At 39.9% G+C, this 57671-nt stretch carries 54 protein-coding genes, 1 rRNA gene, 1 pseudogene, 2 CRISPR repeat arrays and 1 riboswitch (1 of these 59 running past the window's edge); of the genes and pseudogenes, 46 read left to right on the forward strand and 10 right to left on the reverse strand.

The window, feature by feature from the left end:
- The 3 genes from IC619_RS09735 to msrB form a co-directional block, all read left to right on the forward strand.
- Positions 1-110: ribosomal RNA gene (locus IC619_RS09735) — 16S ribosomal RNA — on the forward strand; the annotation flags it as partial.
- Between the two features lie 227 nt (positions 111-337).
- Positions 338-1390 carry a D-glucuronyl C5-epimerase family protein gene (locus IC619_RS09740; protein WP_191139956.1) on the forward strand — a complete coding sequence of 351 codons (1053 nt, stop codon included), beginning with the start codon at positions 338-340 and terminating at the stop codon, positions 1388-1390.
- Positions 1391-1493: 103 nt separating this feature from the next.
- Positions 1494-1940: a peptide-methionine (R)-S-oxide reductase MsrB gene (gene msrB, locus IC619_RS09745; RefSeq protein WP_347239786.1), complete on the forward strand. Its 447-nt coding sequence runs from the start codon at positions 1494-1496 to the stop codon at positions 1938-1940.
- A gap of 43 nt (positions 1941-1983) precedes the next feature.
- Here msrB and pepF read toward each other — a convergent pair whose 3' ends face one another.
- Positions 1984-3798, reverse strand: a complete 1815-nt coding sequence (gene pepF, locus IC619_RS09750) for an oligoendopeptidase F (RefSeq protein ID WP_191139955.1) — start codon at positions 3796-3798, stop codon at positions 1984-1986.
- Between the two features lie 274 nt (positions 3799-4072).
- On the opposite strand from pepF, the gene rimP reads away from it, so the two are divergent.
- The 24 genes from rimP (at position 4073) to IC619_RS09870 (ending at position 26496) form a co-directional block, all read left to right on the forward strand.
- On the forward strand, positions 4073-4549 hold the full coding sequence (gene rimP, locus IC619_RS09755; RefSeq protein ID WP_191139954.1) for a ribosome maturation factor RimP: 477 nt from the start codon (positions 4073-4075) through the stop codon (positions 4547-4549).
- Between the two features lie 21 nt (positions 4550-4570).
- A complete protein-coding gene (gene nusA, locus IC619_RS09760; RefSeq protein ID WP_191139953.1) occupies positions 4571-5653 on the forward strand; it encodes a transcription termination factor NusA in 1083 nt (360 codons plus the stop codon).
- 41 nt (positions 5654-5694) lie between these two features.
- Positions 5695-5973: an RNase P modulator RnpM gene (gene rnpM, locus IC619_RS09765; protein WP_191139952.1), complete on the forward strand. Its 279-nt coding sequence runs from the start codon at positions 5695-5697 to the stop codon at positions 5971-5973.
- Positions 5966-6262 carry a YlxQ family RNA-binding protein gene (locus tag IC619_RS09770; RefSeq protein WP_191139951.1) on the forward strand — a complete coding sequence of 99 codons (297 nt, stop codon included), beginning with the start codon at positions 5966-5968 and terminating at the stop codon, positions 6260-6262. The genes rnpM and IC619_RS09770 overlap by 8 nt, the downstream gene beginning before the upstream one ends.
- 19 nt (positions 6263-6281) lie before the next feature.
- Positions 6282-8411, forward strand: coding sequence for a translation initiation factor IF-2 (gene infB, locus IC619_RS09775; protein ID WP_191139950.1), 2130 nt, complete (start codon positions 6282-6284; stop codon positions 8409-8411).
- 18 nt (positions 8412-8429) lie between these two features.
- Positions 8430-8696, forward strand: a complete 267-nt coding sequence (locus tag IC619_RS09780; RefSeq protein WP_191139949.1) for a DUF503 domain-containing protein — start codon at positions 8430-8432, stop codon at positions 8694-8696.
- A 24-nt stretch (positions 8697-8720) separates the two neighbouring features.
- Positions 8721-9080, forward strand: coding sequence for a 30S ribosome-binding factor RbfA (rbfA, locus tag IC619_RS09785; protein ID WP_191139948.1), 360 nt, complete (start codon positions 8721-8723; stop codon positions 9078-9080).
- Positions 9080-10042, forward strand: coding sequence for a DHH family phosphoesterase (locus tag IC619_RS09790; RefSeq protein ID WP_191139947.1), 963 nt, complete (start codon positions 9080-9082; stop codon positions 10040-10042). Before rbfA ends, IC619_RS09790 begins: the two co-directional genes overlap by 1 nt.
- Before the next feature lie 5 nt (positions 10043-10047).
- Positions 10048-10968, forward strand: a complete 921-nt coding sequence (truB, locus tag IC619_RS09795; protein WP_191139946.1) for a tRNA pseudouridine(55) synthase TruB — start codon at positions 10048-10050, stop codon at positions 10966-10968.
- The gene (locus IC619_RS09800) at positions 10968-11924 is read left to right on the forward strand and encodes a bifunctional riboflavin kinase/FAD synthetase (RefSeq protein WP_191139945.1); all 957 of its coding nucleotides are present in this window, start codon (positions 10968-10970) and stop codon (positions 11922-11924) included. The genes truB and IC619_RS09800 overlap by 1 nt, the downstream gene beginning before the upstream one ends.
- A 131-nt stretch (positions 11925-12055) precedes the next feature.
- Positions 12056-12325, forward strand: coding sequence for a 30S ribosomal protein S15 (gene rpsO / locus IC619_RS09805; RefSeq protein WP_191139944.1), 270 nt, complete (start codon positions 12056-12058; stop codon positions 12323-12325).
- Between the two features lie 172 nt (positions 12326-12497).
- Positions 12498-14624 carry a polyribonucleotide nucleotidyltransferase gene (gene pnp / locus IC619_RS09810; RefSeq protein ID WP_191139943.1) on the forward strand — a complete coding sequence of 709 codons (2127 nt, stop codon included), beginning with the start codon at positions 12498-12500 and terminating at the stop codon, positions 14622-14624.
- Between the two features lie 98 nt (positions 14625-14722).
- Positions 14723-15706 (forward strand): polysaccharide deacetylase family protein, encoded by a 984-nt coding sequence (locus tag IC619_RS09815; RefSeq protein ID WP_191139942.1) that lies wholly within the window; start codon positions 14723-14725, stop codon positions 15704-15706.
- A gap of 56 nt (positions 15707-15762) precedes the next feature.
- A complete protein-coding gene (locus IC619_RS09820; RefSeq protein WP_191139941.1) occupies positions 15763-17007 on the forward strand; it encodes an insulinase family protein in 1245 nt (414 codons plus the stop codon).
- Positions 17008-17092: 85 nt separating this feature from the next.
- A complete protein-coding gene (locus IC619_RS16810; protein WP_191139940.1) occupies positions 17093-17275 on the forward strand; it encodes a Spo0E family sporulation regulatory protein-aspartic acid phosphatase in 183 nt (60 codons plus the stop codon).
- A 156-nt stretch (positions 17276-17431) separates the two neighbouring features.
- Entirely contained in the window at positions 17432-17671 is a 240-nt protein-coding gene (locus IC619_RS09830; RefSeq protein WP_191139939.1) for a YlmC/YmxH family sporulation protein, read from the forward strand.
- A gap of 161 nt (positions 17672-17832) precedes the next feature.
- Entirely contained in the window at positions 17833-18729 is an 897-nt protein-coding gene (dpsA, locus tag IC619_RS09835) for a dipicolinate synthase subunit DpsA (protein WP_191139938.1), read from the forward strand.
- Entirely contained in the window at positions 18729-19331 is a 603-nt protein-coding gene (locus IC619_RS09840) for a dipicolinate synthase subunit B (protein ID WP_191139937.1), read from the forward strand. The genes dpsA and IC619_RS09840 overlap by 1 nt, the downstream gene beginning before the upstream one ends.
- A 135-nt stretch (positions 19332-19466) precedes the next feature.
- Positions 19467-20501, forward strand: coding sequence for an aspartate-semialdehyde dehydrogenase (locus IC619_RS09845; RefSeq protein WP_191139936.1), 1035 nt, complete (start codon positions 19467-19469; stop codon positions 20499-20501).
- 14 nt (positions 20502-20515) lie between these two features.
- Positions 20516-21748 carry an aspartate kinase gene (gene dapG / locus IC619_RS09850; RefSeq protein ID WP_191139935.1) on the forward strand — a complete coding sequence of 411 codons (1233 nt, stop codon included), beginning with the start codon at positions 20516-20518 and terminating at the stop codon, positions 21746-21748.
- Positions 21749-21765: 17 nt separating this feature from the next.
- Positions 21766-22638, forward strand: coding sequence for a 4-hydroxy-tetrahydrodipicolinate synthase (gene dapA / locus IC619_RS09855; protein WP_191139934.1), 873 nt, complete (start codon positions 21766-21768; stop codon positions 22636-22638).
- Between the two features lie 177 nt (positions 22639-22815).
- Positions 22816-24501, forward strand: a complete 1686-nt coding sequence (locus IC619_RS09860; RefSeq protein ID WP_191139933.1) for a ribonuclease J — start codon at positions 22816-22818, stop codon at positions 24499-24501.
- A 152-nt stretch (positions 24502-24653) separates the two neighbouring features.
- Positions 24654-25394 (forward strand): CRISPR-associated endoribonuclease Cas6, encoded by a 741-nt coding sequence (gene cas6 / locus IC619_RS09865; protein ID WP_191139932.1) that lies wholly within the window; start codon positions 24654-24656, stop codon positions 25392-25394.
- A gap of 148 nt (positions 25395-25542) precedes the next feature.
- A CRISPR array of direct repeats spans positions 25543-25840; the repeat unit is 30 nt; unit sequence GTTTAGATCGTACCTATAAGGATTTGAAAC.
- 116 nt (positions 25841-25956) lie between these two features.
- The gene (locus IC619_RS09870) at positions 25957-26496 is read left to right on the forward strand and encodes a class IV adenylate cyclase (RefSeq protein WP_191139931.1); all 540 of its coding nucleotides are present in this window, start codon (positions 25957-25959) and stop codon (positions 26494-26496) included.
- A 135-nt stretch (positions 26497-26631) separates the two neighbouring features.
- Here the strand turns inward: IC619_RS09870 and IC619_RS09875 are convergent, their stop codons facing one another.
- Complete coding sequence (locus tag IC619_RS09875; protein ID WP_191139930.1) at positions 26632-28035, reverse strand: helix-turn-helix domain-containing protein; 1404 nt, start codon at positions 28033-28035, stop codon at positions 26632-26634.
- 427 nt (positions 28036-28462) lie between these two features.
- On the opposite strand from IC619_RS09875, the gene IC619_RS09880 reads away from it, so the two are divergent.
- The 3 genes from IC619_RS09880 to IC619_RS09890 are packed head-to-tail and all read left to right on the forward strand — an operon-like array spanning position 28463 to position 29635.
- A complete protein-coding gene (locus tag IC619_RS09880; protein WP_191139929.1) occupies positions 28463-28690 on the forward strand; it encodes a hypothetical protein in 228 nt (75 codons plus the stop codon).
- A gap of 26 nt (positions 28691-28716) precedes the next feature.
- Complete coding sequence (locus IC619_RS09885; protein WP_191139928.1) at positions 28717-28959, forward strand: hypothetical protein; 243 nt, start codon at positions 28717-28719, stop codon at positions 28957-28959.
- Between the two features lie 4 nt (positions 28960-28963).
- A complete protein-coding gene (locus IC619_RS09890) occupies positions 28964-29635 on the forward strand; it encodes a hypothetical protein (protein WP_191139927.1) in 672 nt (223 codons plus the stop codon).
- Positions 29636-29831: 196 nt separating this feature from the next.
- A CRISPR array of direct repeats spans positions 29832-30256; the repeat unit is 30 nt; unit sequence GTTTTGATCGTACCTATAAGGATTTGAAAC.
- 190 nt (positions 30257-30446) lie between these two features.
- On the opposite strand, the gene IC619_RS09895 is transcribed toward IC619_RS09890, so the two are convergent.
- From IC619_RS09895 to IC619_RS09905, 3 genes and pseudogenes are all read right to left on the reverse strand, one after another.
- A complete protein-coding gene (locus IC619_RS09895) occupies positions 30447-31367 on the reverse strand; it encodes a glycine betaine ABC transporter substrate-binding protein (RefSeq protein WP_191139926.1) in 921 nt (306 codons plus the stop codon).
- A gap of 17 nt (positions 31368-31384) precedes the next feature.
- Positions 31385-32032 (reverse strand): ABC transporter permease, encoded by a 648-nt coding sequence (locus IC619_RS09900; RefSeq protein ID WP_191139925.1) that lies wholly within the window; start codon positions 32030-32032, stop codon positions 31385-31387.
- Positions 32033-32134: 102 nt separating this feature from the next.
- Positions 32135-32854: pseudogene (locus IC619_RS09905) on the reverse strand (ABC transporter ATP-binding protein); the annotation flags it as partial.
- 458 nt (positions 32855-33312) lie between these two features.
- Between IC619_RS09905 and IC619_RS09910 the strand changes: the two are divergent.
- Together IC619_RS09910 and IC619_RS09915 are read left to right on the forward strand one after the other, a co-directional pair.
- Complete coding sequence (locus IC619_RS09910) at positions 33313-33795, forward strand: hypothetical protein (protein ID WP_191139923.1); 483 nt, start codon at positions 33313-33315, stop codon at positions 33793-33795.
- A 230-nt stretch (positions 33796-34025) separates the two neighbouring features.
- Complete coding sequence (locus IC619_RS09915) at positions 34026-35057, forward strand: SAM-dependent methyltransferase (RefSeq protein ID WP_191139922.1); 1032 nt, start codon at positions 34026-34028, stop codon at positions 35055-35057.
- Positions 35058-35097: 40 nt separating this feature from the next.
- On the opposite strand, the gene ribB is transcribed toward IC619_RS09915, so the two are convergent.
- Positions 35098-35718, reverse strand: a complete 621-nt coding sequence (gene ribB / locus IC619_RS09920; protein ID WP_191139921.1) for a 3,4-dihydroxy-2-butanone-4-phosphate synthase — start codon at positions 35716-35718, stop codon at positions 35098-35100.
- A gap of 127 nt (positions 35719-35845) precedes the next feature.
- Positions 35846-35989, reverse strand: a riboswitch (FMN riboswitch).
- A gap of 90 nt (positions 35990-36079) precedes the next feature.
- Between ribB and IC619_RS09925 the strand changes: the two genes are divergently transcribed.
- Together IC619_RS09925 and IC619_RS09930 are read left to right on the forward strand one after the other, a co-directional pair.
- Complete coding sequence (locus tag IC619_RS09925; protein WP_191139920.1) at positions 36080-36817, forward strand: ClpP family protease; 738 nt, start codon at positions 36080-36082, stop codon at positions 36815-36817.
- Positions 36814-37035 (forward strand): YlzJ-like family protein, encoded by a 222-nt coding sequence (locus IC619_RS09930; protein ID WP_191139919.1) that lies wholly within the window; start codon positions 36814-36816, stop codon positions 37033-37035. The genes IC619_RS09925 and IC619_RS09930 overlap by 4 nt, the downstream gene beginning before the upstream one ends.
- A gap of 20 nt (positions 37036-37055) precedes the next feature.
- On the opposite strand, the gene IC619_RS09935 is transcribed toward IC619_RS09930, so the two are convergent.
- Positions 37056-37916 (reverse strand): DegV family protein, encoded by an 861-nt coding sequence (locus IC619_RS09935; RefSeq protein ID WP_191139918.1) that lies wholly within the window; start codon positions 37914-37916, stop codon positions 37056-37058.
- A gap of 156 nt (positions 37917-38072) precedes the next feature.
- On the opposite strand from IC619_RS09935, the gene IC619_RS09940 reads away from it, so the two are divergent.
- The gene (locus IC619_RS09940; protein WP_191139917.1) at positions 38073-38849 is read left to right on the forward strand and encodes a DUF1295 domain-containing protein; all 777 of its coding nucleotides are present in this window, start codon (positions 38073-38075) and stop codon (positions 38847-38849) included.
- Positions 38850-38869: 20 nt separating this feature from the next.
- Here IC619_RS09940 and IC619_RS09945 read toward each other — a convergent pair whose 3' ends face one another.
- Complete coding sequence (locus tag IC619_RS09945; protein WP_191139916.1) at positions 38870-39187, reverse strand: DUF1475 family protein; 318 nt, start codon at positions 39185-39187, stop codon at positions 38870-38872.
- A gap of 125 nt (positions 39188-39312) precedes the next feature.
- On the opposite strand from IC619_RS09945, the gene IC619_RS17215 reads away from it, so the two are divergent.
- The 8 genes from IC619_RS17215 (at position 39313) to IC619_RS09985 (ending at position 47505) form a co-directional block, all read left to right on the forward strand.
- A complete protein-coding gene (locus IC619_RS17215) occupies positions 39313-40206 on the forward strand; it encodes a MerR family transcriptional regulator (protein ID WP_191139915.1) in 894 nt (297 codons plus the stop codon).
- A 28-nt stretch (positions 40207-40234) separates the two neighbouring features.
- Entirely contained in the window at positions 40235-41329 is a 1095-nt protein-coding gene (locus tag IC619_RS09955; RefSeq protein ID WP_191139914.1) for an SDR family oxidoreductase, read from the forward strand.
- Between the two features lie 837 nt (positions 41330-42166).
- Positions 42167-42580: a DUF2283 domain-containing protein gene (locus IC619_RS09960; RefSeq protein ID WP_191139913.1), complete on the forward strand. Its 414-nt coding sequence runs from the start codon at positions 42167-42169 to the stop codon at positions 42578-42580.
- A 372-nt stretch (positions 42581-42952) separates the two neighbouring features.
- Positions 42953-43114, forward strand: coding sequence for a hypothetical protein (locus IC619_RS09965; RefSeq protein WP_191139912.1), 162 nt, complete (start codon positions 42953-42955; stop codon positions 43112-43114).
- Positions 43115-43128: 14 nt separating this feature from the next.
- The gene (locus IC619_RS17335; RefSeq protein ID WP_191139911.1) at positions 43129-43263 is read left to right on the forward strand and encodes an RHS repeat-associated core domain-containing protein; all 135 of its coding nucleotides are present in this window, start codon (positions 43129-43131) and stop codon (positions 43261-43263) included.
- Positions 43264-44347: 1084 nt separating this feature from the next.
- A complete protein-coding gene (locus IC619_RS09975) occupies positions 44348-44623 on the forward strand; it encodes a hypothetical protein (RefSeq protein ID WP_191139910.1) in 276 nt (91 codons plus the stop codon).
- A gap of 1004 nt (positions 44624-45627) precedes the next feature.
- Positions 45628-45879, forward strand: coding sequence for a hypothetical protein (locus IC619_RS09980; protein ID WP_213260877.1), 252 nt, complete (start codon positions 45628-45630; stop codon positions 45877-45879).
- A gap of 96 nt (positions 45880-45975) precedes the next feature.
- A complete protein-coding gene (locus tag IC619_RS09985) occupies positions 45976-47505 on the forward strand; it encodes a catalase (protein ID WP_191139909.1) in 1530 nt (509 codons plus the stop codon).
- Between the two features lie 48 nt (positions 47506-47553).
- Here the strand turns inward: IC619_RS09985 and IC619_RS09990 are convergent, their stop codons facing one another.
- Both IC619_RS09990 and IC619_RS09995 read right to left on the reverse strand, forming a co-directional pair.
- Positions 47554-47817: a hypothetical protein gene (locus IC619_RS09990; protein WP_191139908.1), complete on the reverse strand. Its 264-nt coding sequence runs from the start codon at positions 47815-47817 to the stop codon at positions 47554-47556.
- A gap of 113 nt (positions 47818-47930) precedes the next feature.
- Positions 47931-48929, reverse strand: coding sequence for a catalase family protein (locus IC619_RS09995; RefSeq protein ID WP_191139907.1), 999 nt, complete (start codon positions 48927-48929; stop codon positions 47931-47933).
- A 337-nt stretch (positions 48930-49266) separates the two neighbouring features.
- Here IC619_RS09995 and IC619_RS10000 point away from each other — a divergent pair, with 337 nt between their 5' ends.
- The 3 genes from IC619_RS10000 to IC619_RS10005 form a co-directional block, all read left to right on the forward strand.
- The gene (locus tag IC619_RS10000; RefSeq protein ID WP_249669815.1) at positions 49267-53583 is read left to right on the forward strand and encodes a S8 family serine peptidase; all 4317 of its coding nucleotides are present in this window, start codon (positions 49267-49269) and stop codon (positions 53581-53583) included.
- Positions 53584-53716: 133 nt separating this feature from the next.
- A complete protein-coding gene (locus IC619_RS16815) occupies positions 53717-53950 on the forward strand; it encodes a hypothetical protein (RefSeq protein WP_249669817.1) in 234 nt (77 codons plus the stop codon).
- Positions 53951-54003: 53 nt separating this feature from the next.
- Positions 54004-57671, forward strand: partial view of a S8 family serine peptidase gene (locus IC619_RS10005; RefSeq protein ID WP_249669818.1) — the 5' portion only. 328 nt of this gene lie beyond the right edge of the window; the window shows 3668 of its 3996 coding nt (coding positions 1-3668); the start codon lies at positions 54004-54006; its stop codon lies off the right edge, out of view.

The raw sequence follows: 57671 nt of genomic DNA on the forward strand, positions 1-57671 counted from the left end.
GTCGGTCACGTAACCCGCAAGGGATCGAGCCGCCTAAGGTGGGGCAGATGATTGGGGTGAAGTCGTAACAAGGTATCCCTACCGGAAGGTGGGGATGGATCACCTCCTTTCTAAGGACGCTCCTTCTAGGAGCTTAAATCGAAGTAATACCTCTCAGGCATGTTACTCACTCTTTAGTTTTCAGGGAATAGACGAAAAGTCATTATGTCATAAAACATAAAGGCTTTTTATTTTTTTGAATACAAACTATTCTTCAAAGTGTGTTTAATTATATATTTTATAATATATGAATGGATTAGTTTTTTAAAATTTAAACTGAGTGAAAGCAGGGGATAGAATGGGCAATAAGCTATTAAAGGGGTTATATCTAGTATTGGGAATCGTTTTATTGGTGGTAGGGATAAGCTATGCTTATCAAATGATTTCATATGCCAACCCTGATCGCACTAGATCTGAAAAACCTAAGATGGATGAAGAAATTAAGGCTCTAACTTATAATTTTGAAATTAACCAAGTTGATCCAAAAAAAGACTTATACTATCTAGAAAAGCCAAGACCTGTGATACCAGATAATACCTATGTAGATGATCAAAATGTAGCGATGTTTAAAAGAAATGGTAAAGTGTATAATCATCCAGTACGCTTAGCGCATCACACGCTCTATTTTATAAATAGCTACCAAATGACGAAAAATGAAGAATACATTAAACAGGCGGAGCGTTATACACAAAGATTGGCTGATATAGCAGTATATGAAGATGATAGCATGTTTTTTCCATATGATTTTGATGTGAAACTTCATGGTATTGAAACAGAAAGATTTGACCCTTCTTGGTATTCCGCAATGGCTCAAGGGCAAGCATTATCAGCTTTTGCACGACTTTATGAACTTACAGAAGATGCTAAGTACTTGGAATGGGCAGATAAGACTTATAATAGTCTGATTAAGATGAAGAAGGGAACAGAAGGTGGTATCTGGGTTTCTAGGATTGATAAAAATGGGTATCTATGGCTAGAGGAGTACCCGTTAGAAGATCCAACTATGGTATTAAATGGGAAGATATTTGCTATCGCGGGTATATATGATTACTATCAAGTGAAGAAAAATCCATTGGTGAAGAAATACTTGACAGCGTCAATTACAACGACCTATGATCATGTCGAGGAATATCGTTTAAAAGATGACGTGAGTAAGTATGGTTTGAAGCATGATCACCAATCTAAGTACTATCATGGTGTTCATATAGATCAACTCAATTATTTGTATGATATGACTAAAGATGAATATTTCAAAGAGATGGCGGAGGCGTTCTTTAAAGACTACCATCCAGAAAAACCTCCTTCAATCAAAGACAGACTATCAAATTACTATCGTAAAGTGATGAACTAGGCAATGCATGTATTAAACCAACTTATCGAAGAATAAGGATAAGTTGGTTTTTTTAAGTAAAATAAATGAGGAACCTCTTCTTAGATAAGAAAGGATGGTTTAAGTGAATAAAGAAATAGATAAAGTAAAGCGCTTAAAGGCGTTAAGTGATAGTCAATACAAAGTTACCCAACAAAACGGTACAGAACCCCCTTTTCAAAATGAATTTTGGAACCATACGGACGAGGGGATATATGTAGATGTAGTATCAGGAGAACCTTTATTCTCCTCATTAGATAAATATGACGCTGGATGTGGGTGGCCCAGTTTTACGAGACCACTAAGTGAGAAGCAAATCAAGGAAAAAATGGATACAAGTCATGGTATGATCCGCACAGAAGTGAGAAGTGAAGAGGCAGACTCTCATTTAGGTCATGTTTTTGAAGATGGACCTGGTCCGAATGGTCTACGGTATTGTATTAATTCTGCGGCGTTACGGTTTGTGGCGAAAAAAGATCTTGAACGAGAAGGATATGGAAAGTATAAAGTTTTGTTTGAGGAAAGTAAATGAAGAAAAAGCTCCCGATTTTCGTGATAGGGAGCTTTTTCTTATGCTAAGCAAGTAAGGATTCTAACTGACTTAGTTTTTCTTCAAAGACGGTAAACGCTTGTTGGATAGGAGTAGCGGCGTTCATATCTACACCAGCTTTTTTTAATACCTCAATCGGATAATCAGAACTACCGGCTTTTAAGAAATCTAAGTAGCGATCAACTGCTGGCTTTCCTTCTTCTAAAATTTGTTTAGACAGTGCAGTTGCTGCGCTAAAGCCAGTTGCGTACTGATAAACATAATAATTGTAGTAGAAATGAGGAATGCGGCTCCACTCCAGTGCAATCTCTTGATCAATATGGACATTTGGACCAAAGTACTTTTGATTTAATTCATAATAAAGGGATGACAATAGGTCTGGTGTTAAAGGTTCTCCTGCTTGTGCCTTCTTATGAATCAGAAGTTCAAACTCTGCAAACATCGTTTGTCTAAAGACAGTACCACGGAATGTCTCTAAGTAATGATTGAGTAAATATTTTTTCTTGTTTACGTCATCAGTATGTTCGAGCAAGTAATCGATCAATAGATTTTCATTACAGGTTGAAGCGACTTCGGCAACAAAAATGGTATAGTTTCCATACACGTAGGGTTGATTTTTACGGGTATAATAGCTGTGAACAGAATGTCCAAACTCATGCGCTAAAGTAAATAATTCACTAATGTCATCCTGCCAGTTCATCAAAATATAGGGGTTCGTGCTATAGCTACCCGAAGAATAAGCACCACTTCGTTTTCCTTTATTTTCATAAACATCCACCCAGCGATTTTGATAAGCTTCTTTTAAGATGTCAATATATTCGTTGCCTAAAGGTTGAAGTGCTTTTAATAAAATTTGCTGGGCTTCTTCGTACGGAACTTTAAAATCGACATCTTGAATTAAAGGAGTGTACATATCGTACATATGAAGCTCATCTAATTGAAAAACGCGCTTGCGTAGTTCGATATAGCGATGCAGTAAAGGTAAATGTTCATTTACAGTCTGTACTAGCTGATCATAAACTTTTTCGGGAATGTGGTTTGAGCTCAAAGCGGCATGTCTAGCAGAATCGTATTTACGCACATGAGCAAAAAAATTATCTCTTTTTACTTGACTGCTTAATGTGCTAGCAAAAGTGTTTTTATATTTATCATAGGTCTGGTACAACGCTTTAAAAGCATCTTGACGGACGCGTCTGTCTCCGCTCTTTAAAAAATTGATGAAGCGACCGTGTGTAACGGCAACTTGATCCCCGTCTTCATCTGTAATTTCTGGAAATGTTAGATCAGCGTTATTTAATACATTAAACGTGGTGCTTCCAGCACGCGTAACTTCAGTAGCTTGTGCTAAAATATTTTCCTCAGAAGTGGATAATACATGGGGGCGCTGTTTGTTTATCGTGTCAAACTCATGTTGATAAAGTTGTAACCCCACTTCTTCTTGTAAGAGGCTATCTAGCTTATCTTCTTTTAGGGATAGGAGTTCCGGTACGATATAAGACATACGACTTGCAGCTTCAGTAAAGAGGGACTTTGCTCTCTCGTCTAGAGATTGATAGAAGGAGTTGGTGGTATCTTGATCATAACGCATATGTGCATATGTATATAACTGTTCTAATCGCAAGCCAATGGTATCTCTCAATTCTAAGGCATTAAGCAATGTTTTTGCTGAAGACCCTAGTTGACCTTCATATTGCGAAATTTGCGGGATCAGGGCTTTTAATTTGTCAAATTCTATATTCCATAGATCATCAGATGCAAAGATATCTTCCAATTTCCACGTGTCTGCCTCTTTTATCTGATCACGTGTAGGCAATACTTTTTTGTTTGGTTTTTCAGACATAGAAATCCTCCTTAAGCGTACTTAGTTTTACAAATCAATCATAAATAAATATGATGCTTTTTCTTATTATATACCTGGTCTATTGCAATTGCGAGTTGAAATCGCTGTGCAAGGCATATGTATGGATAAATATTGTAACGCATATATGATTGTGTTATAATCGTTTTGGTTATACTTGATTTTAGATACGACTTTGTGAGGAGGAGTGGGTGTGAACCCACTCTTTGTGTATTTAAAGGCGTACAAATCAGGCTCTTTAAAGGAGGGTTATCTTTTGAGCCACCAAGTAGTTCATACAATTGAAAAAGCAGTCATCCCTATCCTGCAATCTGAACAACTTCATTTAGTTGATGTGACTTATGAAAAAGAGGGACAAAATTGGTTTTTACGTGTATTTATAGAGCGAACTGAAGGATCTGTTGATTTGGATGATTGTACACGAGTGAGCGAAAAACTGAGTGCATATTTAGATGAACAGGACCCTATTCAAGGTGCATATATATTAGAAGTTTCATCTGCAGGTGCTGAGAGACCGCTGAAAAACTTAGCAGACTTTCAAAATGCAATCGGAAAAAATGTATATGTGACTACGAATGAACCCATTGATGAAGTAAAAGCATTTGAAGGGATATTGACAGCTATTTCAGGTGATATGTTGTTGATTGAAGTAACTTATAAGCCTGGGAAGAAGCGTAGTTTTGAAGTTCCGTTTTCAAAGATAGCCAAAGCAAGACTGGCAATTGTGTTTTAATCGAAGGGAGGAAATCGAACGATGAATGCTGAGTTCATCGAAGCCCTCTATCAGCTGGAGAAAGAGAAGGGAATCAGTAAGGATATCTTAATTGACGCGATCGAAGCTGCTTTAATATCCGGATATAAACGAAATTTCCACTCTGCCCAAAATGTTCGAGTGGACATCAATCGGGATAACGGACAGGTGAGGGTTTTCGCTAGGAAAACGGTAGTAGAGGAAGTACTAGATCCACGCATGGAAATATCCTTAGATGCTGCTCAAGAGATTAACGCTACATATCAATTAGATGATATTGTTGAAATCGAAGTTACACCAGCTGATTTCGGGCGGATTGCTGCTCAAACAGCAAAACAAGTTGTAACCCAACGTATTAGAGAAGCTGAGAGAAGCATTATTTATCAAGATTTTATCGATCGTGAAGATGATATTGTGACGGGTATTGTTCAACGCAATGATAATCGTTATTACTATGTTGATTTAGGTAAAATTGAAGCCCTTCTTCCACACACAGAAGTAATGCCTGGTGAAAAGTTTAAACATGGTGATCGCATCAAGGGCTATATCACCAAGGTTGAAAAATCGACGAAGGGGCCACAAGTGTTGGTGTCTCGTACACATCCAGGTTTACTCAAGAGATTGTTTGAATTAGAAGTGCCTGAGATTTTTGATGGAGTAGTAGAAGTTAAAGCAGTGGCACGAGAAGCCGGACAACGCTCTAAAATCGCTGTTCACTCTCAAGATGATGATGTGGATGCAGTAGGGGCATGTGTAGGCCATCGCGGTGTTCGTGTTCAAACTGTAGTAGATGAGCTACGTGGAGAAAAAATTGATATTGTTCATTGGTCAGAAGATATTCGTGATTGGATCTCGAATGCATTAAGTCCAGCCAAAGTGTTATCGGTAGAGGTGTTAGATAACGACAAAGTAGCGCGTGTATTGGTGCCAGATCATCAACTTTCACTCGCGATCGGGAAAGAAGGACAAAATGCACGTCTAGCCGCAAAATTAACCAACTGGAAGATCGATATTAAAAGTGAATCTGAAATGGTAGCAGACGAGCAAGATGATTCAATCTTAACTACTGATCAGATCGACGATTAATCTTTCATTTGCTATTTTCATGAAGGGGAGGTTGCCATAAAATGAAGCAACGTAAAATTCCCATGCGCAAATGTGTGGCATCACAAGAAATGTTTTCCAAAAAAAGCTTGATTCGTGTGGTTCGCACCCCAGAAAATGAAGTAGTCATCGATCCCACAGGTAGGAAAGCAGGGCGGGGTGCTTATCTATGTGCTAAGCTCGACTATATCGAGTTAGCACAGAAAAAACGAGCGCTCGAACGTGCGTTAAAAACAGACGTATCAGAGCAGCTTTACCAAGAGTTAAAGGAATATGTAGTGAGGACTACAAATCATGAATAAATTGAATCAATTATTAGGACTTTCAATGCGTGCAGGAAAACTGATATCTGGAGAAGAGTTAGTGTTGCGCGCAGTTCGATCACGTTCAGCGAAACTGGTCATCATGTCAGAGGATGCTGCTAAAAATGTTGAAAAAAAAGTAACAGATAAATGTCATACATACGAGATTCCTTTGCTTCGCTTTGGGACTCGTACAGACATAGGAAATGCCATAGGAAAAGGACAGAGAGTAGTCGTTGCTCTGACAGATCAAGGTTTTGCTCAATCGATTAAAAAGTTATTTGACTAACCGATGGGGGTGAAACGGTTTGAGCAAAATGCGTGTTTATGAATATGCCAAACAAACGAGTATGAGCAGCAAAGAGGTTCTGACCATCCTAGAAAAGCTTGAAATCAGTGTAAATAACCATATGAGTGTTTTGGACGAGGGAATGATTCAAAAAGTGGAGCAACATGTGAAAAAAGTTAAAAAAGAGAGTGACCCTAAAGAAGTTAGGAAGTCAACATCTCAGGGGGCGAAAACAACGAATAAGACTGATCGATCTAAAAAGAACCCAAAACCAAATGAGGCACAGAAACGTAATCCTAAAAATGAAGGCAATTTTTCAGGTAATCGTGGCGGCAAAAAGAATTTCCGAAAAGGAAATCGTAGACAAGCACCTAAGGTAAAACAAGCACCTGTTCTACCAAAAGAAATTACGGTATCAGGTCCTCTAACAGTTGGCGAATTTGCTAAATTGTTGCGTAAAGAGGCAGCTGAAGTCATTAAGAAATTATTGTTGCAAGGTATTATGGCTACAATTAATCAGGAAATCGATGTGGACACGATGACACTCATCGGTGAGGAGTTCTCAGTAACTGTTCACTATAAAGAAAAAATTGATGAATCTAACTTTGAAGAACAAGAAGAACAAGATGCCGATGATGATTTACAAGAACGTCCACCGGTCGTCACCATCATGGGGCACGTTGACCATGGGAAAACCACCTTGTTAGATAAGATTCGGGCTGCGAATGTAACTGCTGGTGAAGCGGGTGGCATTACACAGCATATCGGTGCTTATCAAGTAACCGTAAATGATAAAAAAATTACTTTCTTAGATACACCGGGCCATGCGGCATTTACGACGATGCGTGCGCGGGGTGCAGAAATTACGGACATTACAATATTGGTAGTAGCTGCTGATGATGGAGTTATGCCGCAAACGATTGAAGCAATTAACCATGCTAAGGCTGCAAATGTTCCGATTATTGTAGCTGTAAATAAAATGGATAAACCCGATGCCAATCCGGATCGTGTTAAACAACAGCTCACAGAATATGGATTAGTATCTGAAGAGTGGGGCGGAGACACTATCTTTGTTGATGTGTCTGCCATTCGTGGTGATGGGATAGAAGATCTGCTTGAGATGATCCTTTTAGTTTCTGAAGTACAGGAGTTAAAAGCAAACCCATCCAAGCGAGCACGTGGTGTTGTCATTGAAGCGGAACTAGATAAAGGAAGAGGCGCTGTTGCAACTGTCCTCGTACAACATGGGACGTTGAAAGTAGGCGATGGTGTTGTAGCAGGAAATTACTTTGGTAAAATTCGTGCAATGGTGAATGATCGTGGTCGTCGAGTGAAGGCAGCTGGACCTGCAACTCCGGTAGAAATTCTAGGGTTGTCTGATGTTCCAAGTGCTGGAGATCCTTTCATCGTATTTGAAGATGAGAAAAAAGGCCGTCTCATTGCCGAAAAACGTTTACTCAAAACGAGAACCGAAGAGTTAGGTGCAAATAGCCGAGTATCTTTAGATGATTTATTTAAGCAAATTCAAGAAGGTGAAATAAAAGACCTTAATATCATCATTAAAGCAGATGTGCATGGTTCTGCAGAAGCACTAAAAGGTTCACTGGAAAAAATCGATGTTGAAGGTGCGCGTGTGAAGATTATTCATACTGGCGTAGGAGCAATTACCGAGTCTGACATCATTTTAGCTTCCGCATCTAATGCGATTGTCATCGGCTTTAACGTACGACCAGAACCAAATGCAAGACAAACGGCTGAACAAGAAGAAGTAGATGTACGTCTACATCGGATTATCTACAAAGTAATTGAAGAAATTGAAGCTGCTATGAAGGGTCTACTCGATCCTGAGTATGAAGAACGAGTAGTAGGTATGGTAGAAGTGCGCCAAACCTTTAAAGTATCTAAAGTGGGAATGATTGCCGGTTGTTATGTAACGGAAGGTAAAGTCGTGCGCGATGGTCATGTTCGACTGATTCGTGAAGGCATTGTTGTCCACGAAGGTAAATTAGACACTTTAAAACGATTCAAAGACGATGCCAAAGAAGTTGCACAAGGATATGAGTGTGGAATTACGCTCGAAGGGTATAATGATATCAAAGAAGGAGATCAAATCGAAGTTTATGTCATTGAAGAAGTGGAGCGTACTTAATCCGTGTATGTGGGTCTCTTGGAAGTAGAGGGAAGAATCTTTGCCTCTACATCCTTAAAAGATAAACGACGTGTGATCTTGAGTGCTCAAACGAAAATTCGCCAGAGGTTTAACCTGGCAGTTGCAGAAGTAGGGCACGAAAATAATCGCCAGATGACGCTACTTGCAGTTGTGGGAGTAGGCAGTAGCAAACAAGTGGTAGAGCAAGAATTATCACGGGCATCAACGCTTTTAGAAACCACAGATGGGTTAGATGTTTTTAATAATGTCATCACTTTTTTATAAGTGAAATTGAGGAGGTGTCGACTGTTGGCGAGTATTCGCGTCAGCCGTGTCGGCGAGCAAATCAAAAAAGAACTGAGTCAATTACTGCAACGTGAGTTAAAGGATCCTCGCATTGGATTTGTCACCGTTACAGCTGTTGAAATGACAGGAGATTTACAAACAGCTAAGGTATTTATCAGTGTTCTGGGCAACCCTGAGCAAAAGCAAGCATCCTTAGAAGGCTTAGAAAAAGCTAAAGGATTCATTCGTTCTGAAGTGGGACGGCGCATCCAACTGCGTCATATTCCTGAATTTGTGTTTGTTCGTGACGAAACATTGGAACATAGTGAACATATTTCTAAGCTTTTACGAAATGTAAATGATTCCAAGAAAGATCCTTCGTGATGGACGCTTTTTTGGAAGCAAACAAGTGGTTAGAACGTGCAGATCATTTATTAGTGATTGCCCACGTATCACCCGATGGGGACGCTATAAGTTCAACGTTAGCGATGGGAGAAATGCTGAAACAACTAGGAAAGTCCTATACATTGGCAAATGAATCTCCCATCCCCTCAAAGTTTTCATTTTTGCCTGGTGTTGATCAAATCCAGCTTGCTGATGAAATTGAAAAAACATTCCAATATGTGATAGCCCTAGATTGTGGTGATCAAAGTAGATTAGGTACAGGAAAAGATCTGCTTTCTGATGACGCTGAGATTTTAAATATTGATCATCATCATACAAATGATCGGTTTGGAGACGTTAATCTAGTCGATCCTCATGCCGCCGCCACCGTACAGATTTTGTATAGATGGATCGTATCTCATCGTTTGGAGTGGACTTCATCTTTATTGATGCAGATTTATACTGGATTATTAACAGATACGGGTGGTTTTCGTTACGCTAATACATCTGCCGAGGTATTGAGACAGGCAGCAGATTTAATCGAGGCAGGTGTACCAGCGCCGCAAATTGCAGATGTTGTTTTGGAGACGGTATCGATTGAACAGTTACAATTACTACAAATTGCATTGCGGACACTCACCACATCTACCGATGGATTGGTCGCTTGGATGACCTTAAAGTTAGCGGATTACGAACATTTATCTACCAAAACAGATGCCTATGATGGAATTGTAAATTATGCGCGTAATATCATGGGTGTAGATGTAGGAATCCTGTATCGTGAAGTAGAAGGAGAAAGTGTGAAAGTAAGTCTTCGCTCACGGGCCATCGTTGATGTAGGTCAAGTAGCACAGGATTTAGGTGGGGGCGGACATGCCCGTGCGGCTGGCGTCACTTTATCCGGCTCCTTGGCTGAGGTTACAAAGCTTGTACTTTCTCGTATAGAAGCAGAATTGGAGTGAAACAAGTGACCATACATGGGATTATCCCAGTTATGAAAGAAAAGGGATATACCTCTCATGATGTGGTGGCTAAACTCCGCCGCATCATGAAACAAAAGAAAATCGGCCATACAGGAACGCTTGATCCAAGTGTGGAAGGGGTTTTACCTATCTGTATGGGACAAGCTACACGGGTAGCAGAATATGTACTTGAACTTCCCAAACGGTATCGAGGGTCAATGGTTATAGGTGTTTCAACAGATACACAAGATCAATCAGGCGTTATTACGGAGACTAAAGCAGTCACACACTTATCACAAGCACAAGTTGATGAAGTATTTACGCAGTTCCATGGTCAGATCGATCAGCTACCTCCCATGTTTTCAGCTGTTAAAGTAAATGGGAAACGTCTGTATGAAATGGCAAGGCAAGGAAAAGAAGTAGAGCGCAAGTCTCGCATCGTACAAATTTACGAATTAACTTGTTTAAAGTTTGAACATAAAGGTGCTACTGCCGAAATTCATTTTGATGTACAATGTTCAAAAGGAACCTATATCCGCACCTTATGTGTAGATATTGGGAAAGCATTAGGGTATCCTGCACATATGAACCATTTGGTGCGTACGGAGAGTGGGCCTTTTCGTATCGATGATTGCTATACATTAGCCGAAATAGAAGCATGGATAGAAAAAGAAGCTTCTCCAAATAAAATGATCCACGGATTAGATACTGTATTAGGTCATTTACCCGCACTTATTCTACCTGATACAGAGGTGGTACGTGTTTTTGATGGTTGTTCAATCGAACTTACGCCAGATCAACCACCTTTTATAGAAAATCAATTGCTCCGTGTTTATTCAGAAGCGGGTCGTTTTTGCGCCTTATATCGTGTGCAAAACCCCAATATGGCTAAGCCTGAAAAAGTGTTTCGGGATGTGGAAAGTTAATGGAAGTTATTCACTTATCGTATCCGTTACAAGATCAGCTTGTAGCAGAAATTCATCCTCCTACTGTGACTGCAATAGGTAATTTTGATGGTGTGCATAAAGGGCATCAAGCCGTTATTGGTGCTGCTAAACAACTAGCAAATGAGATAAATGCTGTTCATGCGGTGATGTCATTTACACCTCATCCACGGTCTGTATTAAAGAAACAAGATGATTTTACCTACTTAACGCCATTACCAGAAAAATTGACACAATTTGAATCTCTTGGGGTGGAGCGGGCATATATCATGAAGTTTGATCCATCTTTAGCACAATTGTCGAAGGAAGATTTTGTCAGATCAGTGCTGATTCCACTTGGATTTAAAGGAATTACGGTTGGGTTTAATTTTACTTTTGGCATCAAGGCTTCGGGAAAACCATCTGATTTAGCTCAATTAGGTGAAGGATATTATACTACTCGTGTGGTGAATCCAGTTCAAAATAATCAATATACTTTTAGTAGCACCCAATTGCGTCTATCGCTTGCCGAAGGTAAAATGGATCATGCGTCACAAATTTTAGGTAGAAATTACCAGATCGCAGGCCGGGTTGTGCAAGGGGATCAACGCGGTCGTCTAATGGGATTTCCTACTGCAAATATTGCATTACAAGAGCCCTATTTGATTCCCCGATACGGTGTGTACATCGTGAAGGTGCATGGGCCTTTTAAAGCGGGGTACCGCTATGGCATTATGAATATCGGCCTGCGTCCTACATTTAATGATCCGATTCCGCGTGAACAACTGGAGGTACATTTATTCGAATTCTCTGGTGATCTCTACGGACAAGAGCTTCGTGTCCAATTTTTACACTTTTTACGAGCTGAATTAAAGTTCGATTCCGTACATGCACTAAAACAACAAATTCATTCTGATCAAAAGGAAGCAATGGACTGGCTTTTGATTCATGAGAATTGATTGTACTCATCTATTTATCTGTGTTATACTTGTTCGGTGATGGATTATTAGCATACAACTTTAACTTGGATGGTCGTTCGCCTCAACGGTATCTAGGTTAGAGGGGTTAACGAAATATGGAGGTATTTAAAATGGCTTTAACAGTAGAACGTAAAAAAGGAATTATCGAAGAGTTTAAAACACATGAAGGGGATACTGGATCTCCAGAAGTGCAAATTGCAATTTTGACCTACCGCATCAATGAATTAAATGGTCACTTCAAGGAGCACAAGAAAGATCATCATTCCCGTCGTGGTCTATTAAAAATGGTAGGACAACGTCGTAATCAGTTGAACTACTTAAAGAAAAAAGACATAACACGTTACCGTAAACTGATTGAAAAACTTGGATTACGTCGATAGTTGGTAAAAAGTGGGGCTTTTAGCCCTGCTTTTTTTAAATCATGAGCGATTAAAGACCAGATTTAAGGAGTGAGAATAGGATCCACTCTTTTAAAATCTGGTGAGAAGGAACATACTGTACATATGAAGAAGTATGAAATGTTAAGTGTGTTTGAGAGGAGGAAACACGAGTATGTTGGATGCTAAAATATTTGAGACTGAACTTGCAGGTCGAAGTTTTAGTTTGGAAATTGGAAAGTTTGCAGGGCAAGCAAATGGCTCTGTTATGGTACGATACGGTGACAGTGCAGTATTAGCTGTAGTAGTAGCCTCCAAAGAACCGAAGGACTTAAATTTTTTTCCACTAACTGTAAACTATGAAGAGCGTCTTTATGCGGTAGGGAAAATTCCTGGAGGATTTATTAAACGAGAAGGTCGTCCGAGTGAAAAAGCGATATTAGCTAGTCGCCTCATTGATCGCCCGATACGTCCACTATTTGCAGATGGATATCGGAATGAGGTACAAGTGATGACTACTGTAATGTCAGTAGATCAAGATTGCTCAACTGAGATCGCTGCAATGATTGGTGCGTCTGCTGCTTTGTCTATCTCTAATATTCCCTTTTATGGACCGATAGCAGGTGTCGTGATTGGGCGTGTAAATGGAGAACTGATTGCAAATCCTACTGTGAAGCAGATGGAAGAATCTGATTTACATCTCGTAATTGCCGGAACGAAAGATGGCATTAATATGGTGGAATCAGGTTCAAATGAAATATCTGAGGAGACGATTTTGGAAGCGATTTTGTTTGGACATGAAATAATTAAAGAAATGGTCAACTTCCAAGAACGTGTTGTTGCTGAAGTAGGACAGGAAAAAATGGAGCCCGTATTACATACTGTCGATGACGGAGTTAACGAGCGTACTCGAGCTTTAGCAACAACACCTATGATTGAAGCCGTTCAAGTTGTAGAAAAGCACGCGCGTCAAGATGCCATTGAGCAAGTTAAGGTAAACGTAGTCGAACAACTTCAGAGTGAGCTCACAGAAGAAGAGTTTCTGGAAAAAGAAGCAGATATCCTCGAGATTTTGGACAATGTGGTGAAAGAGGAAGTTAGGAGACTCATACTGGAAGAAGGAAAAAGACCAGACGGTCGCCATACCGAAGAAATTCGTCCTCTTTTCAGTGAGGTTGACATCTTACCACGAACGCATGGTTCAGGTTTATTTAAACGTGGACAGACGCAAGTCCTCAGTATTTGTACATTGGGCGCACTAGGCGATGTCCAGATATTAGATGGCTTAGATCTAGAAGAATCAAAACGTTTTATGCATCACTATAATTTCCCACCGTTTTCGGTTGGTGAGGCACGCCCACTTCGTGCACCAGGCAGAAGAGAGATTGGGCATGGTGCACTAGGAGAACGAGCGCTTGAGCCGATTATTCCGTCAGAAGAAGTTTTTCCTTACACCATTCGATTGGTTTCTGAAGTATTGGAGTCTAATGGTTCATCTTCACAAGCGAGTATTTGTGCTTCTACATTAGCATTAATGCAGGCTGGCGTACCGATCAAAGCTCCAGTAGCAGGAATTGCGATGGGACTGGTGAAAGAGGCTGATCAAGTAGCTGTTCTGACTGATATTCAAGGTATGGAAGACCACTTAGGTGATATGGATTTTAAAGTGGCGGGTACACGTGCTGGCATAACGGCCTTACAGATGGATATAAAAATTGCTGGCATTGATCGTACGATTTTAGAACGTGCGCTAGAGCAAGCAAAGATTGCACGTTTAGCCTTACTTGATAATATGGAACAAGCAATCGTTGAACCTAGACAGAAGTTGTCACCTTACGCACCTAAAATTACGACTATGCGAATCCATCCTGATAAGATCCGTGATGTGATTGGACCAAGTGGTCGTGTCATTAATAAGATCATTGAAGATACCGGTGTCAAAATTGATATTGAACAAGATGGACGTATCTTTATTGCCTCCCCAGATCAGGAGCAAAATGAGAAGGCGAAGAAGATCATTGAAGACTTAGTTCGTGAAGTAGAAGTAGGTGCTACTTACTTAGGGACAGTGAAGCGTGTTGAAAAATTTGGCGCGTTTGTCGAAATTTTCGCGGGCAAAGAAGGGCTTGTACATATTTCACAACTCGATTTAAATCGTGTTGCGAAGGTACAAGATGTCGTAAATGTCGGGGATAGCATTATGGTAAAAGTGACCGAAATTGATGATCAAGGTAGAGTCAATCTATCCCGAAAAGAAATCTTAAAAGAACAACAAGCACTTGAAAAGAAAGAAACGAAATAAGCAAAGCAAAAGAGTCAGAGGGATCTGCCTCTTTTTTTGTGTTTCTAGCATAGTGAATCGGACACACGCATAGGGTGAAATATGGAGGTGAACAAGCCATGCGTTTTCCCATTCGCGTTGCTAGCTTTTTTTTAAGCGTACTGATTGTGGTATTACTTACAAACTTAGAGCCGATTACAGCCTATGTAGATGCCGTTAAAGAGGATCAAGCCGTTGCTGTTTTTCAAAGTACAAGTCAAATCGACCCGCTTTACGATGAGGTGAAACAAAAAGCAAGCGAAAAAGAAAGAAAACCGATAGATGCACGTGTAGATTCTGTATGGAAACTAATCCCTGGATTAGACGGGAGAGAAGTAAATATAGCAAAAACGGTAGCAAAAACAAAAATGAAACAGACCAAAGAGATTCAATGGGTGTATGAAGAAATATCGCCAGAGGTCAATCTGGAAGATATTAAAGGACAACCCATTTATCGAGGAAATGCAGACAAAAAAGCGGTATCCATTATGGTGAATGTGGCATGGGGAACACAATACCTACCAGAGATGATTAAAATCTTTGATGAAGAAAATATAAAAGTGACGTTCTTTTTAGATGGTTCATGGCTAAAGAAGCATCCTCAAGAAGCGAAAATGTTAATCGAGAACGGACATGAAATCGGTAACCACGCCTATTCCCACCCAATGATGAGTCGCTTGAGTCAACAAGAGATGCAGAACCAAATACAAAAGACTGAAGATTTAATCTATGATACATTAGGTGTACATAGTAAATGGTTTGCTCCACCAGCAGGAGATTTCAATCAACATGTGGTAAAACAAGCAGAGCAAAGCAATATGAAGTTGGTACTGTGGACTTTAGATACGGTTGATTGGAAAGCAACAATCACGCCTGAAATGATGATAACCAAAATAGATAGCAAGGTCGAAGCAGGAAGCTTAATTCTGACGCATCCGACTGATCGGACTGTACAGGCCCTGCCCCACCTTATTCAAAAAATAAAGACGAAAAATTTAAAAATTATACCAGTGAAGGAGTTGCTTTCTTCCAAATCTATCAAGAGCATTGAGGGAAATCCATAGATTTGATATAGTAGTGATATTGTTTCTCAAGACCGGCTTTTTAGAGGAGGATCACGGTGATCGTAAAAGATACATTAACAAACGGAGTACGCGTTATAGCTGAAAAAATTCCACATGTAAGATCTATTGCACTCGGGATTTGGATTGGAACAGGATCGGAAAACGAGGATGAAGGCAATAATGGGATTTCACATTTTATGGAACATATGATGTTTAAAGGAACAAAAACCAAGACTGCTCGTCAAATTGCAGAAACGTTTGATGAAATTGGTGGCCAAGTAAATGCTTTTACTGCAAAAGAGATGACTTGCTACTATGCTAAAGTGATTGATGAACATTTTGGAACGGCCTTAGATACATTAGCTGAGATGTTTTTTGAATCTACTTTTGCGGAAGAAGAATTGGAAAAAGAAAAAAAGGTCGTCATTGAAGAGATTAAGATGGTCGAAGACACACCTGACGACTTAGTGCATGATCTACTTTCTACAGTAGCACTACAAAATCATTCTTTGGGTTATACCATTTTAGGTTCGACTGAGAATGTAAAAGGATTTACGCGTGAAGACTTGATTCAGTACCAAGCTGACCATTATACACCAGATAATATCGTGATTTCGATCGCTGGAAACTTACCAGCAGATTATCTACAGCAAATTGCGCGTTGGTTCGGTTCCTTTCAAGGAAAACAAAAAGCAAAAACAAAACAAAAACCTATTTTCATAGCGGATTCTTTGTCAAAAGCGAAGTCAACAGAACAATCCCATATCTGCATGGGAATGCCAGGATTAGCCGTGCAGGATGATCGTATATATACGATGACACTACTAAATAACATACTAGGTGGCAATATGAGTTCGCGCTTGTTTCAAGAAATTCGGGAGGAGAGAGGGCTTGCTTATTCCGTATTTTCCTATCATATTGCGCATCGGATAACCGGTGTTTTTGCGATTTATGCGGGTACAGCCAACGGTCAAGAGGATGAAGTGATCGGCCATATTCATGAAACACTCGATAAAGTGATTCGTGATGGGCTTACTTCATTTGAGTTAAAAAAAGCGCGAGAACAATTAAAAGGAAGTATGATGCTCGGCTTAGAGGGAACAAATAATCGTATGAGCCGTATGGGACGAAATGAACTATTGCTTGGTAAACACAAGACATTAGATGAAACTTTAGATTTGGTCAACCGTGTGACGATTGATGAAATGAATCAACTTGCGAAGGAACTATTTTCGAGTTCACGTGCGCTCGCACTCATTTCGGCAAACGGAAAGATTCCAGCCAGTTTTAGAAGGAACTAAGTGAATTAATGTCCAAATTAGTGTCATACCTATTTCTCGAAAGTAAATATGGGTAGATAATCGGGCAGAAGGATGAGGTGGTTTCGTGGGAGATCGGGTACAAACCCTTCACTTAGAACAAGAACTTGAGAAGGTTCGCATTGAGCTACATCAATATGTAGATGGTCACTCTGCCTTACTATCAGATCCAGATTTGCTTCCGCTTTCTCGTAAATTAGATAAGCTAATTTACGAAGTTCAACAAGCAAAATATAGATTGACGACATGACAAAAGAGAAGTGCTTTCAAAAAATGAAGCACTTCTCTTTTTCATGAAAAAGATGATCAAGCATATAATGACAGTAGTATTGATGAAACCAAATACATGATGTGAATCAATCCACTTGTTAACAGGAGATAGGGATCAATTAGAGAAGGTGAGAAAATGAGATGGAGCGAGCTGGTAGATAAAGAATGTATTGATCTGGTCAATGGTGAAAAAATGGGGAAGCTGGACCAAGCGGATTTAAGCTTTCACGACAAGACAGGAAAAATAGAAACGATTTGGATTCCGCAGAGTCAAGGATGGTTAAAAAAGAATAACCATCAAACCGAATTATCTTGGAAAATGATCAAAAAAATTGGACCGGAAACGATCATTATTGATTCCTCCAAACGAAAATAAGAAGACTGATCCACTTGCCAATCGGCAAGTTTTTTCATACAAGGAGGCAGTTTTTTATGTGGGCTGAGGTACATTTCAAGTCGGATTGACATAAGATACCATCAAGATGAATGCATGGGAAATGATTTAGAAACGAACGATCCGAGGGGAGATTAGATCATATGCTAAATGAAAAGCAAGTTGTATTCCTCGGTGGAGATGCGAGGCAATTAGAAGTCATTAAAAGCTTTATTCAGCTCGGCGCGCATGTCACACTTATTGGGTTTGACAATTTACAAACACCCTTCAGTGGTGCGTCACAAAAAGACTTAACTGTAGAAGTGCTAGCTAAAGCAGATATTTTGATTTTGCCAATTGTAGGTACGGACGAAAAAGGACTTATTAATAGTGTTTTTACTTCTAAGACCCTTTTATTACTAGATGAGCATATCTCGAGTCTACCAAACCATTGCATTGTCTTTGCGGGAATCGCGCGTTCTTACTTAAAAGAATTGTGTCTCAGACACGATGTCGCATTAATGGAATTGATGGAGCGAGATGACGTAGCGATTTATAACTCGATTCCGACTGTTGAAGGTGCACTGATGATGGCGATCCAAAACACGGATTTTACCATCCATGGTTCGGTTTGTGCTGTACTCGGTCTAGGACGGGTAGGGCTTTCATTGGCGCGTACTTTAGATGCGATTGGCGCAAACGTAACAGTCGGTGTACGCAGTTCAGCCGACTATGCTAGGGTATTTGAGATGGGACTCACCCCGTTTTATACAGAAGCCTTAAAGGAGCATCTTCAACATGCCAATTTGATCTTTAACACGATCCCAACAAAAATATTAGATGCTTCCGTTTTAGCACAAGTACCACAAGATGTTGTCATTATTGACTTAGCATCTAAACCTGGTGGAGTCGATTATACTTATACTGAAAAAAGAGGGATGAAGGCGATACTTGCTCCCAGCTTACCAGGAATTGTTGCCCCTAAAACAGCCGGGAAAATATTAGCCCGTATTATTACGCAACTGATGACAGAAGAACTCGCTAAGGAGGGGAATATGTAATGAATTTTGAGGGGTTCACCATTGGTTTTGGTATGACGGGTTCGCATTGTACACATGATGAAGTGCTACCGCAAATGAAACGTTTAGTTAACTTAGGTGCACGTGTCATTCCTATCATTTCACATACGGTTGCGACTGTAGATAGTCGCTTTGGTACGGCGGAAGATTGGTTTGAGCAGATTTCAGATATTACAGGGGAAAAAGTGCTAACTACGATACCAGAAACAGAACCACTAGGACCGTCCAAACTGCTCGATTGTTATGTTATTGCACCGCTCACCGGTAATTCACTGGCTCGGCTCGCCAATGCACTGACAGATGGCCCTATCTTAATGGCAGCGAAGGCCCAGATGCGGACACATCGACCCGTTGTCTTAGCCATCTCTACGAATGATGCTTTAGGATTTAATAGTGCCAATCTTGCTACTTTATTAATGGCTAAAGATATTTATTTTGTTCCATTTGGGCAAGACGCGCCAGAAAAGAAGCCTAAATCAATGGTTGCGAGGATGGAGCTTATCCCAGAAACATGTATGATGGCAATAGAAAATCGACAAATTCAACCATTAATAGTTGAAAAATACCGTGACTTGACATCATAATGAGAGTAGATCTTTCTGAGATTAAATAAGAAATGTACCGTCCCTCTTGGTAAAGTAGTATCGACCAGATAGATCTAAATAGATTCAAGAGGGACAGATCAAATAGCAAAAGTGTATGGAAGGAGATCATATATAATGGATGTCGGTTATCGTGTAGCGGTGGTAGGTGCGACAGGAGCAGTCGGTCAGCAAATGCTTAAATTCTTGGAGGAACGTGAATTTCCTGTGCGCGAAATCATTCCCCTATCTTCAGCACGTTCTGCTGGAAATCAGATTACTTTTATGGGGAAACAAGTCGAAATTCAAGAAGCAAAACCAGAATCATTTACAGGAGTGGATATTGCTTTATTTAGTGCAGGTGGAAATATTAGTAAGCAATTAGCACCAGAAGCAGTGAAACGGGGTGCGGTTGTGATCGATAATACGAGTGCCTACCGTATGGATACGAATGTTCCACTCGTTGTACCTGAAGTAAATCCAGATGCCATTCGTAGACATAATGGGATCATTGCGAATCCGAACTGCTCTACGATTCAAATGGTGGCAGCTTTAAAACCGCTCGTCGACAAATACGGTCTTGAACGCATTATTGTTTCTACCTATCAAGCCGTTTCTGGTGCTGGGATGGAAGCCATGCAAGAACTGGAAGCACAATCTGAGGCTTGGGTTCGCGGTGATGACGTGCAAGCGCAATACCTACCTGTTGGTAAAGCGGAAAAGCATTATCAGATGGCTTTCAATGTAATACCTCAAGTCGATATGGGGCAAGAAAATAACTTCACTTTTGAAGAAATGAAGATGATTCAAGAAACGAAGAAAATCTTAGAAGACGAGTCTATCCGAGTGGCGGCAACTTGTGTGCGTGTGCCAGTAATGCGTGGTCATAGTGAATCGGTATATGTGGAATTGAAAAGTGATTATGATTTAGCAGAGGTTCGTAGCTTATTGCAGCAAACTGATGGTATCATTGTACAAGATAATATTATAGAGCAAGAGTATCCGATGCCGCTTGATGCTACCGATCGGACAGAAGTGTTTGTAGGGCGCTTGCGTCGTGATTTAGACTATCCACGCGGATTACATCTATGGGTGGTATCAGACAACTTATTAAAAGGTGCGGCAACGAACTCCATTCAAATAGCTGAAACATTAGTTTCACAAGGTTTATAGAGAAGGGATTATATATGAAAATAAGAGTACAAAAATTTGGTGGGACTTCAGTAGCAACACCAGAGCTTAGAGCGCGTGTTGTCCATCATATTCGTAAAGCATTGGCTGAAGATTATCAAGTGGTAGTTGTTGTATCAGCGATGGGGAGAAAAGGTGAACCGTACGCTACAGACACACTCCTAGGTTTGTCAGAAGCGTATAGCCAAAGTTTAGGGAGCAGAGAAAAAGATCTCCTGATGAGTTGCGGTGAAATTATTTCAGCAACGACTTTGTCCAGTATTCTCTCCCATCATGAAATAAAAAATACGGTTCTAACTGGTGGACAAGCGGGAATTATAACCAATAACCAGCATGCTAATGCGCAAATCATTACGATTAATCCGAAACGCGTACAAACAGAACTAGAGCATGGGCGTGTGGTGATTGTCACCGGATTCCAAGGGCAAACGACAGATGGAGAAGTGACTACCTTAGGTAGGGGTGGGAGTGATACTTCTGCTACAGCTCTTGGTGTAGCCTTAAATGCTGATTGCGTAGATATCTTTACGGATGTCGAAGGGATTATGACGGCTGATCCGCGTATTGTAGAAGATGCGGCTCCACTTGCTACCGTCACCTACACGGAGATGTGTAATCTAGCTTTCCAAGGAGCAAAAGTGATTCACCCACGAGCGGTAGAAATTGCCATGCAAACCAATGTTCCAATCCGCGTCAGATCTACGCTTTCGGATGACCTAGGGACGCTCGTAACCAATATGGGTGAAACCGATCGGTTGGCAGGAGAGGTAAAAGATTTACCCATTATCGGGATTACACAGATGCCAAATGTGACACAAATCAAAATACCAGTAAGACAAGGACATTTTGACTCACAGCTACTGGTATTTAAAGCGATGGCAGAACACGGGATCAGTGTCGATTTTATTAATGTCAATCCGAGTGAGATTGCATATACTGTGAATGACCATGCGGGAGAACAGGCCAAACAAATTTTACTAGATTTAAATCTTGAACCAGAGCTTTTGCCTAATTGTGCTAAAGTGTCCACAGTAGGTGCGGGCATTGCTGGTGTGCCAGGTGTCATGGCTAAAATCACAGAAGCGCTAACAGAAGAAGATATACAGCTTTTACAATCAGCAGACTCACATACTACGATTTGGGTACTCGTGAAAGGTGAAGACATGATTAAAGCTGTACGTGCTTTACATCAAAAGTTTGATTTGCATCAATTAAGCTATCATATATAGAATTAGGAGGATTAGACATGCAGTTTGGACGTTTAGCTACCGCATTATATACACCATTTACAAAGTCACTAGATATTGATTGGAACAGCTTAGAACGAACGATCGAGCATCTTATCCAAACTGGAACAGATACCATTGTTGTATCAGGGACAACAGCTGAATCACCAACGCTTTCTCTAGAAGAAAAGCTAAAGTTATTTCAATTCGTCGTCAAACAAGCACAAGATCGTGTGCAAGTGATTGCCGGCACAGGAAGTAATGATACCGCACAGACGATTGAAGTAACCAAGTTAGCAGCTGAAACAAGTGTAGATGGTATCATGCTCGTAACGCCCTATTACAATAAGCCATCTCAAGCTGCACTTTATCAACACTTTAAAAGTATTGCAACGCATACCACGCTACCGATTATGATTTATAATGTGCCCGGGCGAACAGCTGTAAATATGACGGCTACTACGATGGTTCAAATTGCACAGATTGAAAACGTCGTTGCGATCAAAGAAGCGAGTGGTGATATTGAGCAAATCACCCAACTCATTAAAGAACTTCCATCTTCTGTAGTGGTTTACTCAGGTGATGATGCTGTAACCTTACCGATCTTATCACTAGGTGGTGTAGGAGTCGTCAGTGTAGCCAGTCATTTGGTTGGAAGTGAAATTAAAGAGATGATTGATGCTTTTATAACAGGAGACGTAAATAAAGCGAAGACCATTAACCAAAAACTATTCCCTGTTTTTACCGGTTTATTTATGACATCAAGCCCTGTTCCACTGAAATATGCCATGTCAGAGCAGGGTTTTTGTGAACCCTATGTTCGCCCACCATTAGTGGAAATGTCAGAATCAGAAAAGAAAAGTGCAACTGAGTGGTTAGGAACCTTAGTGTAAAGAAAATGCCGATCTGATCAGAGATCGGCATTTTTGTATACATGATGTCGCTTTGTATCATATTAAGGTTATGATGGCATTTAGGATGCGAATGTAATATTTGGTTGCAATGCAAAATGAGATTGGTATATAATGTGTTCAAGAGATTTGTGCGGTTTAGGGTGAAACAATGAAATAATGGAGGTAAAGTACTTGTTAAAAGACCAACGAGACAAATTACAAATTTTTGCTCTCGGTGGGTTGGATGAAATCGGCAAGAATATGTATGTCGTACAATATGGAAACGATATTGTCGTAATTGATTCGGGTTTAATGTTTCCAGAAGTTGACATGCTAGGGATTGATATTGTCATTCCCGACGTTTCTTATTTAGTAGAGCATCAGAGTAAAGTGCGTGGCATTATCATTACACATGGTCATGAAGATCATATTGGTGCGTTACCTTATATCTTAAGACGAATTAACGTTCCGATTTATGCAACTCAGTTGACGATGGGACTTGTTGAACACAAGCTAAGAGAAGCGCACATCCTCAATGACGTTAAGCGAACTGTGATTCATAAGCGATCTCAGATTACGCTAGGCGCATTAAAGGCGACTTTTTTCCGAACCAATCATAGTATTCCGGATGCAGTAGGTGTTTGTATTGATACACCAGAAGGCGCTGTCGTACATACGGGTGATTTCAAATTTGATATGACCCCAGTGAACGAAGAAACTGCTGATATGCATCGGATGGCGGAAATTGGTAGAAAAGGTGTGTTATGCCTCTTATCTGATTCAACGAATGCTGAAAGACCCGGTTTTACAGGCTCAGAAAAATCTGTAGGTGAGTCACTCATTGAAGTGTTCCGTCAATCCAAACAGCGCGTGATTGTGGCGACTTTTGCCTCAAATATTCATCGTGTACAGCAAGTGGTAGATGCCAGTGTACGGTATGGACGCAAGTTAGCTGTTGTGGGACGTAGCATGATCAATGTCGTGAATATCGCTTCTGAATTAGGTTACTTAAAAGTGCCGGATGATTTGATCATTGAATTAGATGATATTAATCGTTTGCCTGCACATAAAGTAGCAATCATTTCTACCGGTAGTCAAGGGGAGCCGATGTCAGCACTGACACGAATGGCGAATGCTTCACACCGCAAGGTTGAGATATTGCCAGGTGATACGGTTGTGATTGCAGCAACCCCGATTCCAGGAAATGAAAAAGCCATCGGTCGGACGGTCGATCAACTGTTTCGTATTGGAGCAAACGTTGTATACAGTGCCAATGCCCATGTCCACGTTTCTGGACATGGTTCACAAGAAGATTTAAAACTGATGCTAAACTTAATGAAACCTAAATATTTTATGCCGATACATGGTGAGTATCGTATGTTACGTGCTCACGCCCAACTTGCCGAATCAGTAGGTGTCCGCCCAGAAAACATCTTTATCTGTGATAATGGTGATACTGTGGAAATTTTTGGTGGAAGAGCCAGATACGGACCTAAGCATTACACAGGGAAAGTGCTTATTGACGGTTTAGGTGTTGGAGATGTAGGAAATATTGTTTTAAGAGACCGCAAACTCCTCTCGCAAGATGGAATTTTAGTTGTTGTTGTCACCCTAAGTAAAGCTAACGGAACCATCCTTTCCGGCCCAGACATTATATCTCGAGGGTTTGTCTATGTCAGAGAGTCAGAGAAATTACTTGAAGATGCAAATAAAGTTGTCAGCCTGACAATGGAAAAATGCATGAAAGATCAAGTAAATGAATGGGCTTCATACAAAACAAATATTCGTGATGCATTAAGCAAATTTTTATTTGAAAAAACACGTCGACGTCCTATGATATTACCAATTATCATGGAAGTATAACCGAGAGCTACAACCTCATCACTTGGGGTTGTAGCTTTTGCGTATATAGATAGAGAAGCTAGTCTTCAATCTTTCAGAATGATAACATTTGACAAAATAATAGATGTAGATTACGATCAGTTTCATAATCACGAGATTTGAAAGGAGCACCCATGCGCTTACATCTCCACTTCCGACTCGAGTCACCACTGGTATTGCCACTCAATTATCAACAAGTTATCCAAGGATTCATCTATCATCAAATTCAAGATCGGACCTATGCACAGTTCCTACATAACAAAGGCTATACCTATGAAAATCGACAATTTCGCTTATTTACATTTAGCCGTTTACTTGGGCAAGCTACTGTTCAATTACATACCAAAACGATTACCTTTAAAAATGAAGTTCATCTACAGATCAGCTCTTGCTTACCTAAGTTTGTCCAAGAACTAGGGCAAAGTTTTCTCTTACAATCGTCCGTACAACTAAACGGACATCCACTTATAATAGAAGAAATGCGCTACCAGACACAGACTGTCACGGAATCACCATGTACCATCGAAATGCTTTCCCCTATCACGGTGCATCGGACCGATAAAGCCAGCGATGGACGAAAGGTGACCAAATATTTTTCACCTCGTGATCCTGCCTTTGAACCGCTCATCAATGAAAACCTATCCAATAAATACGCTGCTTACTATGGTAAACAGATGCCAAGTACGATTCATATCAAACCCCTCCAACTTGGAAAGCGCGATAAAGTGATTACGCGCTTTAAAGGCTTTATCATTGAAGGATGGAATGGTACCTACCAGCTGCAAGGTGATCCCGAAATACTAACCTTTGCCAGTGCAGTTGGACTAGGTGCACGAAATTCACAAGGATTTGGACTACCAGAAGTAAGAAATTGAGCTGTCGTCGATCTCCAATAGCGTAGTAAACCCCGGAGATCGAACCTCCCTGTCTACCTGCCTTCTGGAAAAATACCTCGGAATAAGATAGACGATTCATTTACTTTGCTCTATACTGAAAAAGAGGCGCTTTTCAGCACCTTTTGGGGTTTAGATCGTACCTATAAGGATTTGAAACTGGACATAATCCCTTGTGATCTTGAATCCTTTTGTAAGTTTAGATCGTACCTATAAGGATTTGAAACACTTCACGGTAACGCTCAATCTTTTTCGTTAAGTTCGGTTTAGATCGTACCTATAATGATTTGAAACCCAATTTGATTAATCTGCTCTTGCATGAATTGGCGTAGTTTTGATCGTACCTATAAGGATTTGAAACGCTTGTTGGGCTTCCTCATACTGTTGGAGGATCATTGGTCTTGATCGTACCTATAAGGATTTGAAACACTTGTTGCTGTATATTGCAAAAATAAAAGTGCACAGTTCAGCAACCGAAAAGTGCACATCTATTTTCATAAAATTTCGTAGTAAAACGCCTTGCCAAACGCAAAGGAGAGAATCTATGCCCATTGAATATGAAGCTAAAGTTATTGAAATAAACCCACAAGAGATGGAGAAAAAAATTCTTGCGTGTGGAGGCGAAAAGTTAAAAGCGGCAAAGATGAGGCGGTATGTTTACGATTTGGAATCAAATAACCAAACTCGGAAATGGTTGCGACTTCGGGATACAGGAACAGAAGTGACACTCACGGTTAAAGAGATTAGACACGATGGAATTGATGGAACAGAGGAAAACGAAATCATGGTTCCCAGCTTTGAGGACACACATCAAATCCTGTTGAAAATGAATCATACGCCTAAAGGCTATCAGGAGAATTATCGTACCAGCTTTGTACTGGAAAATGCCCGCTTAGAAATTGATCACTGGCCCCAAATCCCACCATACTTAGAAATTGAAGCGGATAGCCGTGAGCTGGTGATTAAAACTGCATCGAAACTCGGATTTACTGAGGAAAATTTGACAGGAGAAAACACGACAAAGATTTATGCGCACTATGGTATAGATATTCATAGTATTACAAATTTAAAATTTGAGGAATAAGTGGGTATTTGCCGGGTGGATTACAGTCTGCACATAGCATCTGTTTGGAGTAGATGGATTGTAAAGTGGTAAGCGATCAAAAGCACCGATGAAGCTAAAATGTATGGCTGCTTCGGTGCTTTGTTATGTATATAATCAATCGCTTGGGGGATCACCGTGAAAGTTGAACATCATAGTGCCTCCTTTAAATTCATTTAATTCTAATTCTAATCCATTTTCAAAGATTTTGTCAATAATAGCATAGTATTTTGCCAGCTCTCCGATAGATCGATAGCAGAAGGCCAGCTTAATCCGAATCTTGGGTAGCTGTTGCTCGGGGTACAACTTTTCTTCATATTCCCAAACTCGCTCATAGTAGGGAATGGCTTCACTCCACTTCTGTTGACGAAGATAGTAATCTCCTAATAAGATGAGTGCTTCCATGTGTCTGAAGGGCTCATCAGTCTCTCTGCTAATATGTTCAGCTTTTATCAACATCGATTGAGATAAATCCCACCTCCCAATTTCCGTATATAATTCGCCAAGCCTCATATAGGATGTCGCGAGTAAGTGACGAGATTTAATTTGAGCTTCAAGATCTAGTGCAAATTGATAATAGTCTTCGGCATAGACAAAATCCTTTAATTCTTTACAGATTGCGCCTAGAAGCGTATAGATTTCTAAGAGTTGTTCAGGGCAATTACTTGCACGTGCTATTTCCATCGCTTCTAGGGCTAAAATTCTTCCCTCTTCGTAAGCTTTCTTTTTGTAAAGTAACAAGATATGGAGGGCAAATACTTGTAGTTTGGTTTCTACATGATGAATATTACCGATTTCTTCCTGTAGTTGCTGAACAATTTGAATGGCTCTGTTGTCTAAGCCGAGCTTTTCTAAGTAGATGACATGACTAATCTCTAAGATATAATGAATTCCTTGTCGCTCTCCAGATGGAATGTACTTTGCTAAGCCTCGTTCGACGTAGTCTACAGCTTTTGTTAAATTTTTTTCCTTAAAATAGGCGTGTCTCCCTAGATGGAGGTAGCAGAGCGGGATGAGGTTTGTATTAAATAGCTCTGGATGACGTTCAATTTGTTGCAAGCAAACTTGAAAGCCTTTTTGTGCATTACCTTGATTACCAAGAAAAAAGTCACATTTGGCCTGAACATATAGTCTCGCCACTGCTAATGGTTGATGGGATTCAAACGATAAAGTTGAGAGTTGTTCATAAGCATGTTCTGGGCTTTGAAGATGAATCAATCGCTCAATATGACGCAATTTTTGCATCATACGCGGAAAATATTTTTCCTTGTCCTCAATTTCTTTTAAAGCTTCAACTAAGGTCGTGTCAAGTAAATGACAATAAAGTTCGATCTTCTCAACTGTCACACATGACTTACCATTGTCGATATTGGATAGCGTAGCAGCTGAAATTTCTCCTGTCTGTGCTAAGTTTTCGATTGATAAACCCATCTGTTTACGACGTCGTTGGAGATGGTTTCCTACCTGACGTACCTGTTTGGGTGAAAGATGGGGTGAATGAATTACCTCATGGGCTGTCATCTCGATTTCTCCTTTCTGTAAAATGAGTTTAAAGATTTAAGATTAGAACAGCAAATAATTTGAATTTAAAAAACTAGCAAAAAATACTGACTATAACTACAATGAAATTACTGATCCAGTTCAAGACTCATTGTAGACAGTATAGCACAATGATTAGATTTTTTAGAACAAATATTTCATATAATCAATTTTAATAGTGTTTATTATCAAAAATGAGGTGATGTACTGCCTCGTCTGCAATTAGCGTGGCCAAAATTTGAAAAAACAGGTTTGATCGATAGGGAGTTTTGGGAGCCCCATTAGGTTTTGGTGAAGCGGTCTTATGGACGAAAATCCTTGGAGAGCAAAATGCATGACGTATCAAATGAAATAAATCATGTAAAACATTACTTTTGAAACCATTTATGATCTTGGGGAGGGCTAATTGATGTGCAAATCATTTGATGAGCGTGATCTTACTCAGTTTAAAAAAAAGCTCGGTCAAGTTCCAATTTCTTGCTGTAAGCCGAAAATAGTGGTCACTTTGAGCTGTGAAAATGGTCAGATTACGATTCCACTCATGGGGGTCACGATTCTTAGAAAACCAGAGAGTGGTGTGATTGTCCATGGCTACTCATTTGATATGTTTGCGATCCCGGAGCCAAAAAAAGAATGAAAAAATCCTTAAATGGAGTGACTCCAATGAAAATAAAGATATGGTTTGACGCATATGAACGTAAATTAATGGTTTGTCATCTTGAAACAGGAATGTGTAAAGAGATTGTAAAACCGGGTCAAATGAAAACATTCCTAAAAGTTCATGCACTCACCCTAGATGACTGTCAATATCCAGTAGAAGCTATGGATCACATGGGTTTATTCAAGAAGAATACGACCTTCCAGTTACTCAAAGAAATATTCACAAGTAATAAAAGGAGCGATTAAAAAAATGCTAGATATTCGTCCAGAGGTGTTATACCAAATGTACGTGGTAGAGGATAAGAGTATACGAGCATGTGCCAATAAGCTGTATTGCCAGCCGAGTACGGTGAGGAGACATCTGGTATTGTATCAGATTCCAATCCAAAGAAAAAATCGTGGTAGAATCAAAGTAGAAGAGCGATTGAAAGAAGAGCTCAGCATGGATGATGTTGATCTAAAAGAGCATCTGATTCATCTTCGTTTTTTTCAAATGCTCAGTTTTAGCCAATTGGGAAAGGTATTTAACTGCTCAGCGAGTTCTGCTCAAATGGTGTACAAGCGTTATGGTATTGAGACAAAGAGACCCTACAACCGTAAATTAACAGAAGATTACTTGTACGATTTATATGTGAAACAAGGTAAAACAATCTTAGCGTGTGCAGATATCTTAGCATGTTCACATACGTTAATCCGTTACTATCTCTTGAAATACAAAATCCCCTTACGTACCGCGGGTGCCCAAAGAATTGAAACGCATATTAAGAGTCGACTGGGGATGACGGATCAGCAAGTCCAAAAATATCTAACTGAGTTATCGCAAAAACATAGACTTGATGATCTGGTTGAAAAATTAGAATATAGCAAAGGTAGTATTCGGCTCATGTATAAACGATTAGGCATAAAACGTAGTTGGAGGTGAATGTTGATGGGGAAATATGAAAATGAAAAAATCGCGAATTTAGGTAATAGGATTCGTCGACCTGCAGTAGCGTAGTAAACCCCGGGGATCGACGACACATTAGTTGCCTGACTTCTAGGAAAATACCCAAAATAAAATAGACGATTCGCTCACTTTTCTCTATACTAAAAAAGAGATAAACTTCAGCATTTTTTTGGTTTTGATCGTACCTATAAGGATTTGAAACTTTTAGAGAGTGTGGGAATCTTAAATCTTGGGTGGGTTTTGATCGTACCTATAAGGATTTGAAACCTTTTAAGACGATCACTGATGGAGTTTTTGTCAGTGTTTTGATCGTACCTATAAGGATTTGAAACAATGAAAAAGGATTCGATCCTAATCGAACATATAAAGTTTTGATCGTACCTATAAGGATTTGAAACCAGATCACGTCACCGTTTGGTTTTTTTGTTTGGTCAGTTTTGATCGTACCTATAAGGATTTGAAACATCCTCAAGATGGTCTCTCTAACATTTTTTTTTGAAGTTTTGATCGTACCTATAAGGATTTGAAACGTGTCTAACCATGTAATAATTCCTTGAGCCATAAATGGTTTTGATCGTACCTACGAGGATTTGAACACATATAAAATTAAAGCCCCCTGATTTACCTGTATATTAGGTAAATCAGGGGGCTTTACAGATTTCGTGAGTGGTAAAGTCCAATTTCTTTAGGGTTGGGATGAAAGTGGGTGTTGCTTATCCCTTTATGGAGTCGAATAGCGCATTCCAAATGAAACCTTCACGTATTTGAGAAGGTCGGTTTGCTTTTGTCATTGAATGAGCCCTGCTTCTTTGAGAAATTCTTCTGCTACTTTATCAGGACTTTCCCGGTCAATATCGACACGCGCATTTAATTTTGCCATGGTATTCTCATCGATTTTATCTGCTAATTCATTCAGCGTTTTTTCTAATTCTGGAAATTGATCCAGTGTCTCTTGTCGTACAATCGGTGCAGCATAATACGGTGGGAATAGGTTTTGATCGTCTTTTACAACTTTCAAATCAAAGCGTGGTAGAAAGCCATCTGTTGTAAATGCATTAATCACATCTACCTTTTTTTCATTTAAGGCCGCATATTTAATATTGGTATCTAAATCCATGGTATCCTTAAATTTAAATCCATACGTTTTTACTAACGATTTATACCCATCCTCTCGCTCAAAAAAGGGTGGATCGGCACCAAATGTAAGTTGATCGGATATAGCAGCTAAGTCAGATGCTGTCTCTACTCCTAGTTCGGTTGCGCGTTCCTTGCGTAATGTAATGGCATTGGTATTATTAAATCCGAGTGGCTGAGTCCAGACTAAATTATATTGCTTTTTGTATTCGGTTTTCACACGTTCATAGACCGTCTCTTTTGTATCTTCCGGCTTTAAGCTTCCTTTTAAGACGGTTAATAAACCTGTACCTGTATAATCCACATAAATATCAATATCGCCATCTTTTAGCGCTTGTGTCAAAATAGGGGTCGGTCCAAGCCCTTCTTTCACTTCTACTTGATAATCTGTTTTTGATTCAATGTACTTGCCCAGAATATGAGGCAAAATATATTGTTCAGTCCATTTTTTTCCAGAAATGACAATCTCACGATCGGGTACACCAGATTCCCCTGTTTGATCGTTCTGCTCCTTTCCACAACCAATCGCGAAAAGTAAGATAAATACGCTTACAGTTAGCCATAATTTCTTCATTAAAACCATTCCTGTCTCTATTTTTTTAATCCACGTGGTGTTGTTTTCACTTCAACCCAGCGTAAAATCAAGTCAAAAAAGATCGCGAGAAGTGCTGCGGGGATTGCACCTGCTAAGACTAAATCGTTTCGCATCATTTGTAATCCTCTAAACATTAACTCGCCTAACCCACCTGCACCAATAAAAGCAGCAAGGGAAGCTACACCAATCGTTAAAACAGTCGCCGTTCGAATCCCTGCCATAATGATAGGAAGTGAAAGAGGCAACTCGACAATGTATAAAATCTGAAAATTAGTCATGCCCATTCCTTTGCCGGCTTCCACAGCTGAGCGATCTACACCTAAAATCCCAGTGTATGTATTACGCAAAATCGGAAGTAATGAATAGATGGTTAGTGCAATAATGGCTGGTGTTATACCGATACCAAAAATCGGCAACATAAATGCAAGCAGTGCTAGACTTGGGATTGTCTGAAATAGACCCGTAATCCCAATGATCGGTTCCGCAATACGTTGCTTTCGTGTGAGTATGATCCCGAGTGGAACGGCAATACATGTGGCAATTGCAACGGAAACAAATGATAAGTACAAATGTTCCAGCGTGCCCGTAAGGATCGCGTCCCATCGTTCGATGAGTACATCAAGAAATGCCTGAATGACACTCATATGGCACCCCTTTTCCAAAACCAATTTTTATTTGCAGTATCTTCCTTGCTACCTTCATTTATACGAACTCATCCTACTACCGTCACAATCCGAACCCGAATGTTCATCACCAATAAAAGATTTGACAAACTCATTTTTAGGTTCCTTTACAATCTGATTAGGCTCTCCAGTTTGAACGATTTCTCCATCTTTCATAATCGCAATTTTTGTGGATATCTTTAATGCTTCTCGAATATCGTGCGTGACGAAAACGATTGTTTTTTGTATCTCTTGCTGCAATCTTATGAGTTCATCTTGCAATTGTTCTCTTGTGATGGGATCAAGTGCACTAAAAGGCTCGTCCATTAAAATAATAGGGGGCTCTGCTGCTAAAGCGCGGGCCACACCTACTCGTTGTTGTTGTCCTCCACTTAATTCAGCAGGATAACGATCACGGTATACTGTCGGATCTAACCCAACCAAATCGAGAAGTTCATCGACACGCTTTAGATATCTTTCTTTCGCCCATCCTTTTAACTTTGGAATTAAGCTCACATTTTTGGAAATGGTCATGTGTGGAAGTAGACCAATTTGTTGAATCACATAGCCGATCTCTCTTCTCAATTCCACTGGGTTTTTATGCGCAATATCCTCGCCATTGATTAATACTTTTCCTTCTGTAGGTTCAATCAGTCGATTGACCATTTTCATTGTCGTTGTTTTCCCACATCCACTGGGACCGATCAATGTAACCAATTCGCCTTTGGCAACTGTCATATGAATTCCCTTTAACGCCTCAAATCCATCTGGGTAAACTTTTCTCACGTTTTCAAATGTAATCACGCTTTGACCTCAATCCTTATACAAATTAACTTTTGACCGAAGTTGACAGCCATAAATGATCTTGAGCATATTATTGGTGAACGACTGAAAGATATTCTTTTCAATAAGGGACTTGAAGCGGACTTACCTTTAGCACAATCTTTTTGATCTATCATGCATGATACTCTGTAAACCGAAGTACCCTTAATCAATACCGCTAAAACATCTATTCTTTTCATTTGCTCATCGAATGCGTTTATAAGTAGGAAGGTAACACGAGCAAACCCTCCAAACATTTGGTTGATACATCATGTGTTATAGGACAGAGTCACATATTACCATTGATATGAAGCGTTAATTTATGAATAATGTTAGTAAGCAAATCAAGATTATTGCTTCATTTTATGATTGGGTATGTTCGTTCTAGATATACGGTTAAATCAGTGTATGGAAATACATAAAATAGGGGAGGTTTTTGGATGGCAGACTACTTAAGACAAGAAGTGAGTAATCTGAATCGAGCTGAAGTGAGAACGAAGCACAGAAAAAAGCTTTCTCAAGTAAAAGAACAAAAACAAAACGCACGATATTTAGCTGAAATTCCTAGTCGGCATCATAAAAAAAAGAAAGCGAGGCTTTCTAAGCAGAAGATAAACTGGTTTAAATGGTTAAAACAAGCACACCTCTACATGGGGATGATAATCGGGCTATTATTAGTAGGCGTCTGTATTGTCGGACTGATCTTTCGACATCCTGCTTTGCTAGGAATTGATACCTCGCTTACGAGCTTAAACTCGGGCGTGTTTGTAATTGGTAGTCAAAAATGGGATTTAACGATTGTGTTGGATATTGTGGCGATGGGTTGTCTAATTCTTACTATCAGTGGATTTGGCTTATGGTACTATCCTAAATGGATGAAAAAGAAGAAAGAGAAGCAGCAGAAGCTTAAAAGAGTAAAGTAAGCTGGTTTATTATTATTTTGAATATTCACTTATTTACTAATGCTAGTTGTGTTGATTAACCAAAATAAACGGTGGTCGAAGATCAGATCATACCGATGAGGATTTTTTCATTCGATAGCGGATGGCTATTGTATCGAACATCGTCTAAATGCTAAACTTATATATTAGGTCTAATTGTGTATGAAGCAGAAGTGGGTAAAACTGCTTGAAGATAGAGGAGATAGTAGACGATGTCGATAGAAGAAATGATGATTACAGTAAAACCGGAATCGTTACAAGTAAGTTTAAATGAAATATTTGCCGTCGATCGGGAAGCGAAGTTGGTGCGTTGGTTGGATGAAGGAATGGGACTGATTCGATTGCGTGTCGGTTATGAGCAGGTCATTACCGCTTTAAGAAAGCGGCCACCCATTTTTTTGCAGCATGTTTTTCCCGTCTGCGATACCCTTACACTTGAGCAATCCGTAGACGAAGATTTGCAACAGATTTTAGGAGCTGTTCAAGCTCAAGTTGCGTTATTGGACAAGTCTAAGTCGTTTTCCATCCAAACAAGAATCACGCAACCGAAACAATCACGCTTTAAACGATTTGATATTAACCGTGTTGTTTCAGAGTGGCTACAAGCAGAAGGGTATGCCTTAGATGTGAAAAACCCTGAGCAGGTCGTTTCGATTGTGGTCGATTCAGAGCAGGCATACGTGGGGATATCACGGACAGCTGATAATTTAAGCAGCTGGGCTGGCGGTCATCATCGCTTTAAGCATGAGGAGGAGCAGATATCACGTGCTGAATTTAAATTGCTAGAAGCGATTGAAGCATTTGACATACAGCTTCCTTCGCGAGGATTAGCACTTGATTTAGGGGCTTCTCCAGGTGGATGGACGCGTGTACTTCTTCAGCGTGGATTTCATGTGTTTGCGATTGATCCGGCAGATTTGCATCCTTCGCTGCGAAAAAATCATAACTGTAAGCACTTTAAGCAGACTGCGCAAGTCTTTTTGCCTAATCAGGCTGAGGCCGACTTTGATCTGCTGGTCAATGATATGCGCATGCATGTACGAGAGTCCGTCGATTTGATGTTAGAAGCAGCCGATGTACTCAAACCAGGTGCGTATGCAATCATGACTTTGAAGTTGAGAAAGAAACAAGGCTTGAAGGTGATTGAGCAGGCGGTATCTCACTTACAAAAAAAATACCAGGTATTGCGAGTGAAGGAGCTATTTCATAATCGTTCTGAAGTTACCTTACTATTACAGAAGTAGAGAGAGCACCCAGGCTCTCTCTTTTTTATGGGCAATAAAGTTAGTTATGCATCTGCCGATAGACACATATTTCTTCTATTGTAAGTAGTGGCATTTGATATCGATTGGAGAAAAGCTCTAGATCAGATCGTCTTGCCATCGTTCCATCATCGTTCATGATTTCACATATGACGGCTACAGGATTTAATTGTGCCAGTCGCATCAAATCAATAGATGCTTCTGTTTGTCCTCGGCGTTCAAATACGCCATTGGGGCGGGCGCACAGTGGGAAGATATGACCTGGTCTGACAAAATCAGTTGCTTTAGCAGTTGGATTCGCTAATGCTTGTATCGTTAAGCTGCGTTCGTGAGCTGAAATACCGGTGTGAACACCTTCAATTGCATCAACTGATACGGTAAATGCGGTACGCATGGCTTCTTCGTTTTGTTCGACCATCTGCGGAAGATTCAGTACTTGAAGTTGTTCTGCTAACATAGGAACACAAATTAAACCGCGTCCATACATCGCCATAAAGTTGACGTGTTCAGGGGTGACGAATTCGGCAGCAAATACCAAGTCCCCTTCATTTTCGCGGCTTTGATCATCTTGGATAATCACCATTTCCCCGTTTTTCACAGCTTCGATTGCCATTTCTACTTTGTTTAATGTAGACTGCTTCATTCAAAAATCCTCCTCAAACATGATTTTTGAATTGAACGCACCTTAGTGGAGAATATCCATTTAAACAAAAATGGATATTCAGAAATTTGTTTTGTGAATGAGCATATGAACCATTCAACAAAATGAATTTCACCTTCTCCCATCCGGACTATACCGTCGGCCTAAGATTTTCACTCAGTCAGTCATAATCTGAGATTATGAGTCGCGGGCTTACACCCCTCGTTCGGATGATCACCGCCGGTCAGGAATTGCACCTGCCCCGAAGGTTTGTATCAATTCAATCCCAGTATAGCATATGAAAAATAAAGTAGGGCTTTTAGGTACATACTAGCAACAATGATATGGGAAAAGGGTGATTGATATGGAAAATAATGAGCAAACCAAAGAGTCGACTCCGACACCAGACGATGATGCGAAACGTAAAAGTGTAGCACAAGCCATTCAGCAACTAGGGCAAACCAATGTTCCTCAACTGGAATCAAATATTTATTGTATGAATGTGATTGGACAGGTAGAAGGACATTTGGTTATGCCACCGCAAAACAAAACAACCAAGTACGAGCATATTATTCCGCAAATTGTGGCAGCCGAACAAAATAAAAATATTGAAGGTATGATCATTATTCTCAATACAGTAGGTGGGGACGTAGAAGCTGGACTGGCGATCGCTGAAATGATTGCTACGATGAGTAAACCGACGGTTTCCATTGTACTTGGCGGGGGGCATAGTATTGGAGTTCCGATTGCTGTGGCAGCGGATGTTTCTTTTATCGCTGAAACAGCTACGATGACGATTCACCCCGTTCGGTTAACAGGCTTAGTGATTGGTGTTCCACAAACCTTTGAGTATTTAGAAAAAATGCAGGATCGAGTCATTCGCTTTGTAGAGCAACATTCCAATATTGGAGAAAAAAACTTCCGTGAATTAATGTTTCGAACGGGAGATCTGGCCCGCGACATCGGTACCAATGTGATCGGTAAAGATGCAGTTACATACGGCTTGATTGATCGTGTAGGTGGGATTTCCAGTGCGCTCTCAGAATTAAATCGCATGATAAAAGAACGAAAAGAAAGTACGCAAGAGGAGTTATTACAATGATTTATTATACAGCACTCCCGGAAGAACTTATTTTCTCCAATTTGAATGAAGAAGCACCACCGTTAAAAGAAATAGAGGTAGATGGGATACAGATGGTTGTCCAAATGGAAAATGAGACGGAAGCATCAATTGTACGCCTTATCAGTGGGGATCTCAATCACTACCTTGATCAACGCTTACAACCAGGAAATAAAATTCAGTTTACTGCCAAACTCTGAGATAGCGACTCCAAGTTGATTCACTTGGAGTCGCTATCTTCTCGCATCCATGCGATGACGAGACTACCTCTACCACCATGTACACCTATAGTCCCACTTAAAGGGCCAATGTATATTTCAATATCTTTGTAAGATTGAAGTAGCGTTTGCTTGATCTGTAATGCTTCTTCCATCACATCAGCCTGTAAGATCATGATGCGGCGGATCACATGCTGTTGCTTAGCTGCATGCAGTTGATTCAAAATTGTCCGTAAGGCTCTTCTCTGTGTGCGAAAACGACCAAATAGTTGAACACCACCATCTCTAATACATAAAACAGGCTTTATTTTTAAGATGCTACCGAGAAAGAGTTGAACCCCGTTCAAGCGTCCTCCTTTATATAATTGTTCTAAGTTTCCTACTAATATGTAATTATCAAATCTTTTATGTTCTAAGCGCAAAATATCAGCAATTTGACTCGGTTCCATACCCGTTTGTGCCAAATGAATGCCTTTTTCAATCATCATCGTAAGGGGATAAGAAAGGATGCGTGTATCGACGACCTCAATCGGGTGATCGACCATTTGTGCAGCCATTAAGCTCGTTTGGTAGGTTCCACTTAATTCACTACTTAAATGAACCGCAATAATATGATCAAAACTTTCTTTTAGTTTTTCATATAAAGATACAAATTGACCGATTGTAGGCTGAGAAGTAGTAGGTATCGATTTGTAATGTTCTATTTTGTCATATAGCTCTGTGGTGTTTAGATCGACACCTTCGGCATAGACTTGATCATAAAAAAGAATACCTAAGGGGATGACGAATATATCGTGTTGTAAGAGAAGGTTCTCTGGTATTTGGGCAGTGCTATCTGTGACCCAAGCAATTTTTTTATGCATAGAATGAGCGTCCTTCCTCTGTAGGGAATATAAGAATCTCTTTCCTTTACTTTAACATGGTGAATTAAACTGTACAATAATAACCTTAAACTTATACAAAAAGTGTACAAATTAATGTATGATAGGGATAGAAATAAAAAGGGAGAGTGATTGTTCATGCTAGACTTAATCGGCATTGCCGGTGCTGTACTTTTTTTATATATGACATGCATATGGTTTATCGCCCAGCGCATTCATGACTTATCCATTGTAGATATCGCATGGGGTGGAGGCTTTGTTCTGCTATCTTGGATAGGTTTGGGGTATGTATCAGAACCGACAACGCGGCAAATCATCCTGACCATACTGGTAACAATCTGGGGACTGCGTCTGTCTGGCTATATCTATATACGTGGAAGAGGAAAAGAAGAAGATTATCGCTATCAAGATATGCGCAAAAGATGGGGAGATCGCGTTGCCCTCATCAGCTTCGTCCGTGTTTATATGTTTCAAGGTGTGATTTTGTTTCTCCTATCTTTTCCACTCTTTATCGTATATACCATGGATAATGGCTCTTCACTTGGCTGGCTAGATTACTTAGGTATTACGCTATGGTTGATCGGATTTGGTTTTGAAGCGATATCGGATCAACAACTGTATCGATTTAAACAAAACCCAAATAATAAGGGAAAAGTGATTCAATCCGGGTTATGGAAGTATACGCGACATCCCAACTATTTCGGAGAATCTTTACTTTGGTGGGGTATTTTTATGCTTGCACTTGCAGTTCCATACGGCATCGCTACGGTATACGCTCCGATTGCACTAACCTTTTTATTATTAAAGGTGTCTGGTGTCCCCTTATTGGAGAAGAAGTATATGCAAAAACCTGAATTTCGGGAATATGCAAAGCGAACGAATCAATTTATTCCATGGTTTCCCAAAAAGAAGTAGAGCGCATTAACGCGCTCTACTCAACCTTGCCAAAAAACTTGCCAATTTCCTCTACTTCTTATACAAGTAATAAAGACATATAGTGCAGTTGTCCAGTTGCCGAGGATGATAAAAAAGAAAATCCAGATTAATATGTGCATAACTTTCTTTTCTCTATAGACGATCCACATGGAAAAGAGTGTAATACCGACATAAAAATCAATCAGTGTCAATTTTCCCCATAGTAATTGCAGTAGCTGTGCTCCTTCACCCCAGAAGTCGCCATAAATCAAACCATAACCAATCGAAAATGTCATGATCAACCAGAGTGTAAAACTGATCCATTGTACAACCTTCATCATTATTCACCTCACCACAAAGATTTGTATAAATGTAATACCCTGTTTGAACATGATTTGATCATACTGTACAAAATAAGTAAACTAATATGTAATTGATCTTAATCAAGTAAAGAGTGAGTCATGTGTATAATATAAAAGTCGTATCGAAAATGATCGATGTGCCTGCTGTGACCTTGCGAGCGTGGGAGCGCAGATATGATTTGAAGCCTTCTGCGCGCACACAAGGAGGACATCGTCTTTATTCGGAGCAAGATATAGAAGCACTGAAATGGATTAAGCATCAGCTTGAACACGAAGGCCTAACGATTTCACAGGCAGTGGTGCAACTTAAGCAAAAGCAGGCGAAGACATCTAAATCTCTGCCACACCAAGTACCGCATCAATTTACAGACATTGAAGATGCCCTTTATCAGCATTTGATCTCATTTGAAGGAGAGAAAGCGACGGAAACAGTCGAATCAAGCTTTTCGCTGTATCGCTATGATCAAATTTTCATGCACGTCCTCGTTCCACTTATGCATCGCATTGGACATGACTGGGCAGCAGGACGTATCACAGTTGCCCAAGAGCATTATGCGACTCAATTCCTAATTCAGCGTTGCTATATGATGTTACACGTATTTCCAACCTATCCATTTTTACCGTCATTTCTTGCGCTGTGTCCACAAGGTGAACATCATCAAGTCGGATTATTATTGTTTACCCTATTTTTACGACAAAAAGGTGTAAAAGTGATCTATCTAGGGCCTAATATGCCGTGTGAAGGATTAGATGAGATCATCGTCAAGCATCATATTCAATTTGTCGCCATGTCACTTACCATCTCTGAATATCTGCCTGAAGCATTGACTACTATTGAAACATTACAAAATCAGTTTAAACATCTAAGCTTTGCACTCGGTGGTCACGGATTCAAACATGTGGATAAAATTGATCAAAAGTGGCTAGTAGGTGAACAGACTGAGGAATGGGAAAAATGGTTTGAATCTGTGCTAAAACGTGTAGAAATAAAGTAAGCATCCTGTATATGAAGGGGGAGAGGGGATGTCACATTATTTTTTCACTGGGTTTCCGGGTTTCATATCATCCCGATTAATCAGGCAACTCATTCGGAAAAGATCCGATTTAAGTAAGATTGTCCTGCTTGTATTACCCCATATGGTATCGAAGGCTGAAGCTGAGCTGGCACATATTGCCGAGCGAGAACAAGTACCGTTACATCTTTTTCGCGTGATCACAGGCGATATCACAGAAAAAAATTTGGCGATACCAGCCGATATTCAGTCGGAGCTGGCAGGATCTATTACTCATGTGTTTCATTTAGCTGCGATCTACGACCTAGCGGTAGAGCAACATGTAGCTGAAAAAATAAATGTCCTCGGGACCGAACATGTCAACCAATGGTTAATAACCCTTACTGAGCTAAAGCATTACATATACTTTAGTACAGCTTATGTATCTGGGAAACGTGAGGGTAGAATTTTAGAAAACGAATTAGAGGCGAATCAGTCCTTCAAAAATTGGTATGAACAAACGAAGTATGTAGCGGAAGTCAAAGTGAAAGCTCAAATGGATCGAATTCCAACTACGATTGTGCGACCTGGTATTGTAATTGGAGACTCCAACACAGGAGAGACGAGCAAGTTTGATGGCCCCTATTTCTTTTTAAATATCATGGATCGTTTAGAGGGAATGCCGATTTCCCCATTTATCGGAAAAGGAAAGGCTGAAGGGAATTTTGTGCCCATTGATTACATCACGGAAGCGACTGAGTATTTAACACGAGACCAAAAAGGAATCGGCGCTACCTATCATCTTACCGATCCGAAACCTTATCAGATGAACGAAGTCTATCAAATGCTCAGCCAGGGATATCGAAAACAAGACCCTGCCGGAGTGGTATCACCAACGATTTTGAAAGGATTATTTTCAATTCCCTTATTACGGCAAAAGTTACAGGTAGAAAAAGAAGCAATTGATTATTTTATCTATGAAGCCGTTTACGACACCACACAAACCCAATTGGCACTCAAAGACTCAGGCATCTCATGTCCGGACCTAAAAGAATACCTTCCCCGAATTATCGAATATTATCAAGTGCATAAAAATGATGCGAGTAAACATTTAGATATTAAATAAATGAGATTGCAAATTTTTCAAAAAAGTCCGCTCTAGCTAGAGCGGACAAAACTTCTTAAGCATATCTTCCCCATAAGAGACTGTTAGCATTACGCTATGTCTATCAAATGAATCACAAAATACTCCTCTTTTATCATTTTTTCAAATAAATATTATGATGGGTTCAACATCATTTGTTCCAAACTGTATAGCTATAGGAAAAATATCGAAATAAGCACTGTATGTAAATTAATTTATAATGGATTTTAATTATAAAATAAAAAGATGAATAGTCAATATTTATTTTTATACAAACAGCATTTCATATTGACAAGGTTGTGCCGGCTCAATATAATAAGCTAATCAATATAAAAAGGGATAAATTATTAAAATCGACTTTATGTTATACTCCTAATCATTTGTTTATGAAAGGAAATAGGACCTTAAATGAACAATCGCAAATGGAGAATTAGATTCAAAACTTTAGCAATAGTTTTGACTATCGTAATCACGTCATCTGTTTTTCTTCCTGAGTACGCCAATGTATACGCAGCGAAAAAAGCAGAAAATGTAAAATTAAACGCAGTCCAAGAAGCTCCTGAACTTCGTTCGGAGAATTCGAAAACTTACTTAAAAGGCAATGGTATAACTTACATATAAGAGCAGTATTTGGAGCCGATTCACTACAAAGAGAAAGGCCTTTGGCAAGAGATTGAAAATGACATAACCATTTCAAAAGAAAAGACTGAAAAGTCTTCATCCATATGCGTTTATTCTAACTCCTGTGGACGATTTTTTAGAAATAGACTGTTGGTGATTAACCCGAGTTGAAAAATAAATATACAAGGAGTATATATGATGAGAAAAAGCATTTTAACCTATGATCCTCAAGTTAATATGGGCTATCTTTACTTAATTTCTAAGAGAGTCCCACATGGTCATTGTCGTGAGTTAGATGAAGATAGTGAGCTCATATTGGACTTTGATAAAAATAACAAGTTGATTGGTGTGGAGTTTTTTCCGAACAACTCTCATAAAATAAGAGAGCTTATTCGTGGTAATAAGCAATTTGATAAGAAATATAAAAATGAAAACATGTATTATGTACTGCAACTGAGTAAGGGCGATGCTAAGGTTACGCTTCAGTTAGAAGAACAAGATATACATTTTATTTTTGGTAATGAACAATTAGACGATCTTTTAGCTATTGAAATATATGCTACTGAAGATTATGATGAACTATTCCTAACAGGTGATAAAACGGTTAGATAAATTCTATGACAGATATGAAGTGAAGTGAGAACTCACTCTGTAAGCTTACGCATTTCCACCTCCAATGTGTTATGAAGCTATTGGAGGTGTTTTTTAAGGACAGACTTTCCACAGTTTTGTTCCTGCTAAAAATCGGACGTAAAGTTTGAAATATTATAAATTTTCGTGTATCTTTTAAATCAAGAAGAGTTCTCGAATGCTTTTTTGTATTGAAGACTCGAGTCCTCACGAGGTCAACTATGCAGAGAAGATTATGAATGATTTTCTCTGCAGAAGGGATGCGTCAGACCAAAACCACAGCTTCGGGGAACCATTACGTTCCATTACGACGAAAACAAAAACGTCACCCATGAAACCGATGCGCAGAATCAAGTGGTAGCCAGCTACACCTTTAATGGCATCCAACCTGTCAGCATGACCCGTGGTGGACAAGCCTACTACTACCAGCTAAACGGCCATGGTGATGTGATCGCGCTAACCAATACGAGTGGAAGTGCAGTAGCCACAACTATGACGCCTATTTCAATCTCGTGAGTAAAACAGGATTTGTGGAGAACTCGTATACGTATGCGGGGTATCGCTATGATAAGGAAACCGGGTTGTGTTATTTGCAGAGTTGGTATTATAATTCTGAGATTAGAAGATTTATTACGAGGGATACGTTTGATGGGTTTGATGATTGACCTCTAAGTTTAATTAAGTATGCTTATACAGAGTGGAATCCGATTAACGGAATTGATCCAGATGGGCATTACTAACTATATAAGAGATGGGTATATGCTATAAAATATGGTATCAGATATTGGCTCTCTACTTATGTTGGTTGGAAAAATGCTGGAGCAGTTCTAAATTGGTTTTATACACTAGGCGGAACTGCGATCACTTCTGGATTAACATCTAGATTAAAATATCAGAAAGCAACTAGGAGTCTTCGCAGCATTATTGGTAGACGATTGAAATATTCGATAATTAAGAATGCTAGTCGTATTACCTTAAAAGTTGCTTTAAAAGTAGGATTAAAAATATTTTCATCAGCATTTATTGTAGACGCATGGAATCTGGGTTACGGTATATATTTAGGATTCCAACGGTACCGATAGCATAAATATGAGCAGGAGCTTGCATTTTTAATAAAGTCTAAACTCCTGTTTCACTCCCAGTATAATAGCGCACATTGTCTTCATCACAAGAGAGTAATTCAAATAAATATATGCGGAGGTTATCATGTATAGGTTAGAAAGAATGTATTATTACTTCGTTATCATTGCACTCTCATATGGATGGATAACGAATCCGCTATTAGGTGATTTAATAAGTCTTCAATTTGGTATTATAGGCTTTTTAGGGACTGGATCATTTTTTATTTGTTATAAAATATATCGTACTTCCTCAAATAAATCCTATTTAAACTTCTGGATCGAATTGTCACTCAGTTTTTTAATATTTCTACTTGTGTTTACAATAATATATTTCTTGATGTAAAAAAGAAGGATTTAACTAAATCAGAAAGCAAAGATAAATCTACCAAAGCAAGGTCGTACACCTACCGTGCGGACGGCACAGCTTCGGGAACCAGTTCCATTACGACGAAGACACAAACGTCACCCATGAAACCGATGCGCAGAACCAAGTGGTAGCCAGCTACATCTTTAATGGTATCCAACCCGTCAGCATGACGCGTGGTACTAGCTAAACGGTCATGGCGACGTCATCGCTCTGACTAATGCTAGCGGAAGTATAGTAGCCGCGTATAACTATGACAATCTCGTGAGTGAAACAGGATCTGTCGAGAACCCGTATACGTATTTAGGATATCGCTATGATAAGGAAGCCGGTTGGTATTATTTGCAGAGTCGGTATGTACTGCAACTAAGTGGGGGCGATGCTCAGATTACGCTTCAGTTAGAAGAGCAAGATATCCGCTTTATTTTTGGTAATAAACAATTAGACGGTCTTTTAGCAATTGAAATATATGCTACTAAAGATTATGATGAACGATTCCTAATAGGGGATGAGATGGCAAAGATCAATCATGTCGATTAACCAAAATACACGATTTTTATATAGAAAAATCTTGTAAACGTACATGTTTGAACAGGAATGAAGAAAAAATGTGCTCTGTATACTTGCACATTCTCACCTCCACCAGGTTACCAAGGTATCGGAGGTGTTTTTCTAAAAACTGGTTACACTAGTATGTTTGATCTTTGGATAAACTCCAATTATTTATTTATCATTACCTATTCTTTAGAATAGACAAGCCTTTTACGGCTCATTATAATGGGTTAGTCAATATGAAAATGCTAGTGAATAGGGCTTTATTTGAATAGAGAAAAAAGAAATTGACACCTAAATTTGAAAATAAAAAAATAGTCAGAACTATATTATCTTGCTCATGCATGGGTATGTGTGTCTACTCCAGTAAAGAAAGAGAGATCATATGAAATTGATTGGGTCTTGGATGCGTAAAACGATGTATATGTTTATAACAATCGTGATGGTATATTAATATTATTTATATCAATCATGTATTAGATATCATAATTATTGTACTAATAGTAGATCGGATTTTTTTCTTTTTTTTTGCAACATAATTAAGCAGAATCATTATACTTAATTTAAATGAAGTGATACTAACAGAGATGAGTGACAGTAATATGGATTGGGCTGTTTAGTATTATTTTATATCTTTTTTCTATTATGGATCGTGCAAGAACATAGATTTATTGGTGAGTTGAATAAAGAACTTAGGAAAAAGAGGGAATTATCAGAATCTTTTTTAAAAGGTATGGAAAAAGGTTTTTTTAGGACAAAGATTAATGTTTCCATTTTAATGGTTTTAAGTGTTCTTTTATTAACAGGATACTACTTCATTAAACCTTAGTAAAATGGGATATGCCATGATGGATGAAACGGATTGATTCGCTAATCATGAAGTGGCAGTATTTTTAATGCTATAATTTTTACTAATAATTCCTATCTGCTTGTTTATTTCATATTGAAATATCTGTACCAGATATTAACCCATTTATAACGGAGTGTATACAATGTTGAAACGACGTCGTTCTGTGTGGGAACTCATTTTCCAGCTATTAACATTTGTAATAATTATAGTATTGGATCATTTATTGATTCCAGCTATTGGTGTAATGGGTGTGGTAATCGTAATGGGGATCATTCTATCGATTTATCGAAAAAAATTCACCCGCCCGACTGTATCAGCAAAGGTATTTGTAATATCAATCATAATGATATATGGTGGATTCTTTTTATTTGTATGCTTGACGAGAATCGGTTAAAAGTTGCAAGCATGCGGTGATGCAAAAATCAATCGCTTGCATAAAAGTAAAGATGCGCTTCATACTACTCCTAAATGTTGCATTAAAGGAGTGAGTATGTTGTCTGATAAAAATGAACAAGAACAAACATTGACGAATCGACAAGGGCACCCGGTAACGGATAATCAAAGTATTCGTAGTGTAGGGAATAGAGGCCCTACGGTATTAGAAAACTATGACTTTCTCGAGAAAATAACCCACTTTGATCGTGAACGAATTCCTGAGCGGGTGGTACATGCCCGGGGTGCAGGTGCTCACGGGTACTTTGAAGCATATGGAACGGTAGGGGAAGAGCCGATAGCCAAGTATACACGTGCTAAATTATTTCAGGAAAAAGGGAAGCAAACACCTGTATTTGTGAGATTTTCATCTGTTATTCATGGTGGGCATTCACCTGAGACATTACGCGATCCACGTGGGTTTGCTGTGAAGTTTTATACGGAAGATGGTAACTGGGATTTGGTTGGAAATAACTTGAAAGTATTTTTCATTCGTGATCCGCTCAAGTTTCCAGATTTAGTACATGCTTTTAAGCCGGATCCGGTAACCAATCGCCAAGATGGAGAGCGGATTTTTGACTTTATCAGTAATACACCGGAAGCGATGCATATGATTACCTTTTTATTCTCTCCATGGGGGATTCCTGCTAATTATCGTCAAATGCAAGGTTCTGGCGTAAATACATACAAGTGGGTAAATGAAGAGGGAGAAGCTGTTTTAATCAAATATCATTGGGAACCGAAGCAAGAGATTAAAAACTTAACGGCTAAAGAAGCAGAAGAAATGCAGGCGACCAACTTTAACCATGCAACTGAAGATTTATATGAGTCGATCGAAAGGGGAGAATTCCCAGAATGGGAGCTATGCGTCCAAATTATGAGTGATGATGCGCATCCAGAACTTGATTTTGACCCGCTTGATCCAACTAAATTATGGCCAACTGAACAGTTTCCCTTTTTACCAGTAGGTAGAATGGTCCTAAACAAAAACCCGCAAAACTACTTCGCTGAAGTAGAACAAGCCGCTTTTGGAACGGGTGTGCTGGTGGATGGGCTCGATTTTTCCGATGATAAACTCCTCCAAGGTCGTACATTTTCGTATTCCGATACACAGCGCTACCGTGTAGGAGCTAACTACCTTCAATTACCCATCAACGCACCACTCAAGCATGTGGCTACCAATCAGCGAGATGGACAGATGACCATGCACGTCGATTTAGCTGAAGGGCAAAACCCACATGTTAACTATGAACCTTCTTCATTAGGAGGACTAGACGAAGCGCCTAAAGAAGCAAAAGACCACACGCCTCATGTAGAAGGAAATGTGGTGCGCGAAAAAATTGAACGCGAGAATAACTTCAAACAAGCTGGGGAGCGCTATCATATACTTGAGGATTGGGAACGCGAAGATTTAATCGCAAACCTCGTAGAGCAACTGTCAGGATGTCAACTCCCTATTCAAAGTCGCATGATTGAGCTATTTAAACAGTGTGATGAAGATTACGGTAAGCGTGTGGAAATGGGTTTACAAAATCATAGGATGCCAGGCGCAAAAGAAGCAGAGGGGCATGCTGCTAATCCGTATTAAAAATAAAACCCCAAACAACTTATGTAAGAGTTGTTTGGGGTTTTATTTTTACATAAGCCAGCTATAAATCAATAATGCACCAACTACAAACACAATATTAAGTATTAAGGCAATCCACAGCGGTATTTTCGTTTGCTTGAAGGCCGCAATTTTATATTCTAGTAATTTGGTGACAATGACATAGCCAACGATGGTGAAAAAAGTCGTTGTCAAGTTGGATGTTAAGCTTAATACGATAATCCCAAGCAAAAAACCGACAGCAATGCTAGTCGATTCTAAAGGCGGGACGGGCTTTTTTAGTAATGCATTCATTTTCAAATTCCTTTCACATGGGTACAAAGAAGCGGTTTGTCTTACTTATAGAGATAGTATACCACTTTTTGCGTTGGCGATAGGTATGGAGGTTTAGTGAAAAATATATGATGCTATTCTGATTCTAGATCATGGGGTTCGGTTAATGCTCTATGATCACGTTGATGTCTGAAGTGTGCAAGACTTTGATAGATTTCTACTCGGGCCCGATTAATCCCGCCTAATGGTTGATGCTCTTTTAAGCAATGTCCCGGTGAAAAGGAGAAGGATTCGGCTAATTGATTACGTTTTTCTGTTTGGAAGGATTGTTTCGGTATTATAAGTGTAGCCACTTTGATGAAGGGGGAATCTTTTTCATCCCACTTGACGCTTGCATCTTCAATTGGCATTTGAATAGGGTCTTTTTGTAATTGAATCATAAAATCAAATGTCGCCTCGTGTTCGGACAGGTGTTTGGCTATGTTATCAGTCAAGTAACGATCTGTTAATGGATGAGGAAGTTTGCTTGTGTAGGTGGAGGTAGGTACGATTGCATACTTCACCACATGGTCAGTTCCAAATTGATAAGGAGTCGTACTCCAATATCGAATATCTAAGGGAGAAGTGTGGTTTTTCTTGCCTTTTTTTAATTCTTTTAGTTTGCGAGCATGTCCAGTCAGAAGCATTTTAGCTAAAAAGAGAAAAGGAGACCATTTTGTCGTGTAATATACGGCATCATGAAATAACTTCACTGTACCGAGGGGCATGGTTGGATGTGATAGGAGCACAAAGTCTTGTGTATGATGCTCGTCATCTATATATTTTTCACCTTCTACGTCATATAATTTGATCGCGATTCCGCGAAAATCTTTTTTTGTATCGGATTGAATCTGGCCACTCGAGTTCGAGATGCGAACCCACGCAGGATAAGTTTTTTGTTCACGCAAAATCCCTACACGTAGCTTATCGGGAATTTGATCGGCTATGACAAAAGATGCCTTTAATAAAGCTAAATGCTTCGGATGAGCATCTCGTTTGGTTTGACCGCTTGGATACGTTTTTTTCATTTTTTCTTGTAACATTTGTTGCATCTGTTTAATATAGTGCGCTTCATCAGATTGTTGGTTAGGCATGCCTTAATCTCTCCTTATATAAATTTACATCAATTTAATTTTACACAATTATATTAACTGAAATTAAAAATAAGGTCAACATATGAAGTTCTCCTTAGAATTTCCAAATACATACATATAACTCTTATTATTAAATTAATACTCCACTTCAAATAATGATAGAATATATTGTAAATAAAAATTATTTAAAATTGTTTAAATTTAATGTTTAAATATGTTTTTTTTTCGTTTAGAATAGGAAGTGTAGGATTTTAAAATTATCACACGCACATAAAGGAGGATTTGTTCACTGTACGAAAAAAAGAAAATGGGATGATTCATGAAAGGGGATTCAATTTTGAAAAAAAATCGATCGGTATTTACTTTAAGCTGGATCTTGTCCATTCTTGTGATCGTGATGTCATTCGCTCCTGGTTTAGCAATGGCGACAGAAAACACAACGAATCTATCTCTTAATGATAACAAGCAAGTTACTCCTGCTAAAAAAATAAGTAAACGATTAACTGATCAATTTAATAAGCAAAAAGAAATAACCTTTCTGGTGAAATTCAGTGAACAAACGAATACACAAAAAGTAGCGAAAGATATGGAAACGAAAGCAAAGAAGCAGAAGGTAAGTGCTTTTAAGAAAGAATTAATGAAGCGGTCCGCTGTCATTTCTGAATTGCGTCTCACAGCAGAACAAACACAAGCTCCCGTTATGACGTGGTTGGAAAAACAGAAGCAAGCAGGACGTGTTTCTGATTATAAATCGTTTTTCATTGTCAACGCGATTGCGGTGACCGGTGATGAAAAAGTGATGAAGGAACTTGCCCAATTTAATCAAATCGCCAAAATATTACCGAATGAAACCAGGCAATTGGTTGGTTTAGCAGATAAAAGTAAAGCAAGTGGTGACATTACCCCTCAATCTACCGAGTGGAATTTAAACCAAATTGGTGTACCTGGTGTGTGGGAGAAGGGCATTGATGGTAGTGGTGTCGTCATCGCCAATATTGATACTGGTGTACAATGGGATCACCCAGCACTTAAAGAAAAGTACCGAGGATATGATCCTGCTACGGGTGAAGCGGACCATACTTTTAACTGGTTTGATCCGACCACAGGACAAGCTATTCCCTATGATGACCAGGGACATGGTACACATACGATGGGAACGATGGTAGGAGCAGAACCAGACGGTAGTAATCAAATCGGTGTAGCACCTGGAGCTAAGTGGATTGCGGTAAAAGCTTTCACTGCATTAGGTGGTACGGATGCTGACTTACTGGCGGCTGGCGAATGGATTTTAGCCCCGACCGATGCAGATGGCACCCCGCATCCTGAAAAGGCGCCCGATGTGGTGAATAACTCATGGGGTGGTGGTCCTGGACTAGATGAATGGTACCGTCCCATGGTAGAAAACTGGCGTGCTGCTGATATTTTCCCAGAGTTTTCAGCTGGTAACGACGGTGGAACGGCTGAAACGATTGCAAATCCAGCTAATTACCCGGAATCGTTTGCGACTGGTGCGACAGATAGTGAAAATAATTTAGCGAGTTTTTCTTCTAAAGGGCCGTCTCCATATAACGAGGTCAAACCGGAAATATCCGCACCGGGTGTCAATATTCGTTCCGCTATCCCTGGAAGTGGTTATGAAGGGGGTTGGAATGGGACTTCTATGGCCGGTCCGCATGTTGCAGGGGTGGTCGCTTTATTAAAACAAGCAAATGCATCACTATCAATCGATCAAATTGAGCAAATTCTCACGCAAACAGCCATTCCCTTAACGGATAGTACTTTCCCAGATACACCTAATAATGGCTATGGGCATGGATTAGTGAACGCTTATGATGCCGTGTCATCTGTCATTGATGGCTTAGGTGAAGTGAAAGGGCAGGTATTGATAGAAGGAGAAGATACAGAAGAACCGACCTGGACACATGATGCACCTAGCATTGCCTTTGAAAACATGGATTTACCGCTCAACTTGTCCGTCAGTGACAATATTAGTATCCAATCTGTTCAATTACACTATCGTGGTAAGGAAAGCGATGAGTGGAAACAAATTACAGCTAATCGAACCAGTGGGGATTATCGCTCTGGTGTGTATCAAGCGATCATACCTGGAGCTGATGTAGAAAGACCCACCTTATCTTATTATTGGACAGTGAACGATTTTGGAAACAATGAGGTCACTTCAGACACCTATGCGGTGGAGATTCAACCGGGTATCACACGTGGATATGAACAAGACTTCGAAACGTATCCAGCAGGTTGGTCTTCATATGGTGCTGAAAATAGCTGGGAATGGGGAATTCCGACAGCTGGTCCTGTAAGTGCGATGTCAGGTGAGAAAGTGTATGCTACAAATTTAAGTGGTGACTACGCCAATAATGCCAATATGAATCTACTCATGCCCCCAATTGATTTACCAGAAGGAACGACTTATCTCCAGTTTAAGAGCTGGTATGAGTTAGAAACTTCGTTTGATTATGGCAAGATATTTGTATCGCGTGATCAGCAAAGCTGGACAGAACTAGCGACCTATAATGGTACAAGTGGAGGCTGGATTGAAGAACAAGTAGATTTGTCTGTGTATGCAGGGGAGCGTATTTATGTCACTTTTAACGTAACCTCTGATTTATCGATTACGAATAAAGGGTGGTACATTGATGACCTTAGATTAACGGATGAAGCGATTTCACCAACCAAAAAAGCGCAATTAGGGGTTGAAAAGACTAAAAGTGAACAAAAGCGAGCAACGGCTAAAAAAGCGGTTGATCCTAAAAAGATAAAGCCGGCTAAAAAAGCGCAAGTTGTAGGACCTCAGACGCATACAGCCAACAGCGGCACACCTAAACCAACAGCTCTGCCTCTGGTTGCACAAGTGTCTGTACTGGAGTCGGGTAGATCGACGACTTCAAGTCCAGCTGATGGAAGTTATGCACTTTATCATGCTGCTGGCGATTACACATTGCGCGCAGAAGCATATGGATATCAGTCACAAGATCGTGCGGTCAACATTCCACGAGATAGCGTGGTTGAAGCAAACTTTGTATTGGAAGCGATTGCCCAGGGAACGGTTTCAGGTAAGATCACAAATGAAAAAACAGGGGAACCGATTGCGGATGCAACCGTGGCACTTCTGGAGGATGCGCGAATTGAACCCGTGAAGACGGATGAAGACGGAAACTACGCGTTGACAGCCTATCAAGGGAATTACACCTTAAAAGTGACGGCACCAACATATTATGCACAAGAAATGACTGTCGAAATAAAAGGAAATGAAACGATTACGAAAGATCTCGCATTAAAGCCGTTTATCGGTTATCCAGGAGAAATCGGATATGATGACGGTACTGCAGATAATGCACGTGCGTGGAATGCGGGTGGAAATAGCTGGGCGGTCAAAATGTCGCTAGCGGAAGGTCATCATAAAGCGATGGTTACAGCTGGAGTATTCCGCTTCTGGGATACAGAATGGCCGGTACCTGGTGGTGATGAGTTCGCAGTTGAAGTTTATGATGCGAGTGGAACAGATGGGGCTCCGGGTAAGAAATTAGCTGGACCTATTGATGCTACTGCACTTCGTAATGGAGATTGGACGGTTGTTGACCTATCTGCACAAGGGATTGTCGTAGAAGGCGACTTCTATATGGTTTACCAGCAAAAGTATGACAACCCCAATACACCAGGTTTAGCGACAGACGAAGATGGAGTGAACGCTGAGAGAAGCTGGCAAAGATTAGGTGGTGCATGGTCACCTACACCGCTTGAAGAAGGGAACTACATGATTCGTGCACGTGTCAATTATGAAGTGACGCCACCTATCATCGAATCTCCCAAAAATAACAGTTTGACCAACAAAGAAAAAGTGACGGTAACAGGGAAAGCAGCCCCAACAACGACGGTTAAACTATTTAATGGGGGAGAAGAAATAGCTACAACACCGGCAACAGATGAAGGAACTTTCTCAGTGGAAATCAACTTAAAGAAAGGGGAAAACGTGCTCACTGCTACATCTGTAACGGAAAGTGGGGGAACGGAACCATCAGCGCCGATTACAATTACGCTTGATCAGAAAAAACCGGTATTAACGATTGACTCTCCACTAGATGGGTTGAAAACCAATAAAGAAGTAATCACAGTTTCGGGTAAAGCGGTAGATGAAAACTTAGACAAAGTAAAAGTAAATGGTAAAAAAGCGACATTAAAAGAGGATGGAACGTTCACCTATCGACTCCTCTTGAGCGAAGGCGAAAACAAAATTAAAGTGTTAGCAATCGACCAAGCAGGAAATAAAGTGAAAAAAACTGTGAAAGTGTATGTTAAATCTACACCGCCAACAATTGAAAATCTGCATCCAAATGAAGATATCACCTTAAAAAGTGGAGAATCCGTTAAAATTGAATTAGACAGTGAAACCGATTTAAAAGCTTCTTATATCATTCGGATGCCCCTGGCTAATCCAGTCAGAAGTATGAAGACATCTTCAATCACAGAATTCCCTATGATGGAAGATGGAGAGGGGCACTATACAGCTTACTACACCGCAACTTCGAACTTAAAAAATATTCAAGGAGCAGTAGTTGAAGTGATTTTACGTGATGAATTTGGGAATGAAATACGTAAAGAAGCTGCTGGGAAATTGTTTATCAATGTAAAAAAATAAATTCAATTGGTTATAAGTGAGCGTATCTAAATGATGCGCTCACTTTTTTTATTTTTATAATTTATTTGAAAATAAGGTTATATATCATGTAATATAGTATATGTAGGGAAAATTATATGGAAGGGGTTATGTGATGAATAAGCATTATAAGTTTGTGTTACAAGTTTTTAGTTTCATGATGATAATACTTTTGATGGGGCTTTCTGTAATACCAACACATTCAATTGCACAACAATCTTCAACAGATACTTTACCTACTTACAAAGAAAAAATTAGCAATCGATTATTAAATCAGTTTACTAAGAAAAATGAAATATCTTTTTTGATTAAATTTTCGGAGCAAACAAACACAAAAAAATTGCATTAAATACAGAAAAAAAAGCAAAAAAACAGCAACAGTCTGCTTTTAAAACGGAATTAATGAAACGCTCCGCAATTGTTTCTGAGTTGCGGTCTACCGCGACTGAAACACAAAAGCCAATTTTGACTTGGCTTGCAGAACAGAAAAAAGCGGGGAAAGTAAGCGACTATCAATCTTATTATATTGTGAATGCCATTTCAGTTACCGGAACCAAAGATGTGATGGAGGATTTAGCTAAATGGGGTACAGTGGAAAAAATATTACCGAATGAAAAAAGACAAATCATTGCACCTCAAAAAAAGCAAAATACAAGAAATGTTAAACCCGAATCGACAACGGAATGGAATATCGATCGCGTAAACGTACCTCAACTGTGGGAAGAAGGTATTGATGGTAGCGGTGTCGTCATCGCCAATATTGATACTGGGGTGCAATGGGACCATCCAGCACTTAAAGATAAATATAGAGGCTATGATCCTGCTACCGGTGAAGTGGATCACACCTTTAACTGGTACGATCCCACGACTGGACAAGCAGTACCCTATGATGATCTAGCACATGGGACACATACAATGGGTACAATGGTGGGGTCTGAATCAGGTGGTAATAATCGCATCGGTGTGGCTCCAGGTGCCAAATGGATTGCCGTAAAAGCATTTAGTGCTGCTGGAGGAACCGACGCTGACCTGCTCGCTGCGGGGGAATGGATTTTGGCTCCTAAAGATGCGGAGGGGAATCCGCATCCAGAAAAAGCACCTGATGTGGTGAATAACTCTTGGGGAGGCGGGCCTGGGCTTGATGAGTGGTATCGCCCGATGGTGGAAGTGTGGCGCTCAGCTGAAATCTTCCCAGAGTTTTCTGCTGGAAATGATGGTGGATCGAAAGAAACGGTTGCTAATCCAGCAAACTATCCTGAATCCTTTGCGACAGGTGCTACAGATATAGAAGACAAAATTGCAGGTTTTTCGTCCAAAGGACCTTCTCCCTACGATGAGGTAAAACCTGAGATTTCAGCACCCGGTGTTGATATTCGTTCGTCTGTTCCAGGTGATGGCTATGAAGGTGGATGGGAAGGAACGTCCATGGCAGGGCCGCATGTGTCTGCTATTGCCGCACTTCTTAAACAAGTCGATGCAGGACTTACTGTCACGGAAATTGAAACGATTTTAACAAGTACGGCTAAGCCGCTGTTCGATTCAAAATATCAAGGTACGCCCAATAATGGTTATGGATATGGTTTAGTCGATGCAAAGGCCGCAGTCGAAGCTATTCGTACCGGCTTAGGAGAAATGAATGGACAAGTTCTAACGGCAGGGGAAGATACGAAAGTGCCCACATTTAAGCATGAATCACCTGCATTCGCATATAAAAAAGCGAATCTTCCACTTGTTGTACAGGTAGAAGATAATGTGAGTATTACAGGTGTCGATTTATTTTATCGTACAGCCGTAGATGCAGAATGGAAAATCATAACAGCAGAACAAGTAGCCGGTAACTATCGTACAGGAGATTATCAGGCGACTATCCCTGGGCAAGAATTAGTTCAATCGAATTTAACCTACTATTGGAAAGTTAAGGATTATGGAGAAAATATAGTCACCTCTGATTCATATGATTTAGAACTGCGTGAAGGCATTTCGCATGGATACGAGGAAGATTTTGAAACTTACCCAACAGGATGGTTATCATATGGTGCACAAAACAGCTGGGAGTGGGGCGTTCCCACATCTGGACCCGAGTCAGCTGCTTCTGGTGAAAAAGTATTTGCGACTAACTTAGCGGGTAATTACGCTAACTCTGCCAATATGAACTTAATCATGCCACCCATTGATTTACCAGAAGGAGAGACTTATCTTCAATTTAAACAATGGTATGCGTTAGAAGAAGGCTTTGATTATGGTCAACTCTATATTTCAACGGATCAGCGCAATTGGACATCGCTTGCTACATACAATGGTGCAAGCAATGGATGGATTGATGAACAAATTGCTTTATCGGAGTATGCGGGACAACGTGTCTATCTTAACTTTAATGTCATATCGGACCCGATTGTCTCACAAACTGGGTGGTATATTGATAATATGCGTTTAAGCGGGGACATGGGTGAAGCCAAATCTGCTAGCAAAAAAAATCAAATCTTACCCAAACCGCCTAAGCAAGCTAAGAAAAATGTACGTAAAATTATCGATCCTAAAACGTTAAAACCGAGTAAAAAGGAAAAGATCGTTTCTGCCAATGTTAAGCCGACACCGTCAACATTGCCTGTGGCAGCTCAGGTGAATGTGTTAGAAACAGGTCGTGCTACAACGGTTAACCCTGTTGATGGTAGTTATTCACTTATTCACACGGTAGGAGATTTTACAGTGCAAGCGGAAGCCTATGGCTACCATTCGAAAGCACACCAAGTTCAAGTGATGCGGGATACCACAACGACCCAAAATTTCATACTTGATCCGATTGCACAAGGAACAGTTTCCGGCCAGATTAAAGATGAGAAATCAGGAAAACCGATTCAAGGTGCAACCCTTTACCTGGTCGAAGATGCAGTGGTGAAACCTGTTCAATCCGATGAAAATGGGAACTACTCGATCCAGGCTTACGAAGGGACCTATACTTTAAAAGTAGGTGCCCCGCACTATTTTGGACAGGAAGCGACGATTGAAATAAAAGGAAATGAAACGATTACTCAGAATTTTGATTTGAAACCTTTTATCAGTTATCCAGGTGAAATTGGCTATGATGATGGGACTGCCGACGGATTTGTTACTTATGATGCAGGTACCCAATTTGCAGTAAAAATGTCTTTAGCTGATGGGAAGGATCGTGCGTTACTTCAATCGGCTCTCATCCATTTCTTTAGTGGAGAGCTTGCACCTGAAGAAACTGACTTTCAGGTCGCCATTTATGATGCGAGTGGACCTGAAGGGAGCCCGGGTAAAAGGCTTGTCGGTCCGATTGATGCAGCGGTGGAGCAATTCGGAAAGTGGCAAAAGATTGATTTAGCGGATAAAAGTATTCTGGTAGAGGGCGATTTTTATGTCGTCTATATCCAAAAAGATGTTTACCCTGATACACCAGGTTTATCCGTAGACCACAGTTATCCCAATTCACAACGTAACTGGTTAAACTGGGGCGGAACATGGGAAAAAGCGCCTGTAATTGAAGGGAACTTCATGATTCGGGCTCAAGTGGACTACGAAGCAGTGGCCCCTGTGATTGAATCACCAAAAAATGATAGCTTCGTTAACCAAAAAACGATTACGGTGAGCGGACAAGCTAGTCCATCGACCACGGTTAAGCTATATAACAAAGGCAAGGAAATCGCAGAGACAAAAGCAACAGCAGAAGGCATCTTCTCAACTGAAGTAAATTTGAAAAAGGGTAAAAATGTATTAACTGCGATATCTGTAACCGATATAGGGGATACAAACCCATCGGCAAAAGTAAATGTCACACTGGATCGGAAAAAGCCTGGATTAACGATTACAGCACCGCTTGACGGTACAAAGACAAATAAAGAGGTCATCACGGTTACAGGGCAAGCAACAGATGACTACTTGGCACACGTAAAAGTAAATGGCAAAAAGGCCACGCTAAAAGATGATGGCAGTTTTACTTACCGACTCCTGCTTAATGAAGGTGAAAACAAGATCGATGTATCCGCTATTGATAAAGCGGGTAACAAAACGAAAAAATCGGTAAACGTATTTGCCAAAACAACCGTACC

Origin of the sequence: Polycladospora coralii, assembly GCF_014773435.2 — a bacterium.
Lineage (GTDB): Bacteria > Bacillota > Bacilli > Thermoactinomycetales > Thermoactinomycetaceae > Polycladospora > Polycladospora coralii.

Coding starts and splice junctions, on each gene's coding strand:
- IC619_RS09740 (WP_191139956.1), top strand. CDS start 338: ATGGGCAATAAGCTATTAAAGGGGTTATATCTAGTATTGGGAATCGTT.
- pepF (WP_191139955.1), bottom strand. CDS start 3,798: ATGTCTGAAAAACCAAACAAAAAAGTATTGCCTACACGTGATCAGATA.
- nusA (WP_191139953.1), top strand. CDS start 4,571: ATGAATGCTGAGTTCATCGAAGCCCTCTATCAGCTGGAGAAAGAGAAG.
- rnpM (WP_191139952.1), top strand. CDS start 5,695: ATGAAGCAACGTAAAATTCCCATGCGCAAATGTGTGGCATCACAAGAA.
- IC619_RS09770 (WP_191139951.1), top strand. CDS start 5,966: ATGAATAAATTGAATCAATTATTAGGACTTTCAATGCGTGCAGGAAAA.
- IC619_RS09790 (WP_191139947.1), top strand. CDS start 9,080: ATGGACGCTTTTTTGGAAGCAAACAAGTGGTTAGAACGTGCAGATCAT.
- IC619_RS09800 (WP_191139945.1), top strand. CDS start 10,968: ATGGAAGTTATTCACTTATCGTATCCGTTACAAGATCAGCTTGTAGCA.
- rpsO (WP_191139944.1), top strand. CDS start 12,056: ATGGCTTTAACAGTAGAACGTAAAAAAGGAATTATCGAAGAGTTTAAA.
- pnp (WP_191139943.1), top strand. CDS start 12,498: ATGTTGGATGCTAAAATATTTGAGACTGAACTTGCAGGTCGAAGTTTT.
- IC619_RS09815 (WP_191139942.1), top strand. CDS start 14,723: ATGCGTTTTCCCATTCGCGTTGCTAGCTTTTTTTTAAGCGTACTGATT.
- IC619_RS09830 (WP_191139939.1), top strand. CDS start 17,432: ATGAGATGGAGCGAGCTGGTAGATAAAGAATGTATTGATCTGGTCAAT.
- dpsA (WP_191139938.1), top strand. CDS start 17,833: ATGCTAAATGAAAAGCAAGTTGTATTCCTCGGTGGAGATGCGAGGCAA.
- IC619_RS09840 (WP_191139937.1), top strand. CDS start 18,729: ATGAATTTTGAGGGGTTCACCATTGGTTTTGGTATGACGGGTTCGCAT.
- IC619_RS09845 (WP_191139936.1), top strand. CDS start 19,467: ATGGATGTCGGTTATCGTGTAGCGGTGGTAGGTGCGACAGGAGCAGTC.
- dapG (WP_191139935.1), top strand. CDS start 20,516: ATGAAAATAAGAGTACAAAAATTTGGTGGGACTTCAGTAGCAACACCA.
- dapA (WP_191139934.1), top strand. CDS start 21,766: ATGCAGTTTGGACGTTTAGCTACCGCATTATATACACCATTTACAAAG.
- IC619_RS09860 (WP_191139933.1), top strand. CDS start 22,816: ATGGAGGTAAAGTACTTGTTAAAAGACCAACGAGACAAATTACAAATT.
- cas6 (WP_191139932.1), top strand. CDS start 24,654: ATGCGCTTACATCTCCACTTCCGACTCGAGTCACCACTGGTATTGCCA.
- IC619_RS09870 (WP_191139931.1), top strand. CDS start 25,957: ATGCCCATTGAATATGAAGCTAAAGTTATTGAAATAAACCCACAAGAG.
- IC619_RS09875 (WP_191139930.1), bottom strand. CDS start 28,035: ATGACAGCCCATGAGGTAATTCATTCACCCCATCTTTCACCCAAACAG.
- IC619_RS09880 (WP_191139929.1), top strand. CDS start 28,463: ATGTGCAAATCATTTGATGAGCGTGATCTTACTCAGTTTAAAAAAAAG.
- IC619_RS09885 (WP_191139928.1), top strand. CDS start 28,717: ATGAAAATAAAGATATGGTTTGACGCATATGAACGTAAATTAATGGTT.
- IC619_RS09890 (WP_191139927.1), top strand. CDS start 28,964: ATGCTAGATATTCGTCCAGAGGTGTTATACCAAATGTACGTGGTAGAG.
- IC619_RS09895 (WP_191139926.1), bottom strand. CDS start 31,367: ATGAAGAAATTATGGCTAACTGTAAGCGTATTTATCTTACTTTTCGCG.
- IC619_RS09900 (WP_191139925.1), bottom strand. CDS start 32,032: ATGAGTGTCATTCAGGCATTTCTTGATGTACTCATCGAACGATGGGAC.
- IC619_RS09910 (WP_191139923.1), top strand. CDS start 33,313: ATGGCAGACTACTTAAGACAAGAAGTGAGTAATCTGAATCGAGCTGAA.
- IC619_RS09915 (WP_191139922.1), top strand. CDS start 34,026: ATGTCGATAGAAGAAATGATGATTACAGTAAAACCGGAATCGTTACAA.
- ribB (WP_191139921.1), bottom strand. CDS start 35,718: ATGAAGCAGTCTACATTAAACAAAGTAGAAATGGCAATCGAAGCTGTG.
- IC619_RS09925 (WP_191139920.1), top strand. CDS start 36,080: ATGGAAAATAATGAGCAAACCAAAGAGTCGACTCCGACACCAGACGAT.
- IC619_RS09930 (WP_191139919.1), top strand. CDS start 36,814: ATGATTTATTATACAGCACTCCCGGAAGAACTTATTTTCTCCAATTTG.
- IC619_RS09935 (WP_191139918.1), bottom strand. CDS start 37,916: ATGCATAAAAAAATTGCTTGGGTCACAGATAGCACTGCCCAAATACCA.
- IC619_RS09940 (WP_191139917.1), top strand. CDS start 38,073: ATGCTAGACTTAATCGGCATTGCCGGTGCTGTACTTTTTTTATATATG.
- IC619_RS09945 (WP_191139916.1), bottom strand. CDS start 39,187: ATGAAGGTTGTACAATGGATCAGTTTTACACTCTGGTTGATCATGACA.
- IC619_RS09955 (WP_191139914.1), top strand. CDS start 40,235: ATGTCACATTATTTTTTCACTGGGTTTCCGGGTTTCATATCATCCCGA.
- IC619_RS09960 (WP_191139913.1), top strand. CDS start 42,167: ATGAGAAAAAGCATTTTAACCTATGATCCTCAAGTTAATATGGGCTAT.
- IC619_RS09980 (WP_213260877.1), top strand. CDS start 45,628: ATGTTGAAACGACGTCGTTCTGTGTGGGAACTCATTTTCCAGCTATTA.
- IC619_RS09985 (WP_191139909.1), top strand. CDS start 45,976: ATGTTGTCTGATAAAAATGAACAAGAACAAACATTGACGAATCGACAA.
- IC619_RS09990 (WP_191139908.1), bottom strand. CDS start 47,817: ATGAATGCATTACTAAAAAAGCCCGTCCCGCCTTTAGAATCGACTAGC.
- IC619_RS09995 (WP_191139907.1), bottom strand. CDS start 48,929: ATGCCTAACCAACAATCTGATGAAGCGCACTATATTAAACAGATGCAA.
- IC619_RS16815 (WP_249669817.1), top strand. CDS start 53,717: ATGAATAAGCATTATAAGTTTGTGTTACAAGTTTTTAGTTTCATGATG.